The following is a 55,968-nucleotide window of genomic DNA, read 5'->3' on the forward strand; positions in this document are numbered from 1 at the left end:
TCACGCCTGAGGAGGTCGCCGAGCTCGACGCCGTCGGCGCGGGCGTGGCCGGCGCCCGCTACCCCGAGCACCTGCAGCGCACCGTCGGCCGCTGACTGCACGAACGGCGCGTTCGCTCATTCCTGGTGAGCGGAAGTGCCGTTCGCTCACGAAGGCCGACGCTGCACGACCGGCGCGTTCGCTCATTCCTGGTGAGCGAGAGTGCCGTTCGCTCATTCCTGGTGAGCGAGAGTGCCGTTCGTGCAGGTGGTGAGGGCCGGGCCGAGGCGGGCGAGGGCGTCTGCGGCCGTGTCGACCATCTCGGTCACGCGGGCTGCGCCGAGGTGGTCCGCGGCGAAGCCGAGGTACTGCACGTGCACGTGGGCCCGCGCCCACTCCTGCTCGACGGCGGCGAGCGGGCCGGGCAGGGCGGGCGCCTCGGCGCGGTACGCGGACTCGTCGCACCTGCCCTGGGCCTCGAGGACCGCGAGGTCCAGGCCCGCCGGGGCCATCCGGGCGTTGCCCCAGTCGATCAGCGTCGTCCCGAGGATGTTGCCGCGGTGCGGGTCGCCGTGGCAGAGCGTCCGGGGCAGGAGGGCGAGCGCGGCGCGGATACGCGCGTCGCCCGCCCACTCCGTCACCAGGTCCGCCGCGCGCGAGTAGGCGGGCTCGCCGCTGCGCTCCGCGCCACCGCGCAGCGCCACGAGGGTCCGGTCGCACAGCCCGGCCCACCACGTGGCGTCGACCACCGGAATGCCGCGGGCCCGCTTGCGGAACCAGTGCCGGTGCACGCGCGCGACGCTCCGCCACACGTCGTCGGGCACGGGGTCGCCCTCCCGGGCGGGCTCGCCCTCGACCCAGGTCAGGACCAGCGGGTCGGGATGCAGCATGCGCGGCACCCCTACGCCCTCGACCACGGCGACCGCCCGCATCGCGGCGACCTCCACCGGGGCCGCGGGCTTGACCACGACCGGCACCGTCCGGTCGCCGAGCCGCAGGTCGACGCGCTCGACACCTGCCGCCACGTACCCCCCGGTCAGCGGGCCCCGGCCGACGATCTCCACGGGACCGCCGAGCCGTCGGGCGACGGCGGGCAGCCAGTCCGTCACCGCAGGCCGAACAACACGCCGACGGCGACCACGACCCCGACCACCAGGAAGAGCACGGCCCACGGCACGGGGCGGCGCTGCCAGGTCCGGCCGCTGTCCAGCGAGATCCGCCCGGCCCCGACGAACAGCAGGGCGGCGACGCCGGCGCCGAGTGCGACGTCGAGCTCCAGCGCGTTCGGCGAGTCGGCGGCGAAGAACGGGCTGCCCCACTTCACCACGACCGCGCAGATCTTGACGGCGAGCAGCCCGGCTGCCGCGAGCGGGGTGAACAGCCCGAGGACCAGCATCGCGCCGAGGATCAGCTCGCCGAAGCCGAGCGCCCACGCCAGCGCCGGAGCCTGCCGGAACCCGAGATCGGTCAGGATCGTGGTCGTCTCACCGATCCCGCGCCCGCCCCACATCCCGAAGACCTTCTGCAGACCGTGGGCCACGAAGATTCCGCCGACGCCGAGGCGCAGCAGCAGCATGCCGACGTCGGCGCCGCCGCTCCACGCGACGGGCCGCCGGTCCGTGTCCTTGGCCGGGGGCTGGGTCCCGCCGAGCGTGCCGATGTCGAACTGCCGGGTGGGATCGGTCATGGCGCCGAGACTATCCGCGCCCGACCCTTCCGGGGCGCCGCCGACCAGCGTGTTCACCAGGTTTCGCCCCACGGGGCACGGGCATCCCGATGACCATGGCGGACACCCTGGACGGACCCGAACTGCACCCCGACACCGTCAAGCTGGCCGACGGTGCCAACTTCGCCGCCGTCGCGACCGTCTTCCCGAGCGGGCGGATCCAGAACCACATGATCTGGTGCGGGATCAAGGACGGGAGGCTGGTGCTCAACACCGAGGTGCACCGCGCGAAGGCCCGCAACGTCGGCCGGGACTCCCGCATCACCGTCCTGATCCGCGACGAGGACAACCCGTACCGCTACGCGGAGGTCCGCGGCCGCGTCACCGACACGACGACCGGCGACGAGGCGCGCACCCACATCGACGAGCTCTCGCAGAAGTACAACGGCGAGGACTACCCACCGGAGATGATCAAGTCCGAGCGGGTGATCCTGTGGATCACGCCGGAGCGGCAGACGCTCGTCGACCAGGGCAACGACGTCGGCACCGAGGACTAGGGAGTCAGTACCCGTTCCGCACCACGTTCGGCGGCTCCTCCCCGCGCGCGTAGTACTCGAGCTGCTCGCGCATGACGCTGAAGGCGCGGCGCATCGCGGCGGGGACGCTGCCGCCGACGTGCGGGGTCAGCAGCAGGCCCGGCGCCTCCCACAGCGGGTGGCCGGCGGGCAACGGCTCGGGGTCGGTGACGTCGAGGGCCGCCTTCAGCCGCCCGCTGCGGAGCTCCGCGAGCAGGGCGTCCGTGTCGGCGACCGGGCCCCGGGCGCCGTTGACCAGCAGCGCCCCGTCGGGCATAGCGGCCAGGAAGTCCTTGTCGACCAGCCCGCGGGTCTCGTCCGTCAGCGGGACGATCACCACGCAGGCGTCGTGGTGCGGGAGCAGGTCGTGGACCTCGTCGATGCCGTGCACGCCCTCGCGCTTCCGCCGGCCCACCAGGGTGATCTCGACCTCGAAGGGCTCGAGCCGCCGCACCAGGTTCTCCGCGACGTCCCCGGCTCCGACGATCAGCACCCGCTTCCCGCCGAGCTCGTCGGTGACGTGCTGGGTCCACTCGCCGCGCTCCTGCGCCCGCACGAAGCCGGGCAGCTCCCGGTACACCGCGAGGAGCACCGCGACGATCCACTCCGCCGTCGCGCCGCCGTGCGCGCCCTTGCCGTCCGACAGCAGGACGCCCGCGGGCAGCTTGCCGATCCACGCCTCCGCGCCCGCCGTGAGCAGCTGCACCAGCTTGAGGTTCGGCAGCTGATCGGCGAGCTCCACGACCTTGCCCGTGGCGAGGAAGGGCGGCACGAGGACCTCGGCCTCCTCGGCGCCCTCGGGCAGCGGCTTCGCGGGGTCGTAGACGAGGGGGCGAAGCGCCAGGTCGGCGAGGGCGTCGGCGCCGCGCGGATGTGGGACCAGGACCACCGTCATGGGGTCGACGCTACTCACCGGCCGCTCACCTCACCGCGCCTAGCCTGATCACCGTGCGCCACCGCCCTCCCCGTCTGCGGCTCGCGCTGGTCGCGCTGATCGGCCTGCTCGGGCTGCTCGCGGGCTGCGCGACCTTTCCGGACGAGGGCCCGCGGGACTGGCAGGAGAAGACCGAGGGGCAGGGCGAGCTGGGCGGCCCTCCGTCCGTGCAGCAGGAACCGGGCGGCGAGCCGGGCGACGAGGACGGGGACGGCTCCCCCGAGCCGGGCGGCCCCCAGGCCCCCGCCGGGTGCGACGACCCGGACCCCCAGGTCGTCGCCACCTGCCTCGATCCCGTCGCGGCGGTCGCGGTGCTGCCGAACGGGGTGTCGGCGCTGGTCGGGGAGCGCGCCACCGGCCGGGTGCTGCGGGTGGAGCGCGGCAAGGAGCCGGTGCTGATCGCGACCGTCCCGGTCGACGCGGCCGGTGGCGGGGGGCTGACCGGGCTGGTGCTCTCCCCCACCTACCAGGAGGACCAGCTCGTCTACGCCTACGCCACCACCCCCGAGGACAACCGCGTGCTGCGGCTGGCGCCGAACGAGCCGCCCAAGCCGGTGCTGACCGGCATCCCCAAGGGCCCGTCGGGCAACGGCGGCGCCCTGGGCACGGACGCGGGCAACACCCTGCTCGTCGCGACCGGCAACGCCGGCGACCCCGCCCCCGCCCCCACCGCGCTCAACGGCAAGGTGCTGCGGATCGACACCCTCGGCCGGCCCGCGGCGGCCAACCCGAACCCGGGCTCGCCGGTGCTGAGCACCGGACTGTCCCAGCCGGGCGGGATCTGCCAGGACACGACGAGCCAGTCGGTGTGGGTCACCGACCGGGCGGCCTCGCGCGACGTGCTCTACCGGGTCGCGCCCGGCCCGCTCGGCCCCGCCGCGTGGACCTGGCCGGACCGCCCCGGCGTCGCGGGCTGCATGGCCCAGCCCGGCGTGGTCGTGGTGGCGCTGACCGGTGGTGCGGCGCTGTCCGTGCTCCGCCCCGCCGACGACGGCAGCTTCTCCGGCGCTCCCGAGACCCTCCTGGCCAACGTCTACGGGCGCCTCGCCGCCGCCACCCTCGGCTCGGACGGCCTGCTCTGGCTGGGCACGGTCAACAAGTCCGGCGGGAAGCCGGTCGCCAGCGACGACCGCGTGATCCGCATCCAGCCGCCCAGCGGGGGCGGGGCCTCCCGCGCCTGACCGCACCGGCCGAGCCGGCGGAGGACCATGATCATCAGTCCTGGACGCGCGCGGTCGGATTCCGACCTTTCCCGTCCACGACCAGTGATCACCGCTGTGGGAAGGGCTGCCCGCTCCGGCAACCGGCCCGGCCCGGTTGGAGGGGCGGCGTCGGCCCGCTGTGGACAGGTCGTGCGCGGTAGGCGGTGCTCGGGCACCACCTACCGCGCACGGACAGCGGTCAGCTGCAGCGTTCGAGGATCAGCTCCCGGACCCGCTTGGCGTCGGCCTGGCCCTTGGTGGCCTTCATGACCGCGCCGACGATCGCGCCGGCGGCCTGGACCTTGCCGGCCTTGATCTTCTCGACGACGTCCGGCTGGGCCGCGAGGGCCTCGTCGACGGCGGCGACGAGGGCGGAGTCGTCCGAGACGACCTTCAGACCCCGCTTCTCGACGACCTCGTCCGGCTCGCCCTCGCCGGCCAGCACGCCGTCGACCACCTGGCGGGCCAGCTTGTTGTTGAGGTCCCCGGAGGCCACCAGCGCGATCACGCGGGCGACCTGCGCCGGGGTGATCGGCAGCCCGGCCAGCTCCACCCCGCGGGCGTTCGCCTGCTGGGCCAGGTACGCCACCCACCAGGAGCGGGCCTCCCCGGCCGGCGCACCCGCGGCGACGGTGGCCTCGATGAGCTCGAGCGCCCCGGCGTTGACCAGGTCCCGCAGCTCCTCGTCCGACAGGCCCCAGGCCTCCTGGATGCGCTTGCGGTGCTCCCAGGGCAGCTCCGGCAGGGTGCCGCGCAGCTCCTCGACCCACTCCGCGCTCGGCGCGATCGGCACCAGGTCGGGCTCCGGGAAGTACCGGTAGTCCTCCGAGGTCTCCTTGCGCCGGCCCGGCCGGGTGGTGCCGGACTGCTCCTCGAAGTGCCGGGTCTCCTGGACGATCGCGCCGCCCGCGTCGAGCACGCCGGCCTGCCGCTGCATCTCGTGCCGGACGGCCCGCTCGACCGACCGCAGCGAGTTGACGTTCTTGGTCTCGGTGCGGGTGCCGAGCACGCCGGAGCCCGCGGGCGAGAGCGACAGGTTCACGTCGCACCGCATCGAGCCCTGGTCCATGCGCACGTCCGAGACGCCCAGCGACTTGATCAGGTCCCGCAGCTGCGTGACGTACGCGCGCGCCACCTCCGGCGCCCGCGCGCCCGTGCCCGGGATCATCTTCGTGACGATCTCGATCAGCGGGACGCCGGCCCGGTTGTAGTCGAGCAGCGAGTACTCCGCGCCGTGGATCCGCCCGTCCGCGCCGCCGACGTGCAGCGACTTGCCGGTGTCCTCCTCCATGTGCGCGCGCTCGATCCCCACGCGGACGACCTCGCCGTCCTCCAGCTGGACGTCCATCCAGCCGTCGACCGCGATCGGCTCGTCGTACTGCGAGGTCTGGAAGTTCTTGGGCATGTCCGGGTAGAAGTAGTTCTTCCGCGCGAACCGGCCCCACGGCGCGATCGAGCAGTTCAGCGCCAGCCCGATCCGGATCGCGGCCTCCACCGCGGCCCGGTTCACCACGGGCAGCGAGCCGGGCAGCCCCAGGCAGGTGGGGCAGACCTGGGTGTTCGGCTCGGCGCCGAAGTCCGTGGGGCAGCCGCAGAACATCTTGGTGCTGGTCGACAGCTCGACGTGCACCTCGAGCCCGAGGGTCGGCTCGTAGCGGGCCACGACCTCGTCGTAGTCGACCAGTGCGGGAGCGGTGGTTGTCACTTCGCGACCTCCGGGACGCGGGCGATCAGCGGCCCGCCCTCGTCGGCGTCGCGCGCGGCCTCGAAGGCCGCACCGACGCGGTACATGACGGCCTCGCCCAGCGCGGGCGCCATGATCTGCAGGCCGACCGGCAGGCCGTCCTCCTCCGCCAGGCCCGACGGCACCGACATGCCCGCGACGCCGGCGAGGTTGGTCGGGATGGTGGCGAGGTCGTTGAGGTACATGGCCAGCGGGTCGTCGACCTTCTCGCCGATCGGGAAGGCCGTGGTCGGCGCGGTCGGGCTGACCAGCACGTCCGCCTGCTCGAACGCGGCGGCGAAGTCCCGGCTGATCAGCGTGCGGACCTTCTGCGCCTGCCCGTAGTAGGCGTCGTAGTAGCCCGACGACAGCGCGTACGTGCCCAGGATGATCCGGCGCTTGGCCTCGGGGCCGAACCCGGCCTCGCGGGTCGCCGCCATGACCTCCTCGGCCGACGCGCCCTTGTCGACGCGCAGGCCGTAGCGCATCGCGTCGAACCGGGCGAGGTTCGACGACACCTCGCTGGGCAGGATCAGGTAGTACGCCGCCAGCCCGTACTCGAAGTGCGGGCAGGACACCTCGACGACCTCGGCGCCGAGCTTCTCCAGCCGACGCAGCGCGGCGTCGAACGACGCCCGCACCCCGGGCTGGTAGCCCTCGCCGCCCAACTCGCGCACCACGCCGACCCGGACGCCGGACAGGTCGCCCTGCGCGCCGATCCGCGCGGCCTCGACGACGGCCGGGACGGGCGCGTCGATCGAGGTGGAGTCGAGCGGGTCGTGCCCCGCGACCACCTCGTGCAGCAGCGCGGCGTCGAGCACCGTGCGGGCGCACGGCCCGCCCTGGTCGAGCGAGGACGCGCAGGCCACGAGGCCGTACCGGGACACCCCGCCGTAGGTCGGCTTGACGCCCACCGTGCCGGTGACGGCCGCCGGCTGGCGGATCGAGCCACCCGTGTCCGTGCCGATCGCCAGCGGCGCCTCGAACGCGGCGAGCGCGGCCGCGGACCCACCGCCGGACCCGCCGGGGATCCGGGAGAGGTCCCACGGGTTGCGGGTGGGCCCGTACGCCGAGTGTTCGGTGGAGGAGCCCATGGCGAACTCGTCCATGTTCGTCTTGCCCAGGATCGTGATCCCGGCCGCGCGCAGCCGCGCGGTGAGCGTGGCGTCGTACGGCGGACGCCAGCCCTCGAGGATCTTCGAGCCGCAGGTCGTGGGCATGTCCACGGTGGTGAACACGTCCTTGAGCGCCAGCGGCACGCCGGCCAGCGGCGAGGCGGGTGCGGTGCCGGCCCTGACCGCCTCGTCGACCAGCGCGGCGTTGGCCAGCGCGGCCTCGGTCGCCACGTGCAGGAACGCGTGGACCTCGCCGTCGACCTCGGCGATCCGGTCCAGGTGGGCCTGCACCGCCTCGACGGCCGAGACCTCCCCGGAGTGGATCTTCGACGCGAGCTCGTGCGCGGTGAGGCGGATCAGCTCGCTCACTGCTCCTCCCCCAGGATCCGGGGCACGCGGAAGCGGCCCTCCTCGGCGGCGGGGGCCCCCGCGAGGGCCTGCTCCTGGCTCAGCCCGGGGCGCCGGACGTCCGGCCGGAAGACGTTCTGCAGCGGCACCGCGTGCGACGTCGGCGGGATGTCCTCGGCGGCCACCTCGCCCACGCGGGCGACGGCGCCGAGGATGACGTCGAGCTGGCCGGCGAAGACGTCGAGCTCGGCGTCCGTGACGGCCAGCCGGGCCAGCCGGGCGAGGTGCGCGACCTCGTCCCGGGAGATGGCCCCTCCGGTATCGGGCCCAGCGTCGGCGGGCATGTCCCTCCTCGAGGAGACGGGTGCGGACCTGCAGCGGGAGGCCACGGCCCTCGGGAAATCTGTCTCGAGCGGGGGCGCGCCTGGGTCTGGCGGAGGGCACCTCGCCCGCTCGGCCACCAGTCTATTCGCGCCCACCGACACTCCGCCGACGGGTTTCGCCCGCGCTGTCAACCCCCTGCGCCTGTCCGCGGGCCCCGTGCGTTTGGCAGGATCGACCTCCGGCGACGCCCCCGGCCGAGGTGGGCGGGCGCCGTCGTCGCATGCGGTCGGTCAGAAGGAGGCGTGGCGAGTGTCGTTCCTGCTCCGGGTGGTCCTGCCGGACAAACCGGGCATCCTGGGCGCGGTCGCCACGGCCCTCGGCGACGCCGGGGCGGACATCCTGGGTGTCGACGTCGTCGAGCGCACGGACGGGCAGGCGGTCGACGACCTGGCCGTCGAGCTGCCGTCCGGGCGCCCGCCGGACGTCCTGATCACGGCCGCCGAGTCGGTGCCCGGCGTGCAGGTGGAGTCCGTGCGGCCCTACAGCGGGCGCCTGGACACCCACCGCGAGCTGGAGCTGGTCGACGCGATCGCCTCGGACCCCGAGCACGGGCTGACGCGGCTCGCCGAGGAGGTCCCGCGGCTGTTCCGCGCGGGCTGGGCGATCGTCGCCGTGCGCGAGGAGGGCCGCTCCTACCGGCTCGCCGACTCCCCGGCCGCCCCGGAGACGCGGGCCGGCGACCTGCCGTGGCTGCCGCTGGACAAGGCGATGATCGTGGACCCGGAGGTGCACTGGGTGCCCGAACCGTGGAGCGCACTGGACACCGAGCTCGCCGCGGCGCCGTTCGGCACCTCGCTACCGGCCAAGGCGCTGGTCGTCGGGCGCCCCGGCGGACCGGCGTTCCGGCCCTCGGAGCTGGCGCGGCTGACCCACCTCGCCGGCATCGTCGCGGCCGTCCTGGGGTCCTGATCGCCGTGGACCGGCCCTGGGCGCGCGTCCCGTCGGCGGCGGGGAAGGCGCTGCGCCCCTACGTCGTCGGGGCGACGGACGAGATCATCGCCGAGGTCCGGGCGCAGGTGGCCGAGTACGCCCGCCCGCTGAAGGGCAACTTCGGCAACCGGATCACCCAGGGCGTCACGGTGGCGCTGGACCAGTTCGTCGGGCTGCTCGGCTCGGACACGGACCTGCCGGACACCCGGATCTACGCCGAGCTGGGGCGCGTCGAGCACCGCGAGGGACGCACGCTGGCCGCGCTGCAGAGCGCCTACCAGGTCGGCACCCGCACGGTGTGGCGGGCGGTCGGCGAGAGTCCGGTCGCCCGCGCGCTGCCGCCCGACGTGATCTTCGCGCTGGCCGAGGCGCTGTTCTCCTACGTCGAGCAGCTGTCCGCGGCGTCGGTCGCGGGGTGGGCGCAGGAGGAGGCGATGCAGGCCGGGTCCCTGCAGACCCGGCGGCACGCCCTGGTCGAGGGCATGGTCGCGCGGCCGCCGGCCGAGCCGGCGGAGATCGAGCGGCTGGCCACGGCGGCGGGCTGGACCGTGCCCGCCCGGCTGGCGGCGCTCGTCGTCGACGACGCCGTGGAGGTCGCCGCCCGGATCCCCGGCGCGGTCGCGGCCGACCTCGATCCCGCGGGGATCGCGTTCGTGCCCGCGGTGCGGGACGGGCTCCACGAGACGGTGCGGGCCGCGCTGAAGGAGCGGCCGGCGGTGCTCGGCCCGGTGGTGCCGGCGGTCGAGGCGCACCGGTCCGCCGCGCGGGCGCAGTCCGCCTGGCCGGCCCATGCGGCGGGGCTGCTCGCGCGGGACGGCGACCCGCTGCTGCGGGCCGACACCCATCTCGTCGAGCTGCTGCTCGTCGGCGCCCCGGACCTGGCCGCCGACCTGCGGGAGCGGGTCACGGGGCCGTTGCAGGACATGCCCTCGGGGGCGGCGGCCCGGGCGCTGGAGACGCTGCGGGCGTGGCTGGACGCCCACGGCGACGTCAGCACCGCGGCCGCGGCCCTGCACGTGCACCCGCAGACCGTGCGCTACCGCCTCGCGAGCCTGCGGGAGACCTACGGCGAGGCCCTCGACGACCCCGCTCAACGCCTGGAGCTGACGGTCGGCCTCCGCGCCCTCGACGCGAAACCCTGAGGCCTACGCAGCGACGCGGGCCGGGGCGGCGCGGCGGACCGCCCGGCCGATCCGGGAGCGCGGTGTGGGCTTCGGGGCGCCGTAGCGCTCGTGGCCACCGGGGAAGGCCAGACGGATGATCTTGCGCCAGACCTTCGCGTACTGCTTCGGCAGCGGACCGGCGTTGTACGGCAGGCCGTAGCGCTCGCAGATGTCCCGCACCTTGGGCGCGATCTCGGCGTAGCGGTTGCTGGGCAGGTCGGGGAAGAGGTGGTGCTCGATCTGGTGCGACAGGTTGCCGGTCATCAGGTGCATCGCCTTGCTGCCGGTGAGGTTGGCCGAGCCGAGCATCTGGCGGATGTACCACTGGCCCTGGGTCTCGCCCTCGAGCCGCTCCTCCTCGAAGGTCTCGGTGCCGTCGGGGAAGTGCCCGCAGAAGATCACCGCGTGCGACCACACGTTGCGCACGGTGTTCGCGGTGAAGTTCGCGACGAGCGTCGACAGCGCAGACGGGCCGGACAGCAGCGGGAACAGCACGTAGTCCTTGGCCGCCTGCTTGCCGATCTTGCGCAGCGTCGCCGCGATCTGCGGCTTCGCCTCGGCCCAGGTCTTCTCGCCGCTGCGGATCTTGTCGGTCTCGATGTCGTAGAGCGCGATGCCGTACTCGAAGATCAGCGACAACCCGACGTTGGTGAGCGGCTGCAGCAGGTGCGCGGGCCGCCACTCCTCCTCCGGCATGATCCGCATGACCGTGTAGCCCAGGTCGCGGTCCTTGCCGCGGATGTTGGTGAAGGTGTGGTGCTCGTAGTTGTGCGAGCGCTTCCAGAACTCGGCCGGGTCGACGTGGTCCCAGTCCCAGGTGGTCGAGTGGATCTTCGGGTCCCGCATCCAGTCCCACTGGCCGTGCAGGATGTTGTGCCCGAGCTCCATGTTCTCGAGGATCTTCGCGACCGACAGCGCCGCGGTCCCGGCGATCCAGGCCGGCGGGAACTTCGAGAAGAGCAGCAGCCCGCGGCCACCGAACTCCAGTCCCCGCTGGGCGCGGATCACGGCGTGGATGTAGCGGGCGTCGCGCTCGCCGCGGGAGGCCTCGACCTCCTCGCGGATCGCGTCGAGCTCCGCGCCGAGCGCCTCGACCTGCTCGTCGGTGAGGTGCGCGGCCGCGGAGACGACCTCGGGGACGACCGCGGGGACGGCCTCGCGGACGGTCTCGGCGGGGGCCTGGGGGTCGCGACGGAACATGCGGTGTCTCTCCAGCTCAGTGGGGGTCGTGAGGGACGAGTGCCCCTCCGAGGGGCAGTTGCCGCTCACGGGTCAGAGGTCGAGGGTGATGTCGCCGGTCGGGGCCGAGACGCAGGTGCGCACGGGGCGGCCGGGCTGGTCGGCGGCGTCGATCAGCTCGCCGGACTGCAGGTTCCGGACCGCGCCGGCCTGCAGCTTCCCGACGCAGGTGTGGCAGATGCCCATCCGGCAGCCGTTCGGCAGCAGGGCGCCGGCGGCCTCACCGGCGAGCAGGACGGGGGTGTCCGGGGCGGCGTCGGCGACGAGGCCGCTGGTGGTGAAGGTGATCCGGCCGCCGGTGCCCTCCGCGCTCGCGGCACGCGCGGGCGCGAACCGCTCCACGTGCAGCAGCTCCGGGTCGCCCGCGCGCTCCCAGTGCTCGGCGAGGGTGCCGAGCAGGCCGGCCGGCCCGCAGGCCCACGTCTCCCGGACGGCCCAGTCCGGCACCGCGTCCGCCAGGGCGTCCGGCGTGAGCCGGCCCTCCCCGGCGGTGTGGCGCTCGACGAGCCGCAGCCCGGTGCGCGCGGCCAGTGCACGCAGCTCCGGGCCGAACACGACGTCCGTGGGCGTGCGGTCGCAGTGGACCAGGACGGCGCCGGACAGCGCGGCGGGATCGAGCGAGCGCAGCATCCCCATCACCGGCGTGATGCCGCTGCCCGCCGTGACGAACAGCAGCTTCTCCGGCGTCGGCTCGGGCAGCGTGAACTCCCCGGCAGCCGGGCCCAGCCCCACGACGGTACCCACGGGCGTGTCGTGCGCGAGCCGCCCGGACAGGACCCCGCCGGGCACCGCGGTGACCGTGACCGACAGCAGCGGATCGCCCGGCCGGGAGGTGACCGAGTAGGTCCGCCAGTGCCAGACGCCGTCGACCTGCAGCCCGAGCCCGAGGTACTGGCCCGGCACGTGCCGCGCGAACGGCGTGCCCGGGCGCAGCACCAGCGTGGTGGTGTCCGGGGTCTCGCGGACCACCCGCACCACCCGGGCGCGCGGCGCGGACCGCGACCACATCGGGTTCAGGGTGCCCAGGACGTCGTCGGGCACCAGCGGGGTGATCAGTAGCCCGGCAACCGCCCGGACGCGCCGGGCCACGCGGCTGTCCCGGAATCGACTTGCGGAGCTCATGACTCCAACGCTAGGGAGCGCCACCCGCCGGTAACCACGACGACAGCCACGGCCTGTGGTCGCTTTCTGTTGCCGGACCAACAAGCTCGACGACCGGGCGTGACGATCGGTCGGAGCGGGAACCCCGGGGGTTTCGGCGTCGTTCCGCGCGCGGTCAGACGCGGATGGCGAGCGCGGCGCGGACGAGGTCGTCGTTGCCCGTGGCGAGCCAACCGTCCGGCCGGACGAGCACGTCCTCGAAACCGATCCGGGTGTCGACGCCCATCCGCAGCGCGTACTCCAGCACCGGCCAGGCGCCGTCCTCCTCGCCGTGCAGCAGCACCGGCACGGGGAGCTGGCCGAGCGCTCGCACGATGCGGACCGCCTCCGCGACCGCCGTCTCCGGGTCCGACACCACCGTCGACTCGGCCAGGACGCGGACGGTCATGGGCGGGACGCCGCTCTGCCGCAGCGTGACCGCGTCCCCGCTGGTCCACACCCCGAGCTCCACGCCTATGCCGACCGAGGCGGCCGTGCGGCAGACCTCGACCCAGCCCTTCTCGTGCACGTTGACCGAGCAGACGTCCGGCTTGCCCACCCCGAGCCGGCCCCAGCCGCGCACCGCCTCGATGCGCAGTGCCGGGTCGGGCTGGATCCAGCGGCCGGTGGTCACGCCGATCTCGATACCCGGCGCCTCCTGCCGGATGAGCGCCACCGCGTCCCCCACGTGGACCGGGTCGATCGTCTCGTGCCCGAGCGGGTCCCGCGGGTGCACGTGGACGGAGCGGACGCCGAGGCGGGCGACGGCGCGGGCGTCCCGGGCGAGGTGCCGGGCCAGGACGGGCAGCGCCGGGTGCGCGTCCTCCGGACGCGAACCGTTCAGGACCGCCTGCAGCACCGTGCCTCCTCCTTCGCCCAGGATCCGCGCCGCACCCGCGCCGGACCCGGCCGGCGCGACCACCGGTCAGGTCCCTGCGGGGAGCGGAGGCCGCGAGCCTAGTGCGCCGGACCCGCGGGGCAGCGCGACCGGTCCGGGAGATCCCTCCAACTGCTGACGCGTGTCACGATCCCGACGCGGCCTCGGCGTGTCGGGTGGCCTCCTCGGGCCCGCGGTCCAGCAGCACCCGGAAGCCCTCCTCGTCCAGCACCGGGATGCCGAGCTCGACGGCCTTGTCGTACTTGGACCCCGGCGCGTCGCCGGCCACGAGGAACGCGGTCTTCCTCGAGACCGAGCCCGCCGCCCGGCCACCGCGGGCCATGATTGCCTCCTTGGCCTCGTCCCGGGAGAAGTTCTCCATCGAGCCGGTGATCACGATCGACATGCCCTCGAGGGTGCGCGGGACGGACTCGTCGACCTCGTCGACCATCCGCACGCCCGCGGCGCGCCACTTCGCGACGACCTCGCAGTGCCAGTCGACGGAGAACCAGTCCCGCACGGCCGCGGCGATCGTGGGCCCGACGCCCTCGACGCCGGCGATCGGCGCCAGCGCCGCGGCGACCGCCTTCGCCTGTGCCCGGGTGGCAGCCTTCTGGGTCCGCTCCGCCTCGGCGGCGAGCACCTCCGGGTCGGTGTCCCCGGACGGGTCGGCCGGCAGGTCCGTACCCTCGGCCTCCGGGGTCCCCTCGGCGGTCTGCTCCACCCCCTCCTCCGCGAGGTCCTCCTCCGAGCCGTCCGACGTGATCTCCACGCCGGCCTGCTCGGTCTCCTCCCGCGCCCTCGCGGCCGCGGTCTCGATCGCCTCGAGCGAGTGGAACTCGCGGGCCAGCGCCTGCGCGGCCGTGGGCCCGACGTGCCGGATCGACAGGCCGACGAGCACCCGCCACAGCGGCCGGTCCTTGGCCGCCTCCAGGTTCTGCAGCAGTTTGCGGCCGTTGGCCGACAGCGCGCCCGCCTTGGTGCGGAAGAGGTCGACCTGCAGCAGGTCCTCCTCGGTGAGGGCGAAGACGTCCCCCTCGTCCCGCACCACACCGGACCTCAGCAGCGCCGTGGCGGCCTCGTAGCCCAGGCCCTCGATGTCGAAGGCCCCGCGGCCGGCCACGTGGAACAACCGCTCGCGCAGCTGCGCGGGACAGGAGCGGGCGTTGGGGCAGCGCTGGTCGACGTCGCCGGCCTTCTGCCGCACCAGCTCCGTGCCGCACTCGGGGCAGTGCGTGGGCATGACGAACGCCCGCTCCCTCCCGGTGCGCACGTCCGTGACCGGGCCCAGGACCTCGGGGATCACGTCGCCCGCCTTGCGGATGACCACGCGGTCGCCGATCAGCACGCCCTTGCGACGCACCTCGTCCTCGTTGTGCAGGGTGGCCATCGAGACGGTGGACCCCGCGACCAGGACGGGCTCCATGACCGCGAACGGGGTGACCCGCCCGGTGCGCCCGACGTTGACCTGGATGTCGAGGAGCGTGGTGAAGGCCTCCTCCGGCGGGTACTTGTAGGCGATCGCCCACCGCGGCGCGCGGGAGGTGGCGCCGAGCCGGCGCTGCAGCGCCACCTCGTCCACCTTGACGACCACGCCGTCGATCTCGTGCTCGATGTCGTGCCGGTGCTCGCCCCAGTACGCGACGTGCGCCACCACCTCGTCGACCGAGGTGAACACGACGGTGCGGGTGGAGACCGGCAGCCCCCAGGCCTGCAGCGCCTCGTACGAGTGCGACTGCGTGACCGGCGTGAAGCCCGCGCGCTTGCCCAGCCCGTGGCAGATCAGCCGCAGGTTGCGCGACGCGGTGACCCGCGGGTCCTTCTGCCGCAGCGAGCCGGCCGCGGTGTTGCGCGGGTTCGCGAAGGGCGGCTTGCCCGACTCGACGAGCGCGGCGTTGAGCCGCTGGAAGTCCTCGAGCCGGAAGTACACCTCGCCGCGCACCTCGACGAGGTCGGGCACCGGGAACGCCTCGGTGCCGGTGAGCTTCTCGGGCACCTCCTCGAGGGTGCGCATGTTGAGCGTGATGTCCTCGCCGGTGCGCCCGTCCCCCCGGGTGAGCGCGCGGGTGAGCACCCCGTTCTCGTACAGCAGGTTCACGGCGAGCCCGTCGATCTTCAGCTCGCACAGGTAGTGCAGGTCCGAGCCGACCTCGCGGACGGTGCGCTCCGCCCAGGCGCGCAGCTCCTCCTCGCTGAACGCGTTGTCCAGGCTGAGCATGCGCTCGAGGTGGTCGTACGCGGTGAACTCGGTGGAGAACCTCCCGCCGACCTTCTGGGTGGGCGAGTCCGGGGTGCGGAGCTCGGGGAACTCCTCCTCCAGCGCGATCAGCCCGCGCCACAGCTCGTCGAACTGTCCGTCCGAGACCACGGGCGCGTCGAGCACGTAGTAGCGGAACTGGTGGTCCGCGACCTCCTTGGCCAGCGCGGCGTGCCGCTCCCGCACGTCGTCGGGAACGGTGCTGGTGGGGACACTGTCCGGGCTCACGGGTGCAGGTTAGTGGCCGCCACCGACAACCACGGGCGACCTCCGCGCGCCGCGCCGCCCGACCGGCCCACCCGGTCGGACGGCCAACGGCATGATCAGCGCGCGGCCGCGGCCCACTCCCGCAGTGCGGCGGCGCGGATCTTGGTGCCGTTGGTCCCCGAGGTGGTCGGCATGGCCTCGATGACGTGCACCGTCTCGGGCACCTTGAACTTGGCCAGCCCCTCGGCGCACCACGCCCGCAGCGCGGCCGGCTCCGGCGCGCGCCCCTCCTCCGGCACGACGAACCCGACGGCCACCGTGGCGCCCTCGGCGTCGGGCACGCCGACGACCTTCGCGGTGTGCACGTCCGGGTGCGCCGCCAGCCGCACCTCGATCTCCGCGGGGTCGACCAGGAACCCGTGCAGCCGCAGCGCGTCGCCCATCCGGCAGACGTACGCGAAGACCCCGTCGTCGACGATCGTGCCGAGGTCGCCGGAGTGGAACCAGCCGTCCCGGGTGAACGCCTCCGGGACCTCGGCGCCCAGGTAGGCGTCGACCACGTTGGGCCCGCGGAACTGCAGCTCGCCCTCGTGCCCGGGGGCGAGCACCTCCTCGGTCACCGGGTCGGCCACCCGTACCTCGATGCCCGGGTGCACGACGCGGCCGCCGCCGACCCAGCGGGCCGGCTCCGGCTCGTCGTGCGGCCAGTGGGAGGTGAGCGCGAACAGCTCGGACGAGCCGTAGACGCCCGAGGTGAGGGTGCCGAACTCGTCCCGCGCCCACGCGGCCAGCTCGCGCGAGCGGCCCTGGAAGTCCGCCACGCCCCACCAGCGCCAGGCCGACAGGTCCCGCGGGTGCCTCCGCCACGCGTCGGCGAGCCGCAGCACGAGGTCGTCGCCGCCGACGACGTGGGTGACGCCGAGGTCCGCCATGTCGTCGAGCACCGCGTCGGCCGAGAAGACCGGGGCGAACACGCAGACCCCGCCGGCGGCCAGTGCCGCCATCGCGGTCTGGTAGCCGAACACGCCGGAGAGCGGCAGCGCGCAGAGCACGTGCTCGCCCTCGGCGATCCCGATCGTCGCGGCGTCGGCGGCCGCGTGCGCGAGGACGCCGGCGGCGGAATGCGCGGCGAGCTTCGGCATGCCGGTCGAGCCGGACGTGGTGAACGCGACCGCGAGGTCCGCCGGGTCCGAGCCCGGCACCCCACCCTCGGTCAGGGTGGGCACCCAGGCGCCGCCGCCGACGTCCGCGACCGCCGGGTCCGGCACCTCCCGCCCCGGCCCGGCGACGACCGCGACCGGCGGGGCGGGCCCGTCGCCGATCGCGTCCTTCAGCCGGCCGAGCAGGTCGAGGCCGTGGAAGTCGTGGGCCAGGGCGACGAGCCTCGGTCGGGCGCGGTCGAGGACGTGCCGGACCTCCTCGACGTTGTAGCGGGTGTTGATCCCGATCACGTGCGCCCCGCGTGCGGCCACGGCGAACTGCCAGGCCAGCGCGTCGCTCCAGTTGGGCATCCACACCGCGACGCAGTCGCCGGCGCCGATCCCGCGGGTGCGCAGCTCCTCGGCGAGCGCGCCGGTGCGCCGCCACAGCTCGCCGCGGGTGACGGGGATCCGCTCCCCCGCCGGGCCCTTGTCCAGCACGACGACGGCGTCGGCGTCCCGGGCGGTGATCCGGCCGAGCAGGTCGGGGAGGTCGCGCGGGACCGGCCCGGAGGCCGGGTGCGGCGACACGGGGTGCGGGGCGACGAGCGGTTCGCGCTCCTCCGCCAGGTCCTCGCTCATGCCGCCACCTCGCTCCCGAGCTCCGCCAGCCAGCCCGCGAGCACGCCGTCGAAGCCCTCGATCTCCTCCATCGGATAGTGCCCGATCCCGTCGAGCACCGTGCAGCGCGCGCCGGGGATCGCTGCGGCCGCCGCGCGGGTGCCGGCGGCCGGGACCCACAGGTCGTCCGCGCCGACGACCAGGTGCGCCGGGCAGGCCACCGAGCCCAGCCGGTCGCGCAGGTCGTGCGTGGTCCAGCCGATCAGGTCCGAGTTGGAGACGGCCGGGTCCTCGCGCCGGTGCATGGTCGCGATCAGCTCGGCCCGTTCCGCCGGCACGGACCGTCCGACGACGGCGAGCGTCCCCAGGTAGGTCCGGTCCGTACGGCTCGGGGCGGCGACGTCCGACAGCTCGCGGCGCAGCCCCCGCTCCGAGGGCGTCCCGCCGGTCCACGCGTTCGCCGCCATCGCGACGACGCCCGCCAGCCGCTCCGACGCCCGGCAGGCCAGGTCGAGGGTGATCTTGCCGCCGATCGAGCAGCCGACGACGTACGGGCGCTCCAGGCCCAGCGCGTCGATCAGCTCCAGGCACCAGGCGGCGTAGTCGCCGAGGTCGGTCACCGGGCCGCCGGGCGCGGGCTCGGAACGGCCGTGGCCGGGCAGGTCCGGCACCACGACCCGGAAGCCGCGGGCCGCGAGCGCCGGCGCGACGTGCCGCCACTGCACCCCGCTCTGCCCGGCGGTGTGCAGGCACAGCACCGGCACCCCGGCCGCGCCGTCCCCGCCCGGGCCGTGCTCCTCGACGAACGCGAGGGCGCCGCCGATCCCGATGTACCTCATGCGATCCCCCGGGCCGCGTCGACGATCAGGTGCAGGGCCCTCGTCAGGCGCAGGTACTCGTAGCCGTTGCCCCGCATGCCGAACCGGCCGGACATGGCGAAGCGGGTGAACTCGTTGGTCGGCGCGGTGACGAGCTCGGTCCAGGTCAGCTCGTCCGCCTCGACGGTGAAGGTGGGACCCAGCGCCGCGCGGCCGGCCACCTCGATGACCTTGCCGCGGTAGACCCGCAGGCTGACCTCGTGCTCGCCGGCGCGCAGCCCGATCGCGCCGTCCCACGTGGCCAGCGACTCGCCGAACTCCGGCGTGAGCGCGGCGACGAGCGCCTCGCCCCACGCGACGGTGCCGAAGGCGCGGCCGACCGGGTCGGGGCCCGGGCCGGCGGCGTCGACCAGCGCGGAGGTGGTGCCCTCCTGCACGGTGCGGCCCTGCTCGTCGACCAGCCGCATGTGCCGGGTGACGACGCCACCGTCGCCCTTGCCCGTGCGGCGGCAGCGCACGACCGTCATCTCCAGGCGCACCGTGTCGCCGACCCGCAGCGGCAGCCGGTAGCTCCAGTGCGTGTCGAGCAGCCCGCGGACCGCCGGGCCGTGCAGGCCGAGGCCCTGCAGCAGGCCCATCGCGACGGCGATGCCGAAGGGGCCCTGCAGGATCCCGTCCGGCCCCGCGTGCAGCGGGTGGTCGTCGCCGGAGAGCCGGGTGAAGTCGGCGAGGTCGGTGGCCGTGACGGTGCGGGGCGCGCTGGTGAAGCGCTCCCCGACCGTGAAGTCCTCGAACCGGCGGCCGGGCCCGGTCCGGGTGTCGGGTCGCAGGACCTGCTCGGTCGTCACGCGGCCCCCCTTCGTCGACGACGGTGTGCGAACGACTGCACGAACGAACGTTCTTGCGTGATTCGACAGAACCACCCGCCCGTACCCGCCGTCAAGCGCGCGGGCTGCACTAACCTGGGCGACATGAACGATCGTTCCCCGGCGCTCCTGGTCGCCGACACGGGGCGCGGGAACGAGGCCGCGATCCTCAACGCCGCACTGGCCGCGTTCGGCGCGCAGGGGTTCAACGGCGCCTCGATGCGCGAGGTCGCGAAGGGGGCCGGCACCAGCCTGTCGAACCTCTACAACTACTTCCCCTCGAAGTCGCACCTGCTCGCCGAGGTGCTCCGGCGGGCCAACGCCGAGCTCGAGGCCCGGGTGCGGCGCGCGGTCGCCGACGCGGGCGACGACGCCGCCTCCCGCATGCGCGAGGCGGTGCGCGCCTATGTCGGGTTCGTGGTGGACCAGCAGCTCGCGATGCTGGTCTCGACCGCGGAGGTGCGGTACCTGCAGGGCGAGGACCGGTCCCGGCTGGTGGCCGACCGCGACCGTACGCAGGCGATCTTCGCCGACATCGTCGAGCAGGGCGTGGCCGGTGGGGAGTTCCGCACGCCGCACGCCGCCGACGCCGCGCGGGCCGTCCTGTCGATGGTCAACGCCGTCGCCACCTGGTACCGGCCGGACGGCCGGCTCTCCCGCGGGCAGCTCGCCGAGCAGCACGCCCGGTACGCGCTGGCCCTGCTCGAAGCCCCGCTGCCCCGCGCCTGAACCCCTCCCCTTGTCGACTGAGGACGCCCGGGCTACGGTAAGAACGATCGTTCGTACCGACGCCCGCAGTCCCGCGGGCGACGCACCCGCACCGTGGCGGAGGTTGCCGACATGTCCCCCGACAAGCAGGACCGGACGGAGCACACCGCTCCTCCGCGCATGGGAAGGCTCGCCGCGGCCGCGGTCTTCGCGACCACGCTCGAGTGGTTCGACTTCCTGATCTACGCGACGGCCGCGGCGCTCGTGCTCGGCCACCAGTTCTTCCCCTCGGTGAGCCCGGTCGCCGGCACACTCGCCTCGTTCGCGACCTTCGCGGTCGGGTTCGTGGCACGGCCGCTGGGCGGGATCATCGCCGGGCACGTGGGCGACCGGTTCGGCCGCAAGCCCCCGCTCGTCGTCGCGATGCTGGTGATGGGCGTCGCGACCACCGCGATCGGTGTGCTGCCGGGCTACGCGACCATCGGCGTCTGGGCGCCGATCCTGCTCGTCGTCGCGCGGCTGGTGCAGGGCCTGGGCGTCGGCGCACAGTGGGGCGGTGCCGCCCTGCTGCTCACCGAGCACGCGCCGGTGGAGCGCCGCGGCTTCTACGGCAGCCTGGTGCAGACGGGCGCGATCTTCGGCGCCGTGGCCGGCAATGTCTTCTTCCTGATCCTCACCGCCGTGCTCACCCCGGAGCAGTTCGACGCCTGGGGCTGGCGGGTCCCGTTCCTCTCCGGCCTGCTGCTGGTGCTGATCGGGATCTACGTGCAGCTCAAGATCGAGGACACCCCGGTGTTCCGCGAGCTGCAGCACCGCTCGGCGGAGTCGAGGCGCGAGGCCGGGCTGCGCAAGGCGCCGCTGGTCGAGGCGGTCCGCCGCTACTGGCGGGAGATCCTGCAGGCCGCCGGCGCGTTCTTCGTGGTCAACGCGACCTTCTACATCCTGATCAGCGGCATGCTGGACTACGCGACCAAGACCGTCGGCATGTCCCGCACGTCCATCCTGTGGTGCGTGATGGCCGCCGGGCTGACCCAGGTCGTCACGATGCCCTTCTTCGGCGCGCTGACCGACCGCATGGGCACCCGCAAGAAGCTGTACCTGACCGGCGCCGTGCTGATGGCGCTGTTCGCCTTCCCGATGTTCTGGATGATCGACACGGGCTCCGTGCCGCTGGTCTTCCTGGCCCTGCTGATCGGCTTCACGATCCACGCCACGATGTACGGCCCGCAGGCCACGCTGTACGCGGAGATGTTCCCGGCCGACGTCCGGTACTCCGGCGCCTCGCTCGGCTACCAGTTCGCATCGGTGTTCGCCGGCGGGCTCGCGCCGTTCATCATGGCGGCGCTGCTGGCGGCGACCGGGGCCTCGTGGTCGGTGTCGCTCTACATCATCGCGGGTGCGGCGGTCACCTTCGTCGCCGTCGCGACGATCAAGGAGCGGTTCCGCCGGGACCTCTACGAGACCTCCGACGCGCCGGTGGCCGCGCCCGTCTCCTGACCCCTGCTGCACGAACGGCGCTCTCGCTCACTAGATGTGAGCGAGAGCGCCGTTCGCTCATCCGTGGTCTGCGGGGGATCAGCGGCCGGTCTGCTCGGAGTCCGGGAGCTCGTCGGGGTCGGTGAACGCCCTGCCGAGGTCCCGGCTGAGCTCCATGGCCCGGCGCGCCCAGTCCGGGGTCGCGCGGGCCAGACCGCCGGCGGGGGTGGGGACGGCGAGCTCGGCCAGCCGGGCCCGGTCGAAGCCGAGCCGGTCGGCCAGGTCGAAGGCGCTGCGGGCCAGGGTCGCGGTCTCCAGCGGCCGGCCCGGATCGCGGACCGGGACCAGGCCGAGGAAGAGCGGCAGGCCGGCGTCCCACACCTCGCCGACGGCGTCGAGCGCCGCGGGCACGGCGGTGTCCCCGGAGATCGACGGCCGGGTGGCGTCGATCGCGAGCCCGGCCACCCCGACCTCGCGCAGCAGCCGCAGCGGCGGGCGGTCGCCGGGCACCCGCACCGTCACCGGCACCCGCAGCGCGGAGATCATGTCCCGCAGCGTGTCCTGGGCCTCCGGCTCGGGCACCGCGCGCACGGTGCCGTAGCCCGACGCCGTGGGCAGCGAGCCGGCCAGCACCGCCGCGAGCCGCGGCTCGTCAAGCTGGACGACCACGTGCGCCCCGGTCCGCGCGGCCACCTCGGCGACGTGCGCGCGCAGGCCCTCGGTCAGGCTCACCGCGAACTCCCGGACGGCCCCGTGGTCGGTCAGCACCCGGTGCCCGCTCGCCAGCTCGACGGACGCCACGAGCGTCCACGGCCCCACGACCTGCACCTTCACCCACTCCGGCCGGGCGCGGTCGCAGGCCTCGTCGAGGGCGTCGAGGTCCGAGCGCAGCAGGTCGACGGCCCGGCGGTGGTCCTTGCCCGGCCGCGCGGTGACCCGCCACGCCGTCGGCACCACCTCCACCGCCAGGTCGACGAGCAGCCCCGCGGCCCGGCCGACGGGGTCCGCGCCGACACCGCGGGCCGGCAGCTCGGGCAGGTGCGGGAGCAGCGGCAGCTCCCCGGCGACGGTCTCGGCGGCCTCGCGCGGATCGGTTCCGGGTAGCGAGCCCACTCCGCTCGCCGCACCCGCGGGCCACCGTTCGGTGGGACCCTCGTCCTCGGGCTCCTCGGGGGCCGCGCTCACCTGGATGCGCGGCTCGGGGGCGACGGTCTCCCCCGGCGTGACGTCACCGAGGCCGGCCGCCGCGAGGGCGGCGGCCAGCGGGTCGTCCGCAGGTTCGGACTTCTCCTCGCCCAGGCCGGCGGCGGCGAGGAGGGCGGCCAGCGGGTCGTCGGGCGTGCTCACGGGTTCGAGTCTCACACTGCGGCCGGTCGCGTGCCGCGCCGGGCCCGGGTCGCCGCGCCCCGCATCGCGGGAGCCGCCGACCCGCCCCGCGGGGGCCGCGACCCGCCCGGGGACGCGGGTCCTCAGGCCCTCCCGGACCGGGCGCGCCGGCCCCATCCTCGCTCCGGCAGGAGTGGGCCGACGAGCGGGGGGATCTCATGGGCGGACACACGGGCACCGGGTGGACGGCGCGGCTGCTGGGCACGGCGGCCGCGGTCGCCGCGCTCGTCGGGCCGGTCGGCTGCGCGGCGGGCGGGACCCCGGCCGCCGGCGCGGCGGAGGTGCCCGCGCCCGCCCCGGCCGATCCCACCTGCACGAACCTGCTGAAGATCGACGCCGTCCCGCCGCCGGCCGGCGATCCGTCGGCGCCGGACCCGGCCGCGGTGCGGGCCTGGGCCGGCCAGGTGCTGCCGCTGCTGGACTCCGCCCTCGCGACGGCGCCGGCCGAGCTGCAGCCGACGCTCACCGCGCTGCAGCGCGTGGTGCGGTCCGCGGCGGAGACGGGGACGGCGGCCGCGTCGGACGCGCCGGTCGTCGCGCAGAGCGTGACCGAGTACGAGGCGTGGGCCTACGACAACTGCGGATACCGCCAGGTACTGGTGACGGCCGTGGACTACCGCCTCGACGGCGTCCCGGCCACGCTGCCGGCCGGCCCGGCGGCGGTCCGACTGGTGAACGACTCGGCCGCGGGCCTGGCCCACGCGGTGCTGATCGCGCGGCCGAAGGACCAGGCGATGTCGGTGCAGCAGCTCCTCGCCACGCCGGCGGACCAGCTGGCCCAGCAGCTCGACCTCGTGCCGGGGGCCGCGAGCGCGGGACCGCGGGAACAGGGCGGGATGCTGGTCGACCTGGCCCCGGGGCGGTACTTCTTCCTCTGCCCGCTCGGCGGGGGCGACACGCCGCCGCACCTGACCCTCGGGATGGTCGCCCCGGTCGCCGTGGCCTGACGCAGGCCGCGACCCGCCGCGACCTACGCGGTGGCGGTGATGGTCGCCGAGCCGAGCACGACGTCGCCGGCCGGGTCCGGCCGGTAGAAGGCGACGGCCTGGCCGGGCGCGACCCCGCGCAGCGGCTCGGCCAGGGCGACCCGCACGCCGTCGTCGAGCGGGGTGACCCTGGCCGGCGCGATACCGCCGTGTGCGCGGACCTGGACCGTGCACGCGAAGGGGCCGCCGGGCGCGGTGCCCGAGCACCACACGGGACGCCGGGCCTCGACGGTGCCGACGGCCAGCGCGGAGCCCGGGCCGACCGTCACGGTGCCGTTGACCGGCTCGATCCCGAGCACGTAGCGGGGCCGCCCGTCGGCGGCGGGGCGGTCGACGCCGAGGCCCTTGCGCTGGCCGACGGTGAAGCCGTGCACGCCCGCGTGGGCGCCGAGGACCTCGCCGGTGACCGCGTCGACGATCTCGCCGGGCCGGTCGCCGAGGCGGTCGCGCAGGAAGCCGCGGGTGTCGCCGTCGGGGATGAAGCAGATGTCGTGGCTGTCCGGCTTGGCCGCGGTGCGCAGGCCGAGCCGCGCGGCCTCCTCGCGGATCGCGGGCTTCCCGGTGTCGCCGACCGGGAACATCGCGTGCGCGAGCTGGTCGGCGCGCAGCACCGCGAGGACATAGGACTGGTCCTTGCCGGCGTCGGCGGCCCTCCGCAGGACGCCACCCTCGAGGCGCGCGTAGTGGCCGGTGCAGACGGCGTCGAAGCCCAGCGCGAGCGCCCGGTCCAGCACCGCCGCGAACTTGATCTTCTCGTTGCAGCGCAGGCAGGGGTTCGGCGTCTCGCCGGCGGCGTAGCTCGCGACGAAGTCCTCGACGACGTCCTCGGCGAACTCCGCGGACAGGTCCCAGACGTAGTACGGGATGCCGAGCACGTCCGCGACCCGCGCGGCGTCGGCGGCGTCCTCTCGCGAGCAGCAGCCGCGGGAGCCGGAGCGCAGCGCGTCCCGGGTGCGGGAGAGCGCCAGGTGGACGCCGACGACCTCGTGGCCGGCCGCGACCGCCCGCGCCGCCGCGACGGACGAGTCGACGCCGCCGGACAGGGCCGCCAGAACCCTCATCGGACCCTCATCGGACGAGCACCCTCATGAGCTGCCGGCGGCTTCCCGCCGGCGCGTGCCGCCCGTACCGGCCCGCCGGGCCCGCTCGACGACGGGACCGATGACGTCCACGACCGCGGCGACGTCCGCCTCGGTGGTGGTGTGGCCCATCGAGAACCGCAGCGACCCGCGCGCGACGGCCTCGCTCGCGCCCATCGCCAGCAGCACGTGGCTGGGCTGGGCCACGCCGGAGGTGCACGCGGAGCCGGTGGAGCACTCGATGCCGTGCGCGTCCAGCAGCATCAGCAGGCTGTCGCCCTCGCAGCCGGGGAAGCTGAGGTGCGCGTTGCCGGGCAGGCGGGAGGGGCCGCCGTCGATCACGCCCGTCCCCGGGTCGCCGTTGAGCGTGGCGTCGGGGACGATCGCACGGATCCGGGCGACCAGCTCGTCCCGCAGGCCGGTGAGCACGGCCGCGCGGCGCGAGGCGTCCGCCACGGCCTTCTGCACCGCGGTGGCCAGGCCGAGGACCGCGGGGGTGTCCAGGGTGCCGGAGCGGACGTCCCGCTCCTGGCCGCCGCCGTGCAGCAGCGGCGCCACGGCGACCTCGCGGCCGAGCAGCAGGGCGCCGGCGCCGTACGGACCGCCGAGCTTGTGCCCGGTCAGGCTGAGCGCGTCGACGCCGCTGGCGCCGAAGTCGATGGGCAGGATCCCGACGGCCTGCACCGCGTCCGTGTGCATCGGCACGCCGTACTCGTGCGCGACGGCGGCGAGCGCGCGGATCGGGTTGACCGTGCCGACCTCGTTGTTCGCCCACATCACCGAGACCACCGCGGTCGCCTCGGGGGCCTGCTCGATCGCGGCGCGCAGCACCTCGGGGCGGACGCGTCCGGCGGCGTCGACCGGGAGCAGGACGAGCTCGGCGCCCTCGTGCTCGACCAGCCACTCCGCCGACTCGAGGACGGCGTGGTGCTCGATCGCCGAGACCAGGACCCGGGTGCGGCGGGGGTCCGCGGCGCGGCGGGCCCAGTAGATGCCCTTGACCGCCAGGTTGTCGCTCTCGGTGCCGCCGGTGGTGAAGACGACCTCGGACGGCCGGGCGCCCACCGCCGCGGCGATGCCCTCGCGGGACTCCTCGACCTCCCGCCGGGCGCGGCGCCCCGCGGAGTGCAACGACGACGCGTTGCCCGTGCGCGCCATGGCCTCCGCCATCACGGCGACGGCCTCGGGCACCATCGGGGTGGTGGCCGCGTGGTCCAGGTACGTCACGGCCGGGACCCCGCTCGGCGTCGGGCTCCCCTGGTGGGCGCGATCTCCTGGTCGTTCATCGTGTTCAGGGTAGACGCCGGACCGCCGTGCGACCGTCCGGCCCGGGGTCCTAGGCCGCGCCGACGGCCCGCTCCGCGCGAGCGGCCAGGGTGCGCCGGTCGCCCTCCGGAGCCAGTAGGGGCAGCAGCGTGAGCGTGCAGTCGAGGCGCTCGAGCCGGAGCACCCGCAGCAGCGAGTCCCAGAGGGTCTCGTCGCCGACGAACGCGCCCGCGGTGGTGGGCCGGCCGTCCGGCAGCGTGAGCTCGATGCGGACCGGGCGGACCGGGCGCCCGGCGTCGAGCGCGGCCTGGAACGGGGCCCGGCGGAAGGGACCCGACGCCGAACCGCACCAGGTCGTGCCCTCGGGGAAGACGCCGACGGTCGCGCCGGCGCGGAGGGCCTCGGCGGTGCCGGCGACGACCCGCGGGAGCCCGCGCAGACCCCCGCGGTCGACGAAGAGCGCACCCGTGCGCCGCGCGATCGCGCCGATCAACGGCCACTCCGCCACCTCGTGCTTGGCGATCATCCGGACCGGGGCGACGGCGCCGAGGGCGACGACGTCGATCCAGGAGAGGTGGTTGGCGACGACGAGGACGCCGCCCGCGCCGTACGTGGTGCCGTCGACGCGGAGCCGGACGCCCGCGGCGCGCAGCACGCCCCGGAACAGCCGCGGACTCGGGCCGACGAGCAGGACCGGCAGGGCGACGAGCAGGAGTGCCAGGAGCGCGGTGAGCCGGAGTGCGACGCGGAGGGCGGCGCGCGGGCCGGTGGCGGGCAGGCAGTCGGGGCCGCAGGGGGAGCAGGGCGCCCACGCCGGTCGATCGGCGACGGGCGGGAGGCCGGGGTGGGTGGGGTGGAGGGTCCGGGTCGGTGTGGTGCGGCGCGCCGTCCGCTCGCTCACTGCTCGCCCAGGAAGAAGCGGAGGTAGCGCCGGTCGGCGTGGTCGAGACCGAGGAGGACGAGGAAGTCGGCGCACCCGAAGGCAGGATCGTGGGCCGGCTCGCCGCACACCCACGCGCCGAGCCGCAGGTAGCCGCGCAGCAGCGGCGGGAGCGCGGTGCGGCGGTGCCGGGTGGCGGCCTCGGCGTCCCACGGCCGGTGCGGCGTCACGCGGTACTCGGCCGGCGAGAGGTGCGAGGCGAAGACCGTGTCGCGGACCCCGGCGGCCAGCGCGCCGCCGTCGGCCAGAGGGACGCTCGCGCAGCCCGTGAGCCAACGGTTGCCGGTGAGCAGCATGTACCGGGCGATGCCGGCCCACACCAGCCCGACGACCGCACCCGCCCGGTGCCCCGGGTGCACGCAGGACCGCCCGGTCTCGACCAGCTGGGAGCGGATCGGGTCGAGCGCGGCGAGGTCGAACTCGCCCTCCGAGTAGAGGCCGCCCGCGGCGCGCGCCCGGCGCGGCGGCAGCATGCGGTAGGTGCCGACGACCTCGCCGGTCGCGTCCTCGCGCACCACGAGGTGATCGCAGAACTCGTCGAAACGGTCGGCGTCGAGGCCGGGCCGCAGGGAGTCGAGCCGCGCACCGAGCTCGCCGGCGAACACCCGGTGCCGGAGCCGCTGGGCGGCCGCGACGTCCTCGGGGTCGGTGGTGAGCAGCAGCGAGTAGCGCGTGGCCGCCGCGTCGGGCGTCCGGACGAGAACCTGGGAAGAGGTCACGCGTGCTTGGTATCGGCCGGGTCCGAACGGGCACGTGATCGTCGGCGTCCCGCGTGTGAAGCCCGGGTGAACCTCGACGCCGGACGAACGTGCCGATCGGCGGGCGGTGCCGGACCCGGAACGGCGGCGGCCCCGCCCCCGGAGTGACGGGGGCGGGGCCGCGAAACCTGTGCGGGACCTCTGCGCAGGTCAGTTCTTGCGCTTGGTGATCTCCTCCTGGAGCTGGGGAGCGACCTTGAACAGGTCGCCCACCACGCCGAAGTCGGCGATCTCGAAGATCGGGGCCTCGGGGTCCTTGTTGACCGCGATGATCGTCTTCGAGGTCTGCATGCCGGCCCGGTGCTGGATCGCCCCGGAGATGCCCAACGCGATGTACAGCTGCGGGGACACGGTCTTGCCGGTCTGCCCGACCTGGAACTGGTGCGGGTAGAAGCCGGAGTCGACCGCGGCACGCGAGGCACCCACGGCCGCACCGAGCGAGTCGGCCAGGCCCTCGACCACGGTGAACTGCTCGGCCGACCCGACACCGCGGCCGCCGGACACGATCACCGAGGCCTCGGTCAGCTCTGGGCGGTCGCCCACGGTGACCGGCTCCCGGGACTGCACGGTGGCGGACCGCCCGGAGGCGGCGGGGACCTCGACGGTCTCCTCCGCACCCGCGCCGTCGGCCTGCTCGACCTCGACCGAGCCCGGGCGCAGCGTGATCACCGGGTGGCTGGTGTTGGCCTTGGCCTCGGCGATGAACGCCCCACCGAACACCGAGTGCGTCGCCCCCTCCGGGGCCACCCCGACCACGTCACCGAGCAGCGCCGAGTCGGTCTTGATGGCCAGCCGGCCGGCGATCTCCTTGCCGTCCGCCGAGACGCCGATCAGCACCGCGGCCGGGTCCTTGGACTCGACCAGCGAGGCCAGCACCGACACCTGCGGGGTGAGGAAGTCCGACGAGTCGGTCTCCGCGACGTAGATCTTCGCCGCGCCGTGCGCCTTGAGCCCCTCGGACAGCTTCCCGGCGCTCCCGGCCGGCCCGACCACCACCGCGGACGGCTCACCCAGCGCACGGGCCGCGGTCAGCAGCTCGAACGTGCTCTTCTTGATCTCCCCGTCGAGATGGTCGACGAGGACCAGAACCTCAGCCATGCCTCTTTGCCTCTTCTCGAAAGTCTCTGTCGGGGTGGATCAGATGAGCTTCTGGCCGACCAGGAACGCGGCGATCTTCGCGCCGCCGTCGCCCTCGTCCTCGACCTTCTCGCCCCCGGACTTCGGCGGCTTGGGCTGCGAGGAGGTCACCGTCGAGGTGGCGTTGGCCAGCCCGACCTCGGACGCGTCGATCCCGGCGTCGGCCAGGGTCAGCGTGGTGACCGGCTTCTTCTTCGCCGCCATGATCCCCTTGAACGACGGGTACCGCGGCTCGTTGATCTTCTCGTTCACCGAGACCACCGCGGGCAGCTCCGCCGAGAGCACCGTGACCCCGTCGTCGGTCTCCCGGCGCACCGTCACCGTCGACCCCTCCACGGTCAGCTCGCGCGCGTGGGTCAGCGACGGCAGGCCGAGCACGTCGGCGACCATGGCCGGAACGGCGCCGATGCGGCCGTCCGAGGCCTCGTTGCCGGCCAGGACCAGGTCCACCTCCCCGAGGGTGCCGATCACCTTGGCCAGCGCCTTGGTGGTCTGGATCGCGCACGAGCCGTGCAGCGCCTCGTCCGAGAGGTGCACGGCCTTGTCCGCACCCATGCTCAGGGCCTTGCGAATCGCGTCCGTGGCCCGGTCCGGACCCATGGCCACGACGGTCACCTCGGACCCGTCGTGGGCCTCCTTGAGCTGCAGCGCGGACTCCACCGCACGCTCGTCGATCTCGTCCAGCACCGCGTCCGTGGCGTCCCGGTCCAGGGTGTGGTCGCCCGAGGACAGTTTCCGCTCGGAGTAGGTGTCCGGCACCTGCTTGACCAGCACGACGATGTTCATCGGACCTCTTCGACCTCCTGCCGGTTGCGCGGCTCCTCCGCTCCTGCGGGGGATCCCACGGCTACTCGCCTGCCAAAACGTGCGTGCGAACCTAGCGCCGATCCCGACGACGCGCGCCGTCTCGACGCGGGCGGGTGACGCCGGGTTCTCCGGCCCCGTCCGCGGCCGGCACGACACCGCCCGGACCACCGGTCCGCCGGCCCCGCGCCGCCCGCCGGGATCCCGGGGATCGGGACTCGCGGGGGCCGCGGCATGCCGTCTGACCTGGGCCCGATTGTTACCGTGCGGTATCCGAACAGCAAACGACGCCCGGGGTGAGCCTGCTCACCAGCCCCCTCACCAGCGCGGGTTCGGTGCACGCGGAGTGACCTTCCCCGCGTCGGGGCACGACCGGTGCCGGCCTCCGGAAGGGGCCGCCCGCCCCTAGGATCCCGGTGCCGGGCGCCCGCGCCGGCGGACGGGGGTTGTGCGCGTGCTGGTGACGGGCTTCGACGACCGCACGGGTCAGGGGTACGTCGTGCGGACCGGCTCCGACCTGGCCGCGGGCGACCGCGAGGAGGGCACCCGCGAGGTCACGCACGAGGGCGTCACGGTCCTCCTGACGGACGGCCTCGCCCTCCTGCTCGACGACGCGTTGGCCCACCGCCCCGTGACCCGGCTCGGCTGGGGCGGCCCCGAGGTCCCCCTGACGCTCGACGACCACACGCTGCTGGCCTGGCTGACGGAGTCGGTCGGCGGGATCGTCACCGTCTCGAACGACCCGGGCCCGGACCCCCGGACCGCCCGGTGAGCACCTCGCTCCCGCTGACCGGCGAGCGGACCGTGCCCGGGATCGCGGAGGAGAACTACTGGTTCCGCATCAGGTGAACGCTGTCCGACAGTCGATCACCTGAGGTCAGCGCGGAGCGTTGTGCGGTCAGTTCTCGTGGCAAACGACGACCACGAGAAGCGCCCCCGGGCGGTGCTAGCGACACCGGCCCCGGGGACCTGACCGGAAAGAAGGTCCGGCCCGATGAACACCGTACCGAGCACCCCTGTTCAGGATCACGCACGCGCGCATCGCGCCCTCGTCGCAGCGGTTGAGCAACTCCCGCTCCCGCTCGCGCAGCTCCTGCTGACGATCCTCCACGACGGCCTGGACCTCGCTCAGGCCATCGTGGAGGCCGCGCCGGCCCTCTACCCGGACGAGGTCCCGTTCGATCTCGAACAGCGCGCGATCATGCACGAGTCCGCCCTGAAGTTGGCGCTGAGCGCCTACCTGCGCGCGCTCGGATCGATCGATGACCGGTTCCCGGACGAGATCGGCGATCTGACCGCGCCGCAGTCCGTCTAACCCTCGCGGCTGCCCGCCTTCGGTAGGCGCGGCCTCGCCCCCTCTGCGGCCGTCCTGTGCCGCTCCCTGCTGTCCGCCTGCCTGGCGGGCCGATCACGCACACCCTCACACCTGGAGATCACCATGCGCGCAATCCCTGTCGACACCTCCCGCGTTCAGTTCCTCGCCACCGGCAAGGCCGTCGCCCGCGCGGTCTACGCCGAACTCACCGACGGGTCCCGTCGCCGGGTCCCGGACCGGCAGGAGATGAACGACGACGGCGTCCCGATGTGGACCCTGGACGTCCTGGTGGACGACCCGGACGCGGACCGGGCCGAGGTCGTGGGCGTCAAGGTGGCCAGCTACGACGAGCCGGCCGTGGAGAAGTTCCGCCCGGTCCAGTTCGTCAACCTCGTCGCCGTCCCCTACGTCCAGCAGGGCACCAACCGTGTGGCGATCTCGATGCGTGCGGACGGGATCGAGGTTGCGACCGGCAAGGCGGCCGCGGCGTGAGCCTCGCCCCCCATCACCACGGAGCCCCCGCGTCGATCTCTGGCGTGGGGGCTCCGGCCCGTTCCCTGCTCGGCCGTCATCGGGCCCGCCGCGCCGCTGAGTGGGCCGAGGCCGACACCGTAGCCGGATCGCCGATGCCTGGCGTGAGGCCTGCATCGGGGCCGGCGTGGGCGCCGGACGCCAGGGACTGCATGTCTCGGCTCTCCACCAGCTCCGGCGTGGCCTGGACGTGCTCGGGCGCGCTCGGGGCGCGCTGAGCGGGTCCTCCGCTCGGTAGGCGACCGGTCGACCGGTCGGCATCGGTGGTTTCCGGGAACGCCGCCACGACTGCCCGGCTCGATATCGTCGTCACCCGGTCGCTGGATCGACAGCTGCGTATCGGAGCGCTTCACTCCGTTCCCTTGGTGACGTCGCCCGGCGACTCAGCCGCGGGTCCTTGCCGAAGAAGGGGAGGCTCACATGGACCAGCGCGTCAAGGACACCCTTCGCCAGCCGTCGCTCGTGGAACGCGTCGCGCAGAACCCGGTCGGCGGCTTTCTGCCCTGGATCATCTTCTGGGTGGTTGCCAACAGCCCAAGTACCTGGGAGTACGGCGCGATCGGCGCGGCGGTCGCCGCGATCATCTTGGCGGTCCCGTCCGCTCGGCACCGCCGGGTGAAGCTGCTGGACGTAGTCACGATCGTGTTCTTCGTCGGGCTCGCGATCGCCGGAGCGGTGCTCGGCGCGCAGGATCGCGACGTGCTCGACACATACTCCACCACGATCTCCAGCGGCCTGCTTGGACTGGTCGCACTGACGTCGCTGGCGTTCGTGCCGTTCACCGAGCAGTACGCACGGGAGTCCACGCCCAAGCAGGTGTGGTCGACTCCCGAGTTCAAGCACGCGAACCGGGTGTTGACGCTGGTCTGGGCGCTTGCCTTCCTCGCCACCGCGCTCCTCGGCTACATCGCGGTGCGGGTGCCTTCGACCAGCGACTGGACGAACTGGGTCCTGCCGATCGTGGTCCTGGTGGGGGCCTTCAAGATCACTCGCTGGTATCCGGAGCACATGGGCAGGCGCTGAGCGGAGCTTGCGGCGCGAGCATCAGCGCTGAGCCGGCGGACCCGGTGTCCAGCAACGGCGACGCCCCCAGGTCGCCGTTGACCCGGGGACGTGCCTGCCCTGCTGCCATCCCGCCCGGCGTCCCCGCGGGGAGCGCAGCGCCGGCCCTTCTCCACACCCGGACCCGAGGCTCACGCCCTCGCCGCACCGGCGACTTGCCTATGAGGTCATAGGGGGACGGATTACTGCGCTTCACCCGTCCCTGAACTGCGAAAACTTGCGGGGTGAAGAACTCGACATAGGCCCGGATCAAGGAGGTCATCCCGCTGGGAAGAATTGGCCTTCAATCGTGTATGTATTCACGACGAGGGCCCAGGTGTGTGGGCCAGGTCACGTCAGGAAGAATCGGGCCCGTTCTCTCCTCCGATCACGACTGAACCCCGCTGCCCGCCAGCGGCGGCCGCGTCCAGCAGTACGGTCCATGGCTGCTACCGAGACCGCACACGATCTGATGCGGGCCCGGTCGTTGCGAGTACGGCGCGCCGGCCCGCCAGTAGAGGTCATGGTCCTCGGAGTTGCGACAGGCCACGGGCGGGTTCGGGTCACGTCCCTGGCCGAGGCCCTGTCCGCGCTGCATCGGCCGTCCTCGCCCCTGTCCCCGTGCCCGGTCCTGCATGATCTTGGCCGCACCGCGGACCCCGGGCTCGGCGATGTTGCACGCGGCGTGAGACGGAGCCGTGCCCCCCGCAGGCAGGTGGTCGAGGTGCCACTCGCCGTGATCAGCTCGCCGCACCGTGCGCACGGAGTCTGTCCCCGCGCCACGATCGGCACCCGACGCGCCCGTTCCTTGCGGTGGAAGTGCCCGTAGCGCCGGCCGTGTTCGCGGTCATAGGCCACGGTCACGCCCCCGTCGAGTCGAGTCGCGGCCGAGCAGCCCGGACAGGTCATCGGGTGCGCCCTTGAGCTGGACGAGGAGATCCCGTGCGGTGGCCCGTGCATCGCATCGATCGGCTTGCCGTCCTCGTCCACCAGGTCACGCACCCGGGCCTCGGCCACGCGGTACGGCACCTGGCTGCCCTCGGCTCTGGCGTCCACCAGGACACGCGTCGAGCGGGTGTCTGGCCGGCCGCCACGCGTCTTGTCCACGGTGATCTGCACGGTCAGGTCGTGCGGCCCCTTCCGCCACGCCTCGGCGAGCGTACGGGCGAACTGAGGCGTGGCACCCTGCTGCTCGGCGACGTGCGCCAGGCCGTCCGTGACGCGTTCCATGCCCTCGGCCGTGAGCTCCATCAGTGTCCGCGGCGAGCGGTCGGTCTTCTCGATCGTCATAGTCGTGATCTCTCCTTGTTTTGATCTTCATGGACTGGGTCAGCGAGCGGCCTGTCCGCGATCACGCACCCTTTCCGGGGGGTGCGCGTGGGGTCATGCGGCCGGTGCGAACCACGGCGGACGCTCGGCCCCGGCCTGCCGGGCGGGCCCGGCCTCCTCGGCCTGGGGCTTGGCCTCCTCGGCTAACCACGGCGCCCACGCCGGGCGCTTCGCCTCCTCGGCCTGCCGGGCGCGCTCGGCCTCCTGGGCCTTGCGCTTGGCCTCGGCCTCCTCGGCTCGGCGCTTGGCCTCGGCCTGGGCCCGTCTTCTGACGGTCGATCTCGGCGTAGCGGGCCCGTTCCGCGCGGGTTTGCTCGGCCCAGTCCCGGGCGATCTCGACGGGGATGCCGAGATCCCTGGCGACGACCGCGACGTCCTCGCTGCTGTTGACCGCCCGCCTGATCACAGCGCGCTTAAGACCCTCGGTCCAGCCCCGGACATACCCGATGTCCTTGCCGGTCTCGTCGGCGATCTCGGCGGCCGTTGCGGTGCCACTGACGATTCGGGCCGCCGCGGCGTTGCGCTGGTCCTCGGTCAGACGCGCCGCGGCCCGCCGGCGCTTTCCGCCGTTGGCTTCGCCGCGGAGCCCTTCGCCGAGCGTTCGGGTCCTCGGGCACCGTGTTCGGCCTTGGCGCCGCTCTCAGACGGTCTCGCGGCCTCGGCCTGCTCGAGTTCCCGTTCGAGGCACCGGCGCAGGAACGCTGCCTCGTTGCGGACGTGTCCGGTGGCCCCGGCGACTTGCGGTCCATCCACGCCTCGGCCCTGTCCGGCGAGCACCCCGAGCCCCTCGGCAATCTCGGCCTTGAGTGCTGCCCTCGGACCTTGACCCGTCGAAGGCGCAGCGCCAGCGGAGCCCGAAGCCCCAGCGGAGGGCATAGCGGAAGCCGCGGAGCCTGATCTTCCTCTCTCTACGCTCCCTTGGGGTCGCTGCGAGTCAGAAGGATTGTCGGCCATATTGGCCGGGCCCTCGTTGTCCGTCATTTTGTCCGACGAGCGCGGCAGGGCCCGCAGGCGGATGAGCAGGGGTAGGCGCCACTTCACGGTGGTGCGTAGCCGAGGACCGGCCCATCCGTTGCGCGCGATTGCTCCGACGTCCTCCAGTTCGACGAGGGCGCGCCGGACTGTGCGGTCGCTGGATCCGGTCCACTCGGCCAAGTGCTCCTGCGACACGAAGCACGTCGGGTCCTCGTCGTCCCGACCGGTGCCGCCATCGCCGCGAACACATGCCGGGCGGTGCTGCTCAGGTCCGGGTGCAGCTCGCCGAGGCGGCGGACGACGAGGCCGGCGTCGAAGAACGTCACCGGAGTGCCTCGGCGATCGCGGGACAGTCGTCCTCGTGCTCGATCGCGACGGACAAGACTTGCCCGGCGCGCACGGCCGCACGCCGCTCGGCCCGGTTCGGTAGGCGCAGCGCCGCGCCGCACGGGCACCGGCCTGTCATGGCCGAGATCCGACGCCGTGCAAGGTCCTCGCGGCTCGCCGAGGCTGACTCCGGAATGGCCGGCAAGACGAGCGCGGCGGGCTCGCCGTGGACCCGGCCGAAGGTTACGTCGTGGTGGCCGTAGTCGTGAGGCATACCGGTTTCAGAGGACATTCGTGGGTCCTTGGCTGTTAGGACGAGGCCGCCGGTCACCTGGGCGAGGGGGACGGCGGCCTTCGTCGTGTACGGGGAGCAGTTGCGGGATCACGCCGAGCGCGGGCCCCGATCAGCCCGGAGCGCACGCAACTCGGCGACCCGTGTCGACGGGTGAGAACGGCGCTTGCGGCGCTTCTCCGCGGACTTGCGCGCGAGGTTGAGAGAGAAGGCCTTGCGGGCGGCCTCGGCCGCAAGGTTCGCGGTCAGCGGCGGTCATGACACCGTCCGGGTCTACCTCGCGCCGGAACTTCTCCATCAGGCCCTCGCGGGCCGGCGCGGTACGGGCAGACCGGTCCACGTCTTGGCCCATGACTCGTACGACGCGATACGCGCGATGAGCGATCGGTCAGCCGGGTCGGATGAGGGCATAGGCGGCCCCAGACCCCCTTCGGGTCCTCGGCCGGTGCCCAACGTCCGGACTCGCGCAGCACGTGCGCGGGCGGGTACTGACGTACTGAGATCACGACCTCAGCGCAGGCCTAACAGCTGTCCAAAACGACGCGTCAGAGATCGCGTCCGACGTCATAGCTCAGTGATCGGGACGCGCTTTTTCCGCAGCTTGAGCATCCGACGGATGTCCTGGCCCTTGAGGTCCCAGGTTCGGCTCGGCACGACACCTTGGTGATCCAGAGGTCGTCGAAGTCGTCCAATGGCCAGATGTCCGCGTGGCTGCGGGCTACGTACAGAAGCTTCTCCTCGCTGACCCAGTCGAACTCGTATGTCCAGTAGGTCTCTGCGTGGGCGTAGTCCTCCTCGGGCACGTCCGCGCTGGCCCGGTGCCGAGCACGCCCCTCCTCGTCGGGTGCCGCGTAGACCGTCGCGATCTTGTGCTGACGGTCCTGCCGTCCGGGACGGCCGGGGCAGACGATCGTGAGCACGCGGTACCGGGCGCCGCCCTGGAGCACCGCTCGCGCGCCGGCCTGGTCCCGGGCGTTCACACGCGGTCCCCTCGGGCGAGCCGGCGCGCGGCGTCACGGGCGCGAGCCTCGGCGGTCGAAGCGCTGTAGCGGCGGACCATGAGCGGGGATCGCCACCCGGCCAGCTTCTCCACGTCGCCTTCGTTTGCCCCGTGCGCAAGTAGATCGGAGGCCCAGGTGTGGCGGAACCGGTGCGGATTGATGGCCGGCAGTCCGATGGCCTCGCAGCGACGCGACAGCATCTCGGCAACCGCTCCCCCGGTGATCCGCCCGTCACCACTGCGCGCCTTCGCGGACAGGAACAGAGCAGACGACTCAGCGAGCGGGTGCCGGGCCCGGGCGCGCAGGTACTTCCGCAGCGCAATGGCGGTCTTCGGCCCGACCGGCACGATGCGCCCTCGGCCGCCCTTCGTGCGCCGGAGCGTGATCTCGTGCGCACGGAGGTCGAGGTCGCCGAGGTCGATCCCGGCCAGCTCGGCGCGCCGGCAGCCCGTGTCCAGCAGGACGCGCAGGATCGCGGTGTCGCGTCGGTCGATGAATGACGCCCCGTCCGCGGACCGGAGCAACGCGGCCAGGTCGGCGTCGTGGATCACGGGCGTGGGCTGAACCTTGACTGTGGGTAGGTCAACCCCCTCGGCCGGGTTCGCCGGGAGACCGCTGTTCGGGTCCGCGGCGATGTAGCCGAGCCACAGCCGCAGCGCGATCAAGCGCACCCGCCGCGTGCTCTCACTGCGCCCGGCCTCGGCGAGGCTGCCGAGCCAGCGGTGGACGTGCTGGCGGGTGATCTGCTTGGCGGCCTGGACCTCGGGCGCCTCGTCGGTCAGCCAGGCGAGGAACTGATTCACGCTGCGGAGGTAGACCGTGCGGGTTTCCTCGGCCACGTCGAGGAGCGTGTCGTGCCACTCGTCGCGCCAGTCGGCCAGGTCATCCACCGTGCTAAGTTATCACCTCAACGAGCGCTGTCCGAAACCTGACGCGGCAAGGAGAATTGATCTTGACCAGTGAACTGGCAGGTCAGACGCCTTGCCTGCCGATCACCGGAGAGCGCACAGTCCCCGATATTGCCCACGAGAACTATTGGTTCCGCCGGCACGAGGCGGTGTACGCGGCGCTCGTCCCGCAGTGCGCCGGCGCGGCCGTGCTGGAGGCGGGCTGCGGCGAGGGTTACGGCGCGGACCTGCTCGCGGGCGTCGCGCGGCAGGTCCTCGGCCTGGACTACGACGTCCTGACGGCGGCCCACGTCGCCCGCCGCTACCCCCGGGTCGGGGTCGCCCGCGCCAACCTCGTCGCCCTCCCGGTGCCGGACGGCCGGCTCGACGCGGTGGTGTCGCTGCAGGTCGTCGAGCACCTGTGGGACCAGGCGCTGTTCCTGCGCGAGTGCTTGCGGGTGCTGCGGCCGGGCGGCCGGATCATGGTGTCCACCCCGAACCGGCTCACCTTCTCCCCCGGCCGGGACACCCCGCTGAATCCCTTCCACACCCGCGAGCTGGCGCCGGACGAGCTCGCCGAGCTCGTGCGGGAGGCCGGGTTCACGGACGTCGAGCTGCTCGGGCTACACCACGGACCGCGGCTGCGGAACCTCGACGCGCGGCACGGCGGCTCGCTCGTCGACGCCCAGGTGGCGGTCGCGCTCGCCGGCGGCGCGTGGCCCGCGGACCTGCTCGCCGACGTGGCGTCCGTGGCCGTGGCCGACTTCCTCCTCACCCCGGACGACCTCGACGCGAGCCTCGACCTTCTGGTGACGGCGAGCCGCCCGTGAGGGGCACCTTCTGCCTGGTCCTGCACAGCCACCTGCCCTGGGTCGCGCACCACGGCCGGTGGCCGGTCGGCGAGGAGTGGCTGTACCAGGCGTGGGCGCAGGCCTACCTCCCGTTGGCCGACCTGCTGCGCCGGCTCGCGGCGGAGGGTCGCCGGGACCTGCTGACCCTCGGCGTCACGCCCGTGCTCGCCGCGCAGCTCGACGACCCGCACTGCCTGCGCGGGATGCACGCGTGGCTGGCCACCTGGCAGCTGCGGGCGCACGAGGCCGCGCCGCGGCTGCCGGAGCTGGCCGGCTACGAGCACCGGCGTTCGGCGGCGGCGCTCGGGGAGTTCGAGACGCACTGGCGGCACGGCGGCTCGCCGGTGTTCCGGTCGCTCGAGGGCACCGTCGAGCTGCTGGGCGGGCCGGCCACGCACCCGTTCGGCCCGCTGCTCGATCCCCGGGTGCGTGAGTTCGCGCTCGAGGCCGGACTGTCCGACGCCCGGTGGCGGCGCGGCGCGCGGCCGGCCGGGATCTGGGCCCCGGAGTGCGGGTTCGCGCCCGGCATGGAGCACGAGTACGCCGCTGCGGGGGTGACCCGCTTCCTGGTCGACGGGCCCGCGCTGCACGGCGACACGGCCTTCGCGCGCCCGGTCGGGGCCGGCGACGTCGTCTGCGTCGGCCGCGACCTCGACGTCACCTACCGCGTCTGGTCGCCGCGCAAGGGCTACCCGGGGCACCGCGACCACCGCGACTTCCACACCTACGACCACGCGTCGGGCCTCAAGCCTGCCCGGGTCACCGGCCCGGACGTGCCGCCGCACGAGAAGGCGCCCTACTCCCCCGCACGCGCAGCCGCCCAGGTGGAGCGGGACGCGGCGGACTTCGTCGCGGTCGTCGGGGCCCGGCTGGACGCCCTGCGCGCGCAGCACGGCCGGCCCGCGCTGACCGTCGCCGCCTTCGACACCGAGCTGTTCGGGCACTGGTGGCACGAGGGCCCGGCCTGGCTGGAGGCGGTGCTGCGGGCGCTGCCCGGGGCCGGGATCCGCGTGACCACGCTGAGCGGGGCGCTCGCCGACCCGGGCCTGACCGGGGAGCCCGTGGACCTGCCGCCCTCCTCGTGGGGGTCGGGCAAGGACTGGCGGGTGTGGGCCGGCGAGGCGGTGACCGACCTGGTCGACCTGAACGCGCGGGTGCAGGAGGCGCTGCTCACCGCCGTCGGCAAGGGCCGCTCCTTCGCCCGGGACCCGCTGCTCGACGCCCTCGCCGAGCAGGCCCTGCTCGCGCTGTCCAGCGACTGGGCCTTCATGGTCACCACCGGCTCGACGGTCGACTACGCCCGGGAGCGCGCCCACCGGCACGCCGACCGCGTGTCCACCCTCGCCCACCTGCTCGACGAGGGTCGCCGCGAGGAGGCCGCCGCGCTCGTCGGGAGCTGGGAGCGGGCGCCCTTCGGGCACGTCGACGCCCGGCTGTTGCGGGTCTGAGTCAGCCCGGGCCCTGCAGCGCCTGCTGCCGCAATTCCACGAAGGAGCCGGCGAGATAGGTCGAGTACGACGTGTCGTACGTGTAGCCGCCCTGCTCGTACCCGCCGGTCAGCCCGACGATCTCGGGTCCGTTCGCGCCCGCGCGCAACCACGGCCCGCCGCTGGTCCCGTCCTCCAGCCCCGGCGCCGGCAGCACCAGCTGGGTCGGGGAGAACCGCCCGGTGACGCCGGAGCGGACGGTCGGGCCGTCGTCCTCGTCCGGGTAGCCGATCGCGCGGACGGTGTCGCCCGCGCCCGGGTCGAAGGCGATCGGGAAGCCGCCCGTGCTGGCCTGGACCGGTCCCGCGCCGTCGGCGGGCTGCACGGTCAGGAACGCGACGTCGAAGTCGGGATCGGCGTCGGCGAGGAAGCGCGGGTCGACGACCGCGCTCGTCACCGTCCACACCCCGTGCGGCCGGACGCCGTCGTGGTAGCCGGGGACGAAGGACATGCCGGTGCGGGCGGGCGTGCCGTCCCCGGCGGCCACGCAGTGCGCGGCGGTGAGCACGAGGTCCCCGGCCGGGCTGTCGACCACCGCGCCGCTGCAGTAGTGGTCGCCGAGGTCGCTCGTGGTCCCGGTGAACAGCGCGCCGACGGCTCCGTCCTCGGCCGCGGCGGGCCGGGCGGGAGGCGCGGACGGGGCGGGCGCGGCGGCGCAGCCGGCCACGAGGAGCGCCGCGATCGGCACGACCAGCGCTCCCGCGATCCCCCGCATCCGCCTCTCCGCTCGTGTCGGCGTCCCGCCACCGTATCCGCGGCGGTGGGGCGGCCGGCGGCGGACGAACCACTACCCGCCGGTAACCACGGCCGTGCGACCTGCCAGGATCGGCCGCGATGCGCGTGCTGCTGGTGTCGTGGGAGTACCCGCCGGTCGTGGTCGGCGGGCTGGGCCGGCACGTCCACGCGCTGGCCCGGGAGCTCGCCGCGGCCGGGCACGAGGTCGTCGTCCTGACCCGGCAGCCGGCCGGGACGGACGCGGGCACCCACCCCACCACCGACCGGAGCTCGCGCGGCATCCGCGTGCTGCGCGCCGCCGAGGACCCGGCACACCTGGAGTTCGAGCGCGACATGGTGGCCTGGACGCTGGCGATGGGCCACACCCTCGTCCGCACCGCGCTGACGCGGCTCGGCGGCTGGCGGCCGGACGTCGTGCACGCGCACGACTGGCTCGTCGCCCACCCCGCCACGACCCTGGCCGACGTCCTGGGCGCGCCCCTGGTCGCGACCGTGCACGCCACCGAGGCGGGCCGGCACGCGGGCTGGCTCTCCGCCCCGCTCAACCGGCAGGTGCACTCGGTGGAGTGGGCGTTGGCGAACCGCGCCGACGCCGTCATCACCTGCTCGGCGGCGATGCGGGCCGAGGCGGCGCAGCTCTTCGACCTCGAGCCCGAGGCGATCCACGTCGTGCACAACGGCATCGACGCGCGGGGCTGGCGGGTGAGGCGCGAGCGCGCCGCGGCCGTGCGGGAGCGGTACGCGCCCGGGGACGCGCCGCTGCTGCTGTTCGTCGGGCGCCTGGAGTACGAGAAGGGTGTGCAGGACCTGCTCGCCGCGCTGCCGCGGATCCGGCGGCGGCACCCGGGCACGCGGCTGCTCGTCGCGGGCACCGGCACCCAGCAGGACTTCCTGCGGTCCGAGGCGCGGCGCCACCGCGTCGGGCGGGCCGCGACCTTCACCGGGCACCTGCCCGACGGCGACCTGGCCGCCCTGCTCGCCGCCGCGGACGCCGTCGTGCTGCCCAGCCGGTACGAGCCGTTCGGGATCGTGGCGCTGGAGGCCGCGGCCGCGGGCGCCACGCTGGTGGCGTCGACCGTGGGCGGACTCGGGGAGCTGGTCGTCGAGGGCGAGACGGGCTGGTCCTTCCCGTCCGGCGACGTCCCGGGCCTCGCCGCCGCCGTCGACCGGGCGCTCGCCGACCCCCGCGCCGCGGCCGGGCGGGCCCGGGCGGCACGGGCGCGGCTGCGCACGGACTTCTCCTGGCGCGGCATCGCCGCCCGGACCGCGGAGGTCTACGCCGCGGCCCCGAACGGTGGCCCACAGGAGCTCCCCCGGCCGAAGATCCCGTCCGGGAACGTCCTCATGCCCGCTTGAGCCGCCGCTCCACCGCCGCGCGCTGCTTGCGGGCCATGTCCGCCACCGCCGCGCGCTCGGCGGCCGCGGCCTCGTAGTCCTCGACCCGGTTCCGCACGACCCGGGCGGGCGCGCCGACCGCGACCGAGTACGCGGGGATGTCGCCGCGGACCACGGCGTGCGCGCCGAGGACGCTGCCGCGCCCGACCCGTGTGCCCCGCAGGACCGACACCTTGACCCCGATCCAGGTGTCCGGCCCGATGCGCACGGGCGCCTTGACGATGCCCTGGTCCTTGATCGGGACGTGCACGTTCTCCGTGCGGTGGTCGAAGTCGGTCACGTAGACCCAGTCGGCGACGATCGACGCGGCCCCGATCTCGACGTCGAGGTAGCAGTTGACCGTGTTGTTGCGACCGAGGACCACCTTGTCCCCGATCCGCATCGAACCCTCGTGGCAGCGCAGCGAGTTGCCGTCCCCGATGTGCACCCAGCGGCCGATCTCCAGCCGCCCGTACCCGGGCCGGGCGAGGATCTCGACGTTGCGCCCGAGGAAGACCATGCCGCGCAGCACGACGTGCGGGTTCGCGGCGCGGAAGCGCAGCAGCCGCCAGTAGCGGACCAGGTACCAGGGGGTCCAGGCGCGGTGGCGGACCACCCAGCGCAGCGACGCCACGGTGAGGAAGCGGACCTGCTCCGGGTCGCGGCGCCGGCGGGTCCAGCGCTCCCGGATCAAGGCGCCCCACATCGAGGTCATGGCCGACCCTAAACCGGCGCCCGCGTTTGCCCGGCGACCGGTCCGGGGAAGCAGATCCACCGACACACCCACGATCTCGGAGGTCCCATGACCGAGCGCACCGGCGACGCCCCCGGCGACGAGGGCGCGGAGCCCTCGCTGACCGGCGGCGGTGGCGCGGGCACCGCCCGCGGCGACTTCGACCACGAGGGCAACCCCCGCGGCGGCGACCCCGACCGCACGGACGCCGGCGCCACGGACGACGCCGCCCGCGAGCTGGACCGCGAGTACGAGAGCGAGCCGACCCGCAGCGAGTGAGCGACTAGGTTCACGCGGGTGCCGACGCCGCTGATCCTCGACACCGATCCGGGCGTGGACGACGCCGTGGCCCTCGTCCTCGCGCTGCGCAGCCCGGAGCTCGACGTGCGGGCCGTGACGGCGACCTTCGGCAACGTCGGCCTCGAGCACACCCTGCCCAACGCCCGGCGGCTGGTCGCGCTGGCCGGGCGGCCCGAGGTGCCGGTCGCCCGGGGCGCCGCCCGCCCGCTGGTGCACCCGCAGCTCGAGCGAGCCGCCCGCTGGCACGGCGCCGACGGGCTCGGCGGGCGCGCCGAGGCCCTGCCGGACATGGCGCCGCTCGACCGGCGCCCGGCCGTCGAGCTGATGGCCGACGTGCTGCGGTCCGCCACCGAGCCGGTCACGATCGCCGCGATCGGACCGCTGACCAACTGCGCGGTGCTGCTCGCCGCCCATCCCGAGCTGGCCGAGCGGATCGGCCGGTTCGTGGTCATGGGCGGCTCGCTCGGCGGCGGCAACACCGCGGGCGCCGCGGAGTTCAACGTCTACGCCGACCCCGAGGCCGCCCACCGCGTCCTCACCCAGCCCGAGGTGCCCGTCACGCTCGTGCCGCTGGACCTGACGCTGCGCTGCGCCGCCGACGCCGACTGGGTCGCCGGGCTCGCCGCGGGCGGGCCGACCGGGGCGGCGCTCGCGGACGTGATCGCGGCCTACCGGGTCGCCTTCCGCGAGCACTACGGGCGGGACGCGGTCGCCCTGCACGACGCCGTCGCCCTGCTCGAGGCGATCCGGCCCGGCGTCCTGCACACCACGCCCCTGCCGCTGCTCGTGGCCTGCGACCTCGGGCCGGCCCGCGGTGTGGTGGTGCCCGACGGCCGGCCGGACGCGCCCGGCCCGCCCGTCGCCGTGGCCCTCGACGCGGACGTCGACGCCGTCCTCGGGGAGATCGCGGCGCGGCTGAAGGACTGAGCAGGACCGGGAAGGCGCCAGGACTCCGCAGGGACCGGGAAGGACCGGGCACGACGCGGTGAACACGCCGTGTCGTGCTCCGAAACGGTGATTCCGGACGGTCTGCTCTCCCGTCGGCCGCGTGCGGCTCGGCATGATCCTCTTCTCGGGAGGCGCCGGAAGGGGACCGGGGTGGAGCTGGTGGTGCTCGTCGTCGGGGATCCCACCGTTCCGGCCCCGCTCGGGGTTCGTTCCGTGGTCCCACCCGCCGAGGCCGTCGCCGCGGCCCGGCGGCTGCGGCCACAGGTCGTGCTGGTCGACGCCGACACCGGGCCCGCCGCCCTGCACGCCGTCGAGACGCTCGCCGCCGAGCTGCCCGATATCCCCGTCGTCGGGACGGGCGCGGGGCCGGAGCTCGTGCTCGACGTCGTCCGGGCCGGGGCGACGGGCTACGTCCTGCGGGACGATGCGGCCCTCGCCGAGGTCCTGCGGGCGGCGGTCGAGGGTGGTCCGGCCTTCGGCGAGGGGCTGGCCGAGCGGGCCCTGGACGGGGCGGCCTCCGCCGTGGACGCCGCCACGCCCCGGCTGACCGAGCGGGAGGCCGAGGTGCTGCGGCTGGTCGTCGAGGGGCTGACCGCCCGGCAGATCGCGACCCGGCTCGTGCTGTCGCCGCGGACGGTGGAGAACCACATCCAGCGCACCCTGCGGAAGTTCGACGTCCCGGGGCGGGCCGCGCTCGTCCGGTACGCGATCGAGCACGGGCTCGCGTAGATCCTGCGGAGGTCGGCGGGGCGCGGGTACGGGGCCCGCTGAGGTCGCCGTGATGCAGGGCCGGCTCAGCCCGGGGCGTCGATCGCCACACTCCCGCCCGCGATGGGCGTCGGCGCCGAAGCGATCGGTCGGCCGACACGGGGCGGATCAGTCGTTCGCCAGCCCCTGCTCGATGGCGTAGCGGACGAGCTGGGAGCGGTTGTGCAGCTGCAGCTTGCGCAGCGTGTTCTGCACGTGGCTCTCGACGGTGCGGTGCGAGAGGACGAGCCGCTCGCCGATCTGCTTCGCGGTGAGGCCCTTCGCCACCAGCCGCAGCACCTCGGTCTCGCGCTCCGTCAGCGCGGGCACCGCGGGCTCCCCCGCCGGGCGCTGGGCGAGGCGGCGGTACTCGCCGAGCACCAGCCCCGCGAGGCCGGGCGTGAAGACGGGCACGCCGGCCGCCGTGCGGCGCACCGCGTCGACCAGCTCCTCGGCGCTCGCCGACTTGACCAGGTAGCCGGTGGCGCCGGCCTTGAGCGCCTCCAGCACGTCGGCGTGCTCGCCGCTGGCCGAGAGCACCAGCACCCTGGTGTCCGGGAGCTTCTCGACGATCCCGGCGATCGCGTCGACGCCGGACGTCTCGCCCAGGTTGAGGTCCATGAGCACGACCTGCGGGCGCACCGCGGGGGCGATCCGGACCGCGGCGCCGGCGTCGGGCGCGGTCGCCACCACCTCCAGGCCCCGCTCGCCGAGGTCGCGGGCCACGCCCTCGCGCCAGATGGGGTGGTCGTCGACCACCATGACGGTCACGGTCACACGCTCTCCCTGCGCTGTCCCGAGCCGACCGGGATCCGGATGGTCCACTCGGTGCCCCGGCCCGGCCCGGTGTCCAGGTCGAGGGTGCCGCCGAGGTCGCCGACCCGGCCGCGCATCGAGCGCGACACCCCGAGCCGGCCCTGCTCCTCCGCCTCCGCGAGCCGGCCCGCGGGGATGCCCGGGCCGTCGTCGCGCACGCTGATCTCGACCGCGTCGTCGAGCTCCTCGACGAGGACCCAGGCCGGGGCGTCGGCGCCGACGTGCCGCTCGACGTTGGCCAGCGCGGCGCGGACCACGGCGTCGAGCTCCGCGACCGTGGCGGCCGGCAGCTCGACGGGGTGCGCGGGCGCCGACACGCTCACCCGGCCCGACGCCAGCGCCCGCAGCGTGGCCGCGAGGTCGCGCCGGCCCTCGGCGTCGACCTGGGCATTACCGCTGGTCAGCAACGTGCGCAGGGCGACCTCCTGCTCGCCGGCGAGCGCGCCGAGCTTGGCCGCGGCGCCGCCCAGCTCCGCCCCGCGGCGCCCGACGTGCGCGAGGACCTGCAGCACGCCGTCGTGCACCGCCCGGGCCAGCCGCTCCCGCTCGGCCGCGGCGGCCTCCTCGGCGACGGCGCGGCGCACCCGTTCGGCGGCCCGGCGCAGCACGAGCGAGGCGAACCCGACGGTGAGCCCGGCGAGCATCAGGATCTGGATGTCGTTGAGCTCGGTGAGCGTGGCCCGGGCCTTGGCCACCACCAGCGCCGCCGAGATCACCGCCGCGGCGGCCACCCCGCCGGGGATCCGGTAGGCGACGGCGCAGGCGAGCACCGCGCCGGAGGTCCAGATCGAGCCCATGCCCGGCGCCGAGGCGTCGAGCTGGGCGTCCGTGACGATCAGCGGCGTGGTGAGCATGATCCCGGCGCTCACGACGAGGTCGGCGAGCGCGAGCGGCCCGCGCCGGGCCTCGAACGCCTCGCCGAGGTAGCCGCGGGCGAGCACCGCGGTCCAGGCCGTCATGCCCGCGAGCACCAGGCCCGCACCCGCCGGGGACGCGTAGTCGGTCATGTGGAAGGCCGACACCCCGATCACCGTCACCAGCGTGAGCACGCGGTAGACGACGACGCCGCGCCACAGCGGCTCGAGCGGGCGTTCCACGTCGATCAGTGTGGCGTGGACGGGAGCGCGGCGGAACACACGGTCCAGCCTCCCGGTCCGCGTGCCGCCCGGGGATCCGTAGTCCTACCGGGCCTTGGTCCCGGAGATCAGGGCGTTGTAGAACCACGCCCGCGGGACGATCCGGCTCAGCGCGGAGTCGAGCGCGGAGAGCCGCTGCCAGGAGTGGTAGGCGAACATCGCCCATTTCCAGCCCAGCTTGCCCGGGGGCACGGCGGCCTCGAAGGTCCGCACCGGCCAGCCGAGCATGGCCGCGGTGAGCTCCTCGGTGACGGCGCGGACCTCGCAGGCGCCGGCGCGCTCGGCCGTCCGCTCCAGCTCGGCCGGGTCGAAGGTGTGGATGTCGACGACCGCCTCGAGCGCGGCGGCCCGGCTGGACTCGTCGAGCTCGGTCTGCGGGCGGCGCCAGCCCTGCAGGGGGCCCAGCCGGGTGATCGTGGTCGCGGCCTTCCACGTCCACTGCGAGAGCTTGCGGGCGTAGGCGTCGCCGATCGTCGTGGGCTCGCCCGCGAAGACGAACCGGCCGCCCGGCTTCAGCACGCGCACCACCTCGCGGAGCGCGGCCTCGACGTCCGGGATGTGGTGCAGCACCGCGTGCCCGACGACCAGGTCGAACGTGTCGTCCGGGTACGGGATGGTCTCGGCGTCGGCGACCGTGCCGTCGACCGGGAGGCCGAGGTGCTCGGCGTTGCGCAGGGCGGCCTGCACCATGCCGGGCGAGAGGTCGGTGACCGAGCCCTTCTCCGCGACGCCGGCCTGCATCAGGTTGAGCAGGAAGAACCCGGTGCCGCAGCCCAGCTCCAGGGCGTGCCCGTAGGGGCGGCCGTCCCAGCCGGTGGCCAGGCGGAAGCGGCCCGCGGCGTAGTCGATGCAGCGCTCGTCGTAGCTGATCGACCACTTCTCGTCGTACGTGCCCGCTTCCCAGTCGTGGTAGAGCACGTTCGCCAGCTTGGGGTCGTTCCAGGCGGCCTCGACCTGCTCGGCCGTCGCGTGCGGGGTGGGGGCCTGGTCCGTACTCATGAGTAGCGACCCTAGCCCGTGGGTGCCGACTGCCCCTGGAGGGGCAGTCGGCACTACCTCCCCGATCGACCTGCGGGAACGACGATCCGCGGCGGGACCGGGATCCGCATCAGGTCCTCGGCGACGACGAGCTCGCCGTCGAACACCTCGCGGGCCTCGGCCGCGAACCGCTCCGGCTCGGTGTAGCGCTGGGAGAAGTGCGTGAGCACGAGCGTGCGCACGCCGCACTCGGCCGCGACGGCCGCGGCCTGGCGGGCCGTGAGATGGCCGAACGCGTGGGCCAGATCGGCGTCCTCGTGCAGGAAGGTCGCCTCGATGACCAGCATGTCGGCGCCCTCGGCGAGGGCGTACACGCCGTCGCAGAGCCGGGTGTCCATGACGAAGGCGAACACCTGCCCCGGCCGCGGCACGCTGACCTCCTCCAGCCGCACGCCGTCGAGCTCCCCGCGGGTCTGCAGCTCACGCACCCGCGGGCCGGTGATCCCGGCACGGACCAGGGCGTCCGGGAGCATGCGACGACCGTCGGGCTCGACGAGCCGGTAGCCGAAGGCCTCGACGGGGTGTTCCAGGCGCCGGACCTCGAGGGTGCCGAGCTCGTCCCGGGCGACGACGCCGTCCCGGTCGTGCGGGTGTTCGCGCAGGTCCGCGCGCTCCCGGTAGGAGGTGGCGTAGCGGAGCCGGGTGAAGTGCTCCTGCCCCGACGCCGGGAAGTGGGCGTGGACGGGATGGAGGACCTCGTCGAGGGAGAGCCGCTGCACCACGCCGGGCACGCCGAGACAGTGGTCGCCGTGCATGTGGGTCAGGCAGATCCGGGTCACCGCGCTCGCGGCGACGCCGGCGAACAGCATCTGCCGTTGCGTCCCCTCGCCCGGGTCGAAGAGCAGGCCGGCGGAGGCGGGGCGTGCGGAGCCGACCGTCGACGCCGCGTCCCAGCGCAGCAGGTAGCCGTTGTGGTTGCGGGTGCGCGTGGGCGCCTGGCTCGCCGTCCCCAGCACCACCAGCTCTCGCGCACTCACGGGCCGCGACGCTACCCGGACCCGCCCCTGAGCGAACGGCACTTTCGCTCACTAGATGTGAGCGAGAGTGCCGTTCGCTCAAGGGGTGGGTGGCTCGAGCGGCCGGTGAAGCTGCTAGCGGCCGGTGAAGCTCGCCTTGCCGGGGCCGTTCTCCACGAAGGACTTCATGCCGATCGCGGCGTCGTCGGTGGCGAACACGCCGGCGAACAGCTCGGACTCGAGGTCCAGGCCCGTGCGCAGGTCGGTGTCCAGGCCGCCGTCGATCGCCTTCTTCGCGGCGGCGTAGGCCAGGGCGGGGCCCGAGGTGAACTGCGAGACGTACTCGACGGACCGGGAGTACACCTCGTCGGCCGGGACGACCTCGTCGACCAGCCCGATCGCCAGCGCCTCCTGGGCGTCGACGAACCGGCCGGTGTAGATCAGGTCCTTCGCGCGGGACGGGCCGATCAGCCGGGCGAGCCGCTGGGTGCCGCCGCCGCCCGGGAAGATGCCGAGCAGGATCTCCGGGAAGCCGAGCTTGGCGTTGTCCCCCGCGATGCGGCGGTCGGCGCCGAGGGCGACCTCGAGCCCGCCGCCGAGCGCGTAGCCGGTGACCGCGGCGACCGTCGGCTTGGGGATGATCGACAGCGCGCCGAGGCCGGCGGAGAGCGCGCGGGCCCGCGGGGCCATGTCCGAGTAGGACATGGTCGCCATCTCCTTGACGTCCGCGCCCGCCGCGAGCGTCTTCCCGCCGCCGTAGACGATCACGGCACGGACGTCCTCCCTGGTCGCGGCCTCCTGCGCGACCTGCAGCAGCTCCGCCTGGACCTGCCGGTTGAGCGCGTTCATGGGCGGCCGGTCCAGCCGGATCGTGCCCACCCCGTTGTCGACCTCGAGCCTCACGAATTCCGTCACGCCGGGACCCTAACCCGCGGGTCCGGTCCCGGGGCGGGTGCACGAACGGCGCTTTCGCTCACTAGGAGTGAGCGAAAGCGCCGTTCACCGTCCGGGGCCGGGATCAGCGTCAGGGGCCGGGATCAGCGCAGCCAGGCCGTGTACCGCCCGCGCCGGCGCTGCACGGCGAGCGGCAGGCCGAAGGTGGCGGAGAGGTTCTCGTCCGTGAGGACGTCGTCGAGCAGGCCGGCCGCCACGACCTTCCCGCCGCGCAGCAGCAGGCAGTGCGAGTACCCCGGCGGGATCTCCTCGACGTGGTGGGTGACCAGGACGGAGGCCGGGGCGTCGGCGTCGAGGGCCAGCGTGGACAGCCGGGAGACGAGGTCCTCGCGGCCGCCGAGGTCGAGGCCGGCGGCGGGCTCGTCGAGCAGCAGGAGCTCGGGATCGGTCATCAGCGCCCGCGCGATCAGCACCCGCTTGCGCTCGCCCTCGGACAGCGTCCGGTACTCGCGGTCGCCGAACCCGGCCATCCCGAGCTGCTCGAGCAGCTGCTCGGCGCGGTCGGTGTCCAGCGAGTCGTACCGCTCCCGCCAGCGGCCGAGCACGCCGTACCCGGCGCTCACCACGACGTCGGACACCCGCTCGTCGCCCGGGATCCGGATGCCGAGGTTGGCCGAGGTGAGGCCGATGCGCGGGCGCAGCTCGAACACCGCGACCCGACCCATCCGCTCACCGAGGACGTCGACCGTGCCGGCCGTCGGGTGCATCTCCGCGGCGGCCAGGCGCAGCAGGGTGGTCTTGCCGGCGCCGTTGGGCCCGAGGACGACCCAGCGCTCGTCCAGCTCGACCTGCCAGTCGACGGAGTCGAGCAGCACGGTCTTCCCGCGGCGCACCGTGACGCCGTCCATGCTGATCACGAGATCGGACGGATCAGGTGTGACGCTCTGCACTGACGTTTCTGCGCCGGCGGGCGATCCGGGGGAACTCACGCCCCTATCCTCGCCGATCGTGCCGGTCTTCCCGTTGGGTGCCCACGTCGACGACACCGGGGCACGGTTCGCCGTCGCCTCGACCAGCGCCGACGCTGTCGAGGTGTGCCTGGTGGACGGCGCGCCCGGGGAGCTGGCCGAGCGCCGGGTGGAGCTCACCGAGCGGACCTTCGGGGTGTGGCACGGGCACGTGCCGGGGGTGCGACCGGGGCAGCGGTACGGATTCCGGGTGCACGGCCCGTACCGCCCGTGGGAGGGCCACCGGTTCAACCCGCACAAGATCCTCGTCGATCCGTACGCGCGCCGGATCACCGGCCGTGTCACCGACCTCGAGGCCGCCCGCGGCTGGGTCGACGACCCGATGACCGGCCCGCCCAGCACGGTGGACTCGCTGGGCGCCGTCCCCCTGTCCGTGGTCGAGGCACCCGCCGGCACGCCCCTGCCGCCCCGGCCGGACGTCCCGTGGTCCGAGACCATGATCACCGAGCTGCACGTGCGGGGCTACACGATGCGGCACCCGGAGGTCCCGCCCGAGCTGCGCGGGACGTACCTCGGGCTGGCGCACCCCGCCGTCGTCGCGCACCTGCAGCGGGTCGGGGTCACCGCCGTCGAGCTGCTGCCGGTGTGTGCCGCCGCCTCGGAGCCGGCGCTGCTCGAGCGCGGCGCCCACAACTTCTGGGGCTACTCCACGCTCGGCTTCCTGGCCCCGCACGCCGGCTACGCGAGCGTGCCGGGCGCCGAGACCGCGGAGTTCCGGTCCATGGTGGACGCCCTGCACGCGGCGGACATCGAGGTGATCCTCGACTTCGTCCCGAACCACACGTGCGAGGGCGGCGTCGGCGGCATGACGCTCTCCTACCGCGGCCTCGACGCCCGCGCCTACTACTCGCTCGGCGGCCTCGGCCACGACGCCGACATCACCGGCACCGGCAACACCCTCGACGCCGGCTCCCCCACGGTGATCAGGCTGGTGTGCGACGCCATGCGGCACTGGGTCACCCGCTACGGCGTCGACGGCTTCCGCATCGACCTCGCCTCGGTGCTCGGCCGGCCGCACTCCGGGCCGTTCGACCCGCACTCGGCGCTGCTCACCGCGATCGCGCAGGATCCCGTGCTCTCGACCTGCAAGCTCATCGCCGAGCCGTGGGACGCGACCGGCGAGGGGTACCGGGTCGGCGGCTTCGGCGTCGCGTGGTCGGAGTGGAATGGCCGCTACCGGGACGCCGTGCGGGACTTCTTCCGCGGGCACGGGCACATCGCCGAGCTGGCGTCGCGGGTGACCGGCAGCTCGGACCTCTACGCGCTGTCCGGTCGACGGCCGTGGGCGTCGGTCAACTTCGTGACCGCGCACGACGGCTTCACCCTGCGCGACCTCGTCTCCTACGAGCGCAAGCACAACGAGGCCAACGGCGAGCAGAACCGGGACGGCACGGACGACAACCGTTCGCAGAACTTCGGCGTGGAGGGCGAGACGTCGTCACCGGTCGTCCGGAAGCGGCGGCGCGCGACCGCGCGGGCGATGCTCGGCACCCTGCTGCTGTCGATCGGGACCCCGATGATCCTCGGCGGCGACGAGCGCTGGCGCACCCAGCACGGCAACAACAACGCCTACTGCCTCGACGACGAGACGACCTGGGTCGACTGGGCGCCGGACGGGACCGACCCGGACGCGGCCGAGGCGATGACCCGCTTCGTCGCGCGCGTCGCCGCGATCCGCCGGTCCTCCCCCGCCCTGCACCGCGACCGCTTCCTCCGGGACGAGGAGGTGCGGTGGTGGCATCCCTCGGGCCGGCCGCTGACCCACGAGGACTGGCACGACGCCCACGCCCGCTCCCTCGGCCTGCTCGCCGGCGAGTGGCTCTTCCTGCTGCACGCCGGCGGCACGGGCGCGGCCTGCGTGCTGCCGGGCGGCGGCTCGCCGCTGGTCCCGGTACTCGACAGCACGAGGGAGGACGGCGTCCCCGCGGCCGAGCGGCGCCTGCGCCCCCGCAGCACCATCACCCTTCCGCCGCACTCGCTCCTGCTGTTCCGGCGCGTACCGAGCTGACCCCGCCGGACGGCCGCTCCCGCCGGGCGAACGGCCGAACTTCGGCACGTCCGCGTTTGTCCTCCGTAGATCCTCGGGCATCCGCGCGCCGCCCCCCGATCTCGGCGGGCCGCGGCGGCCGGATCCGCCGCGCGGGCGGAGGAGGACTCGTGGTGAAGACGGGACGACACCTCGGCCGCGGGCTCGCGGTCGGGGCACTGGTCGGTGGGGCCGGAAGGCTCCTGTTCGCCCACCGGCGGCCCGGGCCGCCGTGGCTGTCGCCGGTCGCGGGCGTGGGCGCGGCGTTGCTGGGGATGCTGGCGGCGGCGCGGGTGCCGCACACGAGCGGGCCGGAGCGGCACGATGGCTGACGGGACGCGGTCCTCGGACCTGGCCGACATCAGCGGCTACATCATGCTCGGCAACAAGAAGCTGACGCTGCGCATCCGGGTCGAGGAGACAGGCGAGGCGCAGGTGGACGCCGACCTGCAGGGCGGGGGCGACGCCGCCGTCGAGGAGCAGGCCTGGGCGGCCGGCCCCGGCTCCGAGCAGGACGGCGGGGAGGACCGGGACGACGACGAGGTCACCCCGGACGAGCTGGAGGACGAGGTCTCGCCGGACGAGCTCGCGGACGAGGGCGACGAGGCGGAGGAGGCGGAGGAGCCCGGGGAGTCCGACGAGGACACCGGGGCGGCCGACGAGTCCGAGGAGGACGCCTACGAGCCCGAGGAGTCCGAGGAGGACGAGGAGGACCTCGAGGACACCGACGCGCTCGACGACGAGGGCGAGGACGACGAGGGCGACTACGACGAGGCCGAGGACGACGAAGGCGACGAAGGCGACGTCGACGAGGCCGACTACGACGAGGACGAGGCCGACGAGGGCGACACCGAGGGCGACGAGTCCGAGGAGCCGGCGGGCGAGGTCGGGGACGCCTCCGACGAGGACGAGGAGCCCGGCGAGCTCGCGGACGAGGACACCGAGGAGTCCGACGAGGACGAGTACGACGACTCCGCCGTCGACGAGGCGGACGAGCCCGCCGACGACGAGGCGGACGAGCCCGCCGACGACGAGGACGAGTACGACGCCGAGGCCGCCGACGAGGCCGACGAGCTCGAGGACGAGGACGACGAGGCCACCGACGAGCTCGAGGACGACGAGGCCGCGGACGAGGCGGACGAGCTCGAAGCCGAGGACGAGGACGACGAGGTCGCCGACGAGACGGACGAGCTCGAGGACGAGGACGACGAGGTCGCCGACGCGACGGACGAGCTCGAAGCCGAGGACGAGGACGACGAGGTCGCCGACGAGACGGACGAGCTCGACGACGAGGACGACGAAACCACCGACGAGCTCGAGGACGAGGACGGGCTCGACGAGTCCGCGAGCGACGAGGCCGACGAGGAGGACGAGGACGACTCCGCCCTCGAGGATCGCGACGTCGACGAGGAGGGCGACGAGGCCGAGGACCTCGACGACGACTACGCCGAGGACGCCGCCGACCAGGCCGACGACGAGGCCGATGACGAGGCCGACGACGAGGCCGATGACGAGGCCGACGACGAGGCCGATGACGAGGCCGACGACGAGGCCGGGACCGAGGCCGAGGACCTCGACGAGGAGTACGACGAGGACGACGAGGACGACTCCGCGGACGCCTACTCCGCCGACGAGGCCGACGACGAGGCCGAGGACGACGAGGCCGAGGACGACTCCGTGGAGGACACCACCGACACGGATGACACCGACACGGACCAGGACGGGGCGGCGGCCCGTGCGGGATCGACCGGTGGCACGGGGAACGGCGAGGCTCCCGAGGAGGACTCCGACGACGGGGACGGCGCGGTCGACCGCGGCAGCCCGTCCGAGGACGAGCTCCGCGACCTCCTGGTCCACCGCGCCCGCCCGGCGCGCTCGGAGCGCGAGCGGGTGGCGTCGGACCGCGGGGCCCGTGCGTCCCGGACCGCCCGCGGCGGCTCGTCGGTGCGCCGTAGCGGGCAGGAGCGTTCGGCGCGACGGCGCGGGCGCGGTGCGGACGGCGGGAGCTGAGACCGCCTCGGTTGGGCTACTCGGCGGAGCCGCTTCGGCGAGGGCGGCGCACCATCGCTGGTCGGGGTGGAGGTCGTCCGCGCGAAAGGGTGTGTCGGTCCGCCCGCTCGGGTACGTGCGCAGCACGCTTCACCCCGAGCGGGCGACGCCGCCCGCCGCAGACGAGTGCGGAGGTGGTCCGTGGCCAGGCGCACGAGTGACCGTGAGCGGGGGTTCGCGCTCAGCCGCGTGATCGCGATCGTCAACGACAAGGGCGGGGTCGGGAAGACGTCGATCGCGGCGAACCTGGGCGGGCAGTTCGCCGGCGCGGGCTACCGCACCCTGCTGGTCGACCTCAACCGCCAGGCCAACCTGGCCGACGACCTGGGCTACCGCGGCACCGACATCGACGACGAGGGTGCAGGGCTGCTCGGCTCGGTCATCTCGGGGACGCCGCTGCGGCCGGCGGAGGACGTCCGCCCGCAGCTCGACGTCGTGTGCGGCGGGGCCCGCCTCGAGGACCTGACCCCGATCATGGTCTCCCGGCTGCAGCACCACGGCCGCGAGGCGTTCCGCGTGCTGGGCGACGTCCTCGCGCCCGTGGCCGCCGACTACGAGGTGGTGTTCGTCGACTGCCCGCCGGAGTCGACGATCCTCACCGACCTCGCGCTGGCCTCGGCGCGCTGGGTCCTGATGCCCACGAAGTCCGATCTCGGCGGGCTCCTCGGGATGACGCTGGTCGCCGAGCGGTTCACCCTCGCCCGGGAGATCAACTCGCGGCTCGGGTTGCTCGGGGTGGTGCTGTTCGCGACGGGGACCCGGGCCCGCGCCGTCCAGGGTGAGGCCCTCGCGGCGATCGACGAGGCGTTCGGCGGCTCCTCGCCCCGGTTCGAGACGACGATCCGGCACGCGGAGCGCACCGCGCAGGACGCGCGGCGCCTCGGCAAGCTCGCCCACGAGCTGGAGGTGGAGGCCGCCGCTCAGCCCGCGTGGTGGGAGGAGCTGCGTTCGGGCAGCCGTACCCGGCGGGTGTCGGCGACGGCCGCGAGCGTCGCCGGCGACTACCGCGCCCTCGGCATCGAGGTGCTCACCGCCCTGCAGGCCGCCGAGGACGCGGAGAAGAGCGAGAAGGGGCGACGGCCGCGCGCCGGCGCACGGCGGAAGGCCCGGGCGTGAGCCGCCCGGTTCGGGACCTGTCCTCGGCCTTCGGAGCCGCAGCCGCCGGCCTGCGTCCCGCGCGACGCCGGCGCAGGTCCGCTCCCAGCGGCGATCGCGCGGAGCAACCAACGACCGCGCCACGACCGGACAGCACGCCCGACGACGACAGCACGCCCGACACCACCGACACGCCGGACACGCGGGACACGCCGAACACCGGTAGGGACACCGCCACCGACGAGACGAGGAGCGACGAGATTGCCACCGACGACAGGACCGAGCGCCCCGTCGACCGGGAGCCGGGCCGGACGAACGGCCGATTCCCGCCCCG

The 55,968-nt window shown here is 74.3% G+C and carries 55 protein-coding genes (1 of these 55 cut by a window edge); 22 read left to right on the forward strand and 33 right to left on the reverse strand.

Annotated elements, in window-relative coordinates:
* Window positions 1–95: the final stretch of an aldo/keto reductase gene (locus ABD990_RS01030; RefSeq protein ID WP_345377699.1), read on the forward strand. 883 nt of this gene lie to the left of the window's left edge; 95 of the gene's 978 nt are visible here — the last part of the coding sequence; the start codon falls outside the window, past its left edge; its stop codon occupies window positions 93–95.
* 117 nt (window positions 96–212) lie between these two features.
* Here ABD990_RS01030 and ABD990_RS01035 read toward each other — a convergent pair whose 3' ends face one another.
* Together ABD990_RS01035 and ABD990_RS01040 are read right to left on the reverse strand one after the other, a co-directional pair.
* Entirely contained in the window at window positions 213–1,088 is an 876-nt protein-coding gene (locus ABD990_RS01035; RefSeq protein ID WP_345377700.1) for a phosphotransferase, read from the reverse strand.
* Window positions 1,085–1,666, reverse strand: a complete 582-nt coding sequence (locus ABD990_RS01040) for a DoxX family protein (protein WP_345377701.1) — start codon at window positions 1,664–1,666, stop codon at window positions 1,085–1,087. Before ABD990_RS01040 ends, ABD990_RS01035 begins: the two co-directional genes overlap by 4 nt.
* Window positions 1,667–1,761: 95 nt before the next feature.
* Here ABD990_RS01040 and ABD990_RS01045 point away from each other — a divergent pair, with 95 nt between their 5' ends.
* On the forward strand, window positions 1,762–2,202 hold the full coding sequence (locus tag ABD990_RS01045; protein WP_345377702.1) for a PPOX class F420-dependent oxidoreductase: 441 nt from the start codon (window positions 1,762–1,764) through the stop codon (window positions 2,200–2,202).
* A gap of 4 nt (window positions 2,203–2,206) precedes the next feature.
* On the opposite strand, the gene ABD990_RS01050 is transcribed toward ABD990_RS01045, so the two are convergent.
* The gene (locus ABD990_RS01050) at window positions 2,207–3,115 is read right to left on the reverse strand and encodes a 2-hydroxyacid dehydrogenase (RefSeq protein WP_345377703.1); all 909 of its coding nucleotides are present in this window, start codon (window positions 3,113–3,115) and stop codon (window positions 2,207–2,209) included.
* A gap of 53 nt (window positions 3,116–3,168) precedes the next feature.
* Here ABD990_RS01050 and ABD990_RS01055 point away from each other — a divergent pair, with 53 nt between their 5' ends.
* Complete coding sequence (locus ABD990_RS01055) at window positions 3,169–4,335, forward strand: PQQ-dependent sugar dehydrogenase (RefSeq protein ID WP_345377704.1); 1,167 nt, start codon at window positions 3,169–3,171, stop codon at window positions 4,333–4,335.
* 220 nt (window positions 4,336–4,555) lie between these two features.
* Here ABD990_RS01055 and gatB read toward each other — a convergent pair whose 3' ends face one another.
* From gatB to gatC, 3 genes are read right to left on the reverse strand one after another with little or no spacing between them, the layout of a single operon-like run.
* Window positions 4,556–6,061, reverse strand: coding sequence for an Asp-tRNA(Asn)/Glu-tRNA(Gln) amidotransferase subunit GatB (gene gatB, locus ABD990_RS01060; protein ID WP_345377705.1), 1,506 nt, complete (start codon window positions 6,059–6,061; stop codon window positions 4,556–4,558).
* Complete coding sequence (gatA, locus tag ABD990_RS01065; protein ID WP_345377706.1) at window positions 6,058–7,563, reverse strand: Asp-tRNA(Asn)/Glu-tRNA(Gln) amidotransferase subunit GatA; 1,506 nt, start codon at window positions 7,561–7,563, stop codon at window positions 6,058–6,060. The genes gatB and gatA overlap by 4 nt, the downstream gene beginning before the upstream one ends.
* Window positions 7,560–7,886: an Asp-tRNA(Asn)/Glu-tRNA(Gln) amidotransferase subunit GatC gene (gene gatC, locus ABD990_RS01070; RefSeq protein WP_345377707.1), complete on the reverse strand. Its 327-nt coding sequence runs from the start codon at window positions 7,884–7,886 to the stop codon at window positions 7,560–7,562. Before gatC ends, gatA begins: the two co-directional genes overlap by 4 nt.
* A 289-nt stretch (window positions 7,887–8,175) precedes the next feature.
* On the opposite strand from gatC, the gene ABD990_RS01075 reads away from it, so the two are divergent.
* Both ABD990_RS01075 and ABD990_RS01080 read left to right on the forward strand, forming a co-directional pair.
* Window positions 8,176–8,835: an ACT domain-containing protein gene (locus ABD990_RS01075; RefSeq protein ID WP_345377708.1), complete on the forward strand. Its 660-nt coding sequence runs from the start codon at window positions 8,176–8,178 to the stop codon at window positions 8,833–8,835.
* Between the two features lie 5 nt (window positions 8,836–8,840).
* Window positions 8,841–9,998, forward strand: a complete 1,158-nt coding sequence (locus ABD990_RS01080) for a PucR family transcriptional regulator (RefSeq protein WP_345377709.1) — start codon at window positions 8,841–8,843, stop codon at window positions 9,996–9,998.
* A gap of 3 nt (window positions 9,999–10,001) precedes the next feature.
* Here the strand turns inward: ABD990_RS01080 and ABD990_RS01085 are convergent, their stop codons facing one another.
* The 7 genes from ABD990_RS01085 to ABD990_RS01115 all read right to left on the reverse strand — a co-directional run bounded on the left by ABD990_RS01085 (window position 10,002) and on the right by ABD990_RS01115 (window position 19,165).
* Window positions 10,002–11,219 (reverse strand): fatty acid desaturase family protein, encoded by a 1,218-nt coding sequence (locus ABD990_RS01085; RefSeq protein ID WP_345377710.1) that lies wholly within the window; start codon window positions 11,217–11,219, stop codon window positions 10,002–10,004.
* Between the two features lie 72 nt (window positions 11,220–11,291).
* A complete protein-coding gene (locus ABD990_RS01090) occupies window positions 11,292–12,380 on the reverse strand; it encodes a ferredoxin reductase (protein WP_345377711.1) in 1,089 nt (362 codons plus the stop codon).
* A 154-nt stretch (window positions 12,381–12,534) separates the two neighbouring features.
* Complete coding sequence (locus ABD990_RS01095; RefSeq protein WP_345377712.1) at window positions 12,535–13,257, reverse strand: 3-keto-5-aminohexanoate cleavage protein; 723 nt, start codon at window positions 13,255–13,257, stop codon at window positions 12,535–12,537.
* 163 nt (window positions 13,258–13,420) lie between these two features.
* Window positions 13,421–15,760 carry an NAD-dependent DNA ligase LigA gene (ligA, locus tag ABD990_RS01100; RefSeq protein ID WP_345377713.1) on the reverse strand — a complete coding sequence of 780 codons (2,340 nt, stop codon included), beginning with the start codon at window positions 15,758–15,760 and terminating at the stop codon, window positions 13,421–13,423.
* A gap of 95 nt (window positions 15,761–15,855) precedes the next feature.
* Entirely contained in the window at window positions 15,856–17,520 is a 1,665-nt protein-coding gene (locus tag ABD990_RS01105; protein WP_345377714.1) for an AMP-binding protein, read from the reverse strand.
* Window positions 17,517–18,338 (reverse strand): alpha/beta fold hydrolase, encoded by an 822-nt coding sequence (locus tag ABD990_RS01110; RefSeq protein ID WP_345377715.1) that lies wholly within the window; start codon window positions 18,336–18,338, stop codon window positions 17,517–17,519. Before ABD990_RS01110 ends, ABD990_RS01105 begins: the two co-directional genes overlap by 4 nt.
* Window positions 18,335–19,165: a hotdog family protein gene (locus ABD990_RS01115; protein ID WP_345377716.1), complete on the reverse strand. Its 831-nt coding sequence runs from the start codon at window positions 19,163–19,165 to the stop codon at window positions 18,335–18,337. The genes ABD990_RS01110 and ABD990_RS01115 overlap by 4 nt, the downstream gene beginning before the upstream one ends.
* Before the next feature lie 123 nt (window positions 19,166–19,288).
* On the opposite strand from ABD990_RS01115, the gene ABD990_RS01120 reads away from it, so the two are divergent.
* Together ABD990_RS01120 and ABD990_RS01125 are read left to right on the forward strand one after the other, a co-directional pair.
* Window positions 19,289–19,912 carry a TetR/AcrR family transcriptional regulator gene (locus ABD990_RS01120; RefSeq protein WP_345377717.1) on the forward strand — a complete coding sequence of 208 codons (624 nt, stop codon included), beginning with the start codon at window positions 19,289–19,291 and terminating at the stop codon, window positions 19,910–19,912.
* 111 nt (window positions 19,913–20,023) lie between these two features.
* Window positions 20,024–21,388, forward strand: coding sequence for an MFS transporter (locus ABD990_RS01125; protein WP_345377718.1), 1,365 nt, complete (start codon window positions 20,024–20,026; stop codon window positions 21,386–21,388).
* Window positions 21,389–21,466: 78 nt separating this feature from the next.
* Here the strand turns inward: ABD990_RS01125 and ABD990_RS01130 are convergent, their stop codons facing one another.
* On the reverse strand, window positions 21,467–22,552 hold the full coding sequence (locus ABD990_RS01130) for a uroporphyrinogen decarboxylase/cobalamine-independent methonine synthase family protein (RefSeq protein WP_345378003.1): 1,086 nt from the start codon (window positions 22,550–22,552) through the stop codon (window positions 21,467–21,469).
* A gap of 359 nt (window positions 22,553–22,911) precedes the next feature.
* Between ABD990_RS01130 and ABD990_RS01135 the strand changes: the two genes are divergently transcribed.
* The gene (locus tag ABD990_RS01135; RefSeq protein WP_345377719.1) at window positions 22,912–23,700 is read left to right on the forward strand and encodes a hypothetical protein; all 789 of its coding nucleotides are present in this window, start codon (window positions 22,912–22,914) and stop codon (window positions 23,698–23,700) included.
* Window positions 23,701–23,723: 23 nt separating this feature from the next.
* On the opposite strand, the gene mnmA is transcribed toward ABD990_RS01135, so the two are convergent.
* The 6 genes from mnmA to ABD990_RS01165 all read right to left on the reverse strand — a co-directional run bounded on the left by mnmA (window position 23,724) and on the right by ABD990_RS01165 (window position 29,705).
* The gene (mnmA, locus tag ABD990_RS01140) at window positions 23,724–24,800 is read right to left on the reverse strand and encodes a tRNA 2-thiouridine(34) synthase MnmA (RefSeq protein ID WP_345377720.1); all 1,077 of its coding nucleotides are present in this window, start codon (window positions 24,798–24,800) and stop codon (window positions 23,724–23,726) included.
* 24 nt (window positions 24,801–24,824) lie between these two features.
* On the reverse strand, window positions 24,825–26,036 hold the full coding sequence (locus ABD990_RS01145) for a cysteine desulfurase family protein (protein ID WP_425569350.1): 1,212 nt from the start codon (window positions 26,034–26,036) through the stop codon (window positions 24,825–24,827).
* Window positions 26,037–26,154: 118 nt separating this feature from the next.
* Window positions 26,155–26,985 (reverse strand): lysophospholipid acyltransferase family protein, encoded by an 831-nt coding sequence (locus tag ABD990_RS01150; protein WP_345377722.1) that lies wholly within the window; start codon window positions 26,983–26,985, stop codon window positions 26,155–26,157.
* Window positions 26,982–27,743 carry a GNAT family N-acetyltransferase gene (locus ABD990_RS01155; RefSeq protein WP_345377723.1) on the reverse strand — a complete coding sequence of 254 codons (762 nt, stop codon included), beginning with the start codon at window positions 27,741–27,743 and terminating at the stop codon, window positions 26,982–26,984. The genes ABD990_RS01150 and ABD990_RS01155 overlap by 4 nt, the downstream gene beginning before the upstream one ends.
* 189 nt (window positions 27,744–27,932) lie before the next feature.
* On the reverse strand, window positions 27,933–28,880 hold the full coding sequence (locus ABD990_RS01160; protein ID WP_345377724.1) for an electron transfer flavoprotein subunit alpha/FixB family protein: 948 nt from the start codon (window positions 28,878–28,880) through the stop codon (window positions 27,933–27,935).
* Window positions 28,881–28,919: 39 nt separating this feature from the next.
* The gene (locus ABD990_RS01165) at window positions 28,920–29,705 is read right to left on the reverse strand and encodes an electron transfer flavoprotein subunit beta/FixA family protein (protein ID WP_345377725.1); all 786 of its coding nucleotides are present in this window, start codon (window positions 29,703–29,705) and stop codon (window positions 28,920–28,922) included.
* 472 nt (window positions 29,706–30,177) lie between these two features.
* Here ABD990_RS01165 and ABD990_RS01170 point away from each other — a divergent pair, with 472 nt between their 5' ends.
* The 4 genes from ABD990_RS01170 (at window position 30,178) to ABD990_RS01185 (ending at window position 32,592) form a co-directional block, all read left to right on the forward strand.
* A complete protein-coding gene (locus tag ABD990_RS01170; protein WP_345377726.1) occupies window positions 30,178–30,495 on the forward strand; it encodes a hypothetical protein in 318 nt (105 codons plus the stop codon).
* A 222-nt stretch (window positions 30,496–30,717) separates the two neighbouring features.
* Entirely contained in the window at window positions 30,718–31,038 is a 321-nt protein-coding gene (locus tag ABD990_RS01175) for a hypothetical protein (RefSeq protein WP_345377727.1), read from the forward strand.
* Window positions 31,039–31,161: 123 nt separating this feature from the next.
* Window positions 31,162–31,530 carry a hypothetical protein gene (locus ABD990_RS01180; RefSeq protein WP_345377728.1) on the forward strand — a complete coding sequence of 123 codons (369 nt, stop codon included), beginning with the start codon at window positions 31,162–31,164 and terminating at the stop codon, window positions 31,528–31,530.
* A gap of 459 nt (window positions 31,531–31,989) precedes the next feature.
* Window positions 31,990–32,592, forward strand: a complete 603-nt coding sequence (locus ABD990_RS01185; protein ID WP_345377729.1) for a hypothetical protein — start codon at window positions 31,990–31,992, stop codon at window positions 32,590–32,592.
* Window positions 32,593–32,961: 369 nt separating this feature from the next.
* On the opposite strand, the gene ABD990_RS01190 is transcribed toward ABD990_RS01185, so the two are convergent.
* The 5 genes from ABD990_RS01190 to ABD990_RS01205 form a co-directional block, all read right to left on the reverse strand.
* On the reverse strand, window positions 32,962–33,900 hold the full coding sequence (locus ABD990_RS01190; protein ID WP_345377730.1) for a hypothetical protein: 939 nt from the start codon (window positions 33,898–33,900) through the stop codon (window positions 32,962–32,964).
* 573 nt (window positions 33,901–34,473) lie between these two features.
* Window positions 34,474–35,322, reverse strand: coding sequence for a helix-turn-helix domain-containing protein (locus ABD990_RS34265; RefSeq protein ID WP_425569339.1), 849 nt, complete (start codon window positions 35,320–35,322; stop codon window positions 34,474–34,476).
* Window positions 35,237–35,533 (reverse strand): hypothetical protein, encoded by a 297-nt coding sequence (locus ABD990_RS01195; RefSeq protein ID WP_345377731.1) that lies wholly within the window; start codon window positions 35,531–35,533, stop codon window positions 35,237–35,239. The genes ABD990_RS34265 and ABD990_RS01195 overlap by 86 nt, the downstream gene beginning before the upstream one ends.
* A 545-nt stretch (window positions 35,534–36,078) precedes the next feature.
* Complete coding sequence (locus ABD990_RS01200; protein WP_345377732.1) at window positions 36,079–36,513, reverse strand: hypothetical protein; 435 nt, start codon at window positions 36,511–36,513, stop codon at window positions 36,079–36,081.
* The gene (locus ABD990_RS01205) at window positions 36,510–37,424 is read right to left on the reverse strand and encodes a tyrosine-type recombinase/integrase (protein WP_345377733.1); all 915 of its coding nucleotides are present in this window, start codon (window positions 37,422–37,424) and stop codon (window positions 36,510–36,512) included. The genes ABD990_RS01200 and ABD990_RS01205 overlap by 4 nt, the downstream gene beginning before the upstream one ends.
* Before the next feature lie 62 nt (window positions 37,425–37,486).
* On the opposite strand from ABD990_RS01205, the gene ABD990_RS01210 reads away from it, so the two are divergent.
* Entirely contained in the window at window positions 37,487–38,251 is a 765-nt protein-coding gene (locus ABD990_RS01210) for a class I SAM-dependent methyltransferase (RefSeq protein WP_345377734.1), read from the forward strand.
* Complete coding sequence (locus ABD990_RS01215; RefSeq protein WP_345377735.1) at window positions 38,248–39,720, forward strand: 1,4-alpha-glucan branching protein domain-containing protein; 1,473 nt, start codon at window positions 38,248–38,250, stop codon at window positions 39,718–39,720. Before ABD990_RS01210 ends, ABD990_RS01215 begins: the two co-directional genes overlap by 4 nt.
* 1 nt (window position 39,721) lies before the next feature.
* Here the strand turns inward: ABD990_RS01215 and ABD990_RS01220 are convergent, their stop codons facing one another.
* On the reverse strand, window positions 39,722–40,474 hold the full coding sequence (locus ABD990_RS01220; protein ID WP_345377736.1) for a trypsin-like serine peptidase: 753 nt from the start codon (window positions 40,472–40,474) through the stop codon (window positions 39,722–39,724).
* Window positions 40,475–40,593: 119 nt separating this feature from the next.
* Here ABD990_RS01220 and ABD990_RS01225 point away from each other — a divergent pair, with 119 nt between their 5' ends.
* Entirely contained in the window at window positions 40,594–41,850 is a 1,257-nt protein-coding gene (locus tag ABD990_RS01225) for a glycosyltransferase family 4 protein (RefSeq protein ID WP_345377737.1), read from the forward strand.
* Here ABD990_RS01225 and ABD990_RS01230 read toward each other — a convergent pair.
* Entirely contained in the window at window positions 41,837–42,583 is a 747-nt protein-coding gene (locus ABD990_RS01230) for an acyltransferase (RefSeq protein ID WP_345377738.1), read from the reverse strand. The genes ABD990_RS01225 and ABD990_RS01230 overlap by 14 nt on opposite strands.
* Before the next feature lie 87 nt (window positions 42,584–42,670).
* Between ABD990_RS01230 and ABD990_RS01235 the strand changes: the two genes are divergently transcribed.
* From ABD990_RS01235 to ABD990_RS01245, 3 genes are all read left to right on the forward strand, one after another.
* On the forward strand, window positions 42,671–42,880 hold the full coding sequence (locus ABD990_RS01235; RefSeq protein ID WP_345377739.1) for a hypothetical protein: 210 nt from the start codon (window positions 42,671–42,673) through the stop codon (window positions 42,878–42,880).
* 18 nt (window positions 42,881–42,898) lie between these two features.
* Window positions 42,899–43,828: a nucleoside hydrolase gene (locus ABD990_RS01240; protein WP_345377740.1), complete on the forward strand. Its 930-nt coding sequence runs from the start codon at window positions 42,899–42,901 to the stop codon at window positions 43,826–43,828.
* A 171-nt stretch (window positions 43,829–43,999) separates the two neighbouring features.
* Window positions 44,000–44,578, forward strand: a complete 579-nt coding sequence (locus ABD990_RS01245; RefSeq protein WP_345377741.1) for a LuxR C-terminal-related transcriptional regulator — start codon at window positions 44,000–44,002, stop codon at window positions 44,576–44,578.
* Window positions 44,579–44,725: 147 nt separating this feature from the next.
* Here the strand turns inward: ABD990_RS01245 and ABD990_RS01250 are convergent, their stop codons facing one another.
* The 6 genes from ABD990_RS01250 to ABD990_RS01275 all read right to left on the reverse strand — a co-directional run bounded on the left by ABD990_RS01250 (window position 44,726) and on the right by ABD990_RS01275 (window position 50,344).
* A complete protein-coding gene (locus ABD990_RS01250; protein ID WP_425569352.1) occupies window positions 44,726–45,358 on the reverse strand; it encodes a response regulator in 633 nt (210 codons plus the stop codon).
* A gap of 11 nt (window positions 45,359–45,369) precedes the next feature.
* Window positions 45,370–46,509 (reverse strand): MacS family sensor histidine kinase, encoded by a 1,140-nt coding sequence (macS, locus tag ABD990_RS01255; protein WP_345377743.1) that lies wholly within the window; start codon window positions 46,507–46,509, stop codon window positions 45,370–45,372.
* Between the two features lie 84 nt (window positions 46,510–46,593).
* Window positions 46,594–47,547 (reverse strand): class I SAM-dependent methyltransferase, encoded by a 954-nt coding sequence (locus ABD990_RS01260; RefSeq protein WP_345377744.1) that lies wholly within the window; start codon window positions 47,545–47,547, stop codon window positions 46,594–46,596.
* Window positions 47,548–47,600: 53 nt separating this feature from the next.
* On the reverse strand, window positions 47,601–48,563 hold the full coding sequence (locus tag ABD990_RS01265) for a ribonuclease Z (protein ID WP_345377745.1): 963 nt from the start codon (window positions 48,561–48,563) through the stop codon (window positions 47,601–47,603).
* Window positions 48,564–48,677: 114 nt separating this feature from the next.
* Window positions 48,678–49,457 carry an enoyl-CoA hydratase/isomerase family protein gene (locus tag ABD990_RS01270; protein WP_345377746.1) on the reverse strand — a complete coding sequence of 260 codons (780 nt, stop codon included), beginning with the start codon at window positions 49,455–49,457 and terminating at the stop codon, window positions 48,678–48,680.
* A gap of 122 nt (window positions 49,458–49,579) precedes the next feature.
* Window positions 49,580–50,344 carry an ABC transporter ATP-binding protein gene (locus ABD990_RS01275; protein WP_345377747.1) on the reverse strand — a complete coding sequence of 255 codons (765 nt, stop codon included), beginning with the start codon at window positions 50,342–50,344 and terminating at the stop codon, window positions 49,580–49,582.
* Window positions 50,345–50,444: 100 nt separating this feature from the next.
* Between ABD990_RS01275 and glgX the strand changes: the two genes are divergently transcribed.
* The 4 genes from glgX (at window position 50,445) to ABD990_RS01295 (ending at window position 55,655) form a co-directional block, all read left to right on the forward strand.
* A complete protein-coding gene (glgX, locus tag ABD990_RS01280; RefSeq protein ID WP_345377749.1) occupies window positions 50,445–52,472 on the forward strand; it encodes a glycogen debranching protein GlgX in 2,028 nt (675 codons plus the stop codon).
* A 152-nt stretch (window positions 52,473–52,624) separates the two neighbouring features.
* Complete coding sequence (locus ABD990_RS01285; RefSeq protein ID WP_345377750.1) at window positions 52,625–52,822, forward strand: hypothetical protein; 198 nt, start codon at window positions 52,625–52,627, stop codon at window positions 52,820–52,822.
* Entirely contained in the window at window positions 52,815–54,500 is a 1,686-nt protein-coding gene (locus tag ABD990_RS01290) for a hypothetical protein (RefSeq protein WP_345377751.1), read from the forward strand. Before ABD990_RS01285 ends, ABD990_RS01290 begins: the two co-directional genes overlap by 8 nt.
* 180 nt (window positions 54,501–54,680) lie before the next feature.
* A complete protein-coding gene (locus ABD990_RS01295) occupies window positions 54,681–55,655 on the forward strand; it encodes a ParA family protein (protein ID WP_345377752.1) in 975 nt (324 codons plus the stop codon).
* Window positions 55,656–55,968 lie beyond the last annotated feature (313 nt).

Origin of the sequence: Pseudonocardia yuanmonensis (assembly GCF_039542425.1) — a bacterium.
Classification (GTDB): Bacteria; Actinomycetota; Actinomycetes; order Mycobacteriales; family Pseudonocardiaceae; genus Pseudonocardia; species Pseudonocardia yuanmonensis.

What these genes read in the sequence shown, in the direction of transcription:
- ABD990_RS01040 (WP_345377701.1), bottom strand. Translation starts at nt 1,666, where the DNA reads ATGACCGATCCCACCCGGCAGTTCGACATCGGCACGCTCGGCGGGACC.
- ABD990_RS01045 (WP_345377702.1), top strand. Translation starts at nt 1,762, where the DNA reads ATGGCGGACACCCTGGACGGACCCGAACTGCACCCCGACACCGTCAAG.
- ABD990_RS01050 (WP_345377703.1), bottom strand. Translation starts at nt 3,115, where the DNA reads ATGACGGTGGTCCTGGTCCCACATCCGCGCGGCGCCGACGCCCTCGCC.
- gatC (WP_345377707.1), bottom strand. Translation starts at nt 7,886, where the DNA reads ATGCCCGCCGACGCTGGGCCCGATACCGGAGGGGCCATCTCCCGGGAC.
- ABD990_RS01085 (WP_345377710.1), bottom strand. Translation starts at nt 11,219, where the DNA reads ATGTTCCGTCGCGACCCCCAGGCCCCCGCCGAGACCGTCCGCGAGGCC.
- ABD990_RS01090 (WP_345377711.1), bottom strand. Translation starts at nt 12,380, where the DNA reads ATGAGCTCCGCAAGTCGATTCCGGGACAGCCGCGTGGCCCGGCGCGTC.
- ABD990_RS01105 (WP_345377714.1), bottom strand. Translation starts at nt 17,520, where the DNA reads ATGAGCGAGGACCTGGCGGAGGAGCGCGAACCGCTCGTCGCCCCGCAC.
- ABD990_RS01110 (WP_345377715.1), bottom strand. Translation starts at nt 18,338, where the DNA reads ATGAGGTACATCGGGATCGGCGGCGCCCTCGCGTTCGTCGAGGAGCAC.
- ABD990_RS01120 (WP_345377717.1), top strand. Translation starts at nt 19,289, where the DNA reads ATGAACGATCGTTCCCCGGCGCTCCTGGTCGCCGACACGGGGCGCGGG.
- ABD990_RS01125 (WP_345377718.1), top strand. Translation starts at nt 20,024, where the DNA reads ATGTCCCCCGACAAGCAGGACCGGACGGAGCACACCGCTCCTCCGCGC.
- ABD990_RS01135 (WP_345377719.1), top strand. Translation starts at nt 22,912, where the DNA reads ATGGGCGGACACACGGGCACCGGGTGGACGGCGCGGCTGCTGGGCACG.
- mnmA (WP_345377720.1), bottom strand. Translation starts at nt 24,800, where the DNA reads ATGAGGGTTCTGGCGGCCCTGTCCGGCGGCGTCGACTCGTCCGTCGCG.
- ABD990_RS01160 (WP_345377724.1), bottom strand. Translation starts at nt 28,880, where the DNA reads ATGGCTGAGGTTCTGGTCCTCGTCGACCATCTCGACGGGGAGATCAAG.
- ABD990_RS01165 (WP_345377725.1), bottom strand. Translation starts at nt 29,705, where the DNA reads ATGAACATCGTCGTGCTGGTCAAGCAGGTGCCGGACACCTACTCCGAG.
- ABD990_RS01175 (WP_345377727.1), top strand. Translation starts at nt 30,718, where the DNA reads ATGAACACCGTACCGAGCACCCCTGTTCAGGATCACGCACGCGCGCAT.
- ABD990_RS01180 (WP_345377728.1), top strand. Translation starts at nt 31,162, where the DNA reads ATGCGCGCAATCCCTGTCGACACCTCCCGCGTTCAGTTCCTCGCCACC.
- ABD990_RS01185 (WP_345377729.1), top strand. Translation starts at nt 31,990, where the DNA reads ATGGACCAGCGCGTCAAGGACACCCTTCGCCAGCCGTCGCTCGTGGAA.
- ABD990_RS01190 (WP_345377730.1), bottom strand. Translation starts at nt 33,900, where the DNA reads ATGACGATCGAGAAGACCGACCGCTCGCCGCGGACACTGATGGAGCTC.
- ABD990_RS01195 (WP_345377731.1), bottom strand. Translation starts at nt 35,533, where the DNA reads ATGTCCTCTGAAACCGGTATGCCTCACGACTACGGCCACCACGACGTA.
- ABD990_RS01220 (WP_345377736.1), bottom strand. Translation starts at nt 40,474, where the DNA reads ATGCGGGGGATCGCGGGAGCGCTGGTCGTGCCGATCGCGGCGCTCCTC.
- ABD990_RS01225 (WP_345377737.1), top strand. Translation starts at nt 40,594, where the DNA reads ATGCGCGTGCTGCTGGTGTCGTGGGAGTACCCGCCGGTCGTGGTCGGC.
- ABD990_RS01230 (WP_345377738.1), bottom strand. Translation starts at nt 42,583, where the DNA reads ATGACCTCGATGTGGGGCGCCTTGATCCGGGAGCGCTGGACCCGCCGG.
- ABD990_RS01235 (WP_345377739.1), top strand. Translation starts at nt 42,671, where the DNA reads ATGACCGAGCGCACCGGCGACGCCCCCGGCGACGAGGGCGCGGAGCCC.
- ABD990_RS01250 (WP_425569352.1), bottom strand. Translation starts at nt 45,358, where the DNA reads ATGGTGGTCGACGACCACCCCATCTGGCGCGAGGGCGTGGCCCGCGAC.
- ABD990_RS01260 (WP_345377744.1), bottom strand. Translation starts at nt 47,547, where the DNA reads ATGAGTACGGACCAGGCCCCCACCCCGCACGCGACGGCCGAGCAGGTC.
- ABD990_RS01275 (WP_345377747.1), bottom strand. Translation starts at nt 50,344, where the DNA reads ATGGACGGCGTCACGGTGCGCCGCGGGAAGACCGTGCTGCTCGACTCC.
- ABD990_RS01290 (WP_345377751.1), top strand. Translation starts at nt 52,815, where the DNA reads ATGGCTGACGGGACGCGGTCCTCGGACCTGGCCGACATCAGCGGCTAC.